This window comes from Mycobacterium asiaticum DSM 44297 (assembly GCF_000613245.1).
Lineage (GTDB): Bacteria > Actinomycetota > Actinomycetes > Mycobacteriales > Mycobacteriaceae > Mycobacterium > Mycobacterium asiaticum.
Genome location: NZ_HG964937.1, coordinates 845,714 through 890,008, shown reverse-complemented (window position 1 = coordinate 890,008; position 44,295 = coordinate 845,714). Strand labels below are relative to the sequence as shown.

Genomic DNA, 44,295 nt, shown 5'->3' with positions numbered 1-44,295 from the left:
GACCGCCCTCTAGCGGACCACCACGTCGCTCGGATCGCGCGGCACGCCCAGATGCCGGTGCGAGGGCGGCCGGCGGCCGCCCTCGTCGGTGATGCCGTAACGTTCCGCCAATTCGGCGCCGATAACCGTCTGCCCGCTCAACTCCCCCAACTGGGGATCCCGATACAGCGCATCAATCAGATGCCCGGTGAATTCCGGTGTTTCGGCGTGCTCGGCGGTCGCCGCCAACGCCTCCGGATTCCCGGCGAAGGCGCCACGCAACCGTTCGGTGAGCAGAATGCCCATCCAGATCGAGACGGTCGCAACGCCGGTGCCGCGGAAATCGACCGCCATGTCGGTGGCCATCTTGTCGACCCCCGCCTTCTGCGCCCCGTATGCCGGCCCGTGCATGTAGCACACCGATCCCGGCGACGAGGTGAAGGCGATCAGGCCCCGACCGCGCGACACCAGCAGCGGCGCGGCATGCCAGGACGCCACATACGACGATCGCAAACCCACATCCAGCACATCGGCCAACTCAAGCGGCTTCTCCCAGAACGGTTTCGGGCTGACCAGTTCGTCGGAGATGACGGCGGCGTTGTTCACCAACAGATCCAGACCGCCCTCGGCACGCACCCGCTCAAACAAACCCGCCACGGCCCCGTCGTCGCTGTGATCGACCCGAACCGCGACGCCGCCCGGCGGGGCGTCAATGATGGTGCGCCCCGTCGCATACACCCGCCACCCGGAAGCACCTAGTGCCCACGCAATACCGCGGCCGGCGCCGCGACTGGCGCCGGTCACCACCGCAACCGGAGCGTCAGAGTCCGTCAACGATCGCCAAATCCCCTGCCGCAACGGCGGCCTCGATCGACTCACGCAGGGCCGAGCAGGCCAGGAACGGCCGCCGGTGGTGCCCGGCGATCCGGTCTGCGTCCTGACGCTCTGCGCATTGCGCGGACGCCGAAGCATTCCATTGCACGCTGGTCTGATTCCAGCTGCTCTTGCGCACCAGCACCGCGGCCCCACACGTGCGGCACGACACCGGCGCCATCGGCATGTCGTCGAGCCGGTTGTCGGTCCGCACCGAGAGCGTCACGACACCGAACCCGCCTTCGCGGCCATGTTCGCCTCGATCTGTTTCATCCACGCCTCGTACGGCCGGGTGGTGTCCAACTCGAACTCGAAGCGGTCCACCATGTCTGGCTGGACGTCGGCGACGTCGACATAGAACTGCTGATACCAGCGCCGCAGCTGGTACACCGGACCGTCCTCCTCGACCAGCAATGGGTTGTCAATCCGCGCCTTGTGCCGCCAGATCTCAACGTCCTGCTCGAATCCCATCTTCACGTAGTCGCCGAGGCTGATCGCGGTCTGCATGGCCTCCTCCGCAGGCAGCGTCTCGGACTTCTTGACGATGATCCCATATTGCAGCACAAACGAATTGGCATCGATCGGATAGTGGCAGTTGATCAGGACCGTCTGCTGGTCACCGTCTTCGTAGTGGTAGGTCAGATCGTCGACCATGAAGGAGGGGCCGAAGTAGGAGGCCACCGAGGTGGTACCAAGCATCTTCGAGCCCTCACCGCCCATGTCGGGCCGGCCCTCGCCGTTCATGTACTGGGTGGCGACGTGCCCCTCGAAGATGTTTTTGAAGTAGGTGGGCAGCGAGCCATGGATGTAGAAGAAGTGCGCCATATCCACGACGTTGTCGATTATTTCGCGGCAGTTGCTACCGACGACAGTGGTGTACCAATGCCAATCGGTCCACTCCTCGCTGTTGGCGCCCTCGATGCGCGGGATGGTCGCGGCGGGCGACGGCGGGTTGCGTTCGGGGTCGTTCCAGACGAACAACATGCCGTCCTGCTCCATCGTGGTCCAGGTCGCCGTGCGGGCCGTGCGCGGGGTGCGTCGTGCATAAGGCACCTGCTTGCAGCGGCCGTCGCCGCCCCACCGCCAGTCGTGGAACGGACAGGCGATCTCGTTGCCCTTGACCTCGCCCTGGGACAGGTCGCCGCCCATGTGCCGGCAATAGCTGTCCAGCACGTTGATCCTGCCGTCCCCGCTGCGGAAGACGACGAGCTTCTGGCCGAACGCGTTGATGGCGTGCGGCTTGCCGTCCCCGAAATCTCGGACCAGACCCAGGCAATGCCAGCCACGGGCGAACCGGGTGGGCGCGGGTTGGGCTTCGATCAGCCGAATCTCGTCGGCCTCGGGCTGCGACGTCATAGCCATCATTCAACGCTTCCCGGGCCGGCTTGGCGATCGCATGTTCCACTGATCAGGAAGCCTCTTTCGCCCCTTCGACAAACCGGCCTAGCGTTGCCACTGTGACTGCACCCAGCGCGACGATCCCGGCCGGACTCGCCGTCGCCGATACTTCCGTGGATCTGCTGGTGGTCGGTTCCGGCACCGGGATGGCCGCCGCGCTGACCGCTCATGAACTGGGACTTTCGGTGCTGATTGTGGAGAAGTCGTCCTACGTGGGCGGGTCGACGGCCCGCTCGGGCGGTGCGCTGTGGTTGCCGGCCGGGCCCATACTCGAAGAAGCCGGCGCGGGCGATACCACCGCCAAGGCCACCAGCTACCTCGAGGCGGTGGTCGCCGGATCGGCACCCGCGCAGCGGTCCACCGGTTTTGTCGAGCACGTGCCCGCGATGGTCGACATGCTGCGCCGCACCACCGGTCTGCGGCTGTTCTGGGCCCGCGACTATTCGGACTACCACCCCGAACAACCCGGGGGCAGCGCGGCGGGCCGCACCTGCGAGTGCCGTCCGTTCGACACCGCGATCCTGGGCCAATACCGCACCCGCCTGCGGCCCGGTGTGTTGGAGGCCGGGTTCGCAATCCCGACGACGGGCGCCGACTACCGGTGGATGAATTTGGTTGCGCGCGTGCCGCGAAAGGGCATACCGACATTCGGCAAGCGCATCGCCCAGGGCGTGGGCGGGCTGTTGATCGGCCGGCGCTATGCCGCGGGCGGTCAGGGCCTGGCGGCCGGCATGTTCGCCGGGGTGATCAACGCCGGTATCCCGGTGTGGACCGACACCACGCTTTCCCGCCTGCTCGGTGACGGTGCCCGGGTGACCGGCGCGGCGCTCAACCATGGCGGCCGGGAGGTGATCGTCACCGCCCGACGCGGCGTGGTGCTGGCCACCGGCGGATTCGACCACAGCATGGACATGCGCTGGAAGTTCCAATCGGAGTCACTCGGCGCCCACCAAAGCCTTGGCGCCGACACCAATACCGGCGATGGAATCCGCGTGGCCCAGGAATTCAGTGCCGGCATTGACCTGATGGATCAGGCGTGGTGGTTCCCCGCGATCGCGCCGCTGCCCGGCAAGGCGCCCACGGTGATGCTGGCCGAACGGTCGCTACCGGGATGTGTGATCGTGAACCAGCACGGGCGCCGATTCACCAACGAGGCGTCGGACTACATGTCGTTCGGCCAACGGCTGCTCGAACTGGAGCGGTCCGGCAGTCCCGTTGAGACGATGTGGATCGTCTTCGACCGGCAATACCGGAACAGTTATGTCTTTGGCGCCGAACTCTTTCCGCGGATGAAGGTGCCCCAAGCGTGGTTCGACGCGGGGATCGCCGCGCGTGCCGAGACGCTGGCCGACCTGGCGGCACAGATAGGCGTTCCAACAACGGAATTCGCCAAAACCATGCGCAGCTTCAACGAAAACGCTGCTGTGGGTAGGGATCCCGAGTTCGGACGTGGCGAAAGCGCCTACGACCGTTACTACGGCGACCCGACCATCAAACCCAACCCCAACCTGCGTCCGCTGATCAACGGCCCGTTCTACGCGGTGAAGATGGTGTTAAGCGATCTCGGCACCTGCGGTGGGCTCAAGGCCGACGAGCGCGCGCGGGTACTGCGTGAGGACGGCAGCGCGATCGCCGGTCTGTATGCCATTGGCAACACGGCCGCCAATGCGTTCGGAACTTCCTATCCGGGCGCGGGCGCGACGATCGCGCAGGGCCTGGTGTACGGCTACATCGCGGCCCGGGACGCGGCGCACGATGCCGCCCGAGACGCTGCGAATTAGTCCGCGGCGCGCTTGGCCTGCACCTGCTTCTCGACTTCGCGCCAATAGCCCGGAGTGGGCCGCGGTTTGCCGAAGCCGCCCTTCGCGGCGTTCTCGATGATCGCGCCGGCCTCGTCAATGTCCTTCATCAACTCCAGCGCGAATTCCCGCTCGGCCGCGTAGTACTTGGCCGCCCAGCGCAGGGCCATCACCGAATACGCCCACGCGGGCTGGACCTCGGCTCCCTCGGCGTCCTCGACGGCCTTGCGGTACCGGGCTTCGGCGTAAGCCACGTGCTCGGCCAGCAGCTCCTTGAGCCGGGTCGGGTTGCTCAGGTGACCGAACGTAACTCGAAGCAGCATGCTGTGTTTGAGCACCGGCGGGTCCAGCGGCGCATTGTTGGTCCAGTCGGTGATGGCGGCCATGCCCTCCGGGGTGATCTTGTAGAGCCGCCGGCTGCGGGTGCCCTCATCGCGTTCGACGCGCGATGTCACCAACCCGAGGCTCTCCAGCTTCTTCAGCTCGGTGTAGATCTGGCTGTAGGACGGGCTCCAGTAGTAGAGGTCGACGCTCCAATCGATCCACTTCTTGAGGTCGTAGCCCGAGATCTCTTCCTCGTAGGACATCATGCCCAGCAGCGCCCAGCTGGTGGCGGCCAGCGCCGACTTCACCTTGTCGGAGGGTCCGCTGGGTTCACTCACGTCGCCAGGTTAACAACTCACATCGCCAAATCGCTCGGGCACGGACCGCTGACCGGGACAATTACGGCTGCTCTATGGTGACGGGCATGGTGGATTCGTTTGCGTCGATGACTGATTCGTTGCCGGTATACGAGACGTTGGCGGCGTCGGTGCGCCGCCTGATCGACGCGACGATCCGCACCGAGGTCGACCACGACGTCATCGCCGACGCGACCGCCAGAATCGACAGCGTCACCGCGCAACTCAGCGCCGAGCTCATGCCGGGCACGTTCGGCCAGCGGGACGTCGACGACGGCCAGGGTATCGCATCCGGCAATGTCGTTATCGGCGTTCGCAATCCGTCGGCGCCGCCGCTGGTGGTTCACCACGAGGACGACGGATCGGTGTGGACCGAGTTCAATCTCGGCGCCGCGTTCGAAGGGCCCGTCGGGCACGTGCACGGGGGCGTGTCGGCGTTGATCCTCGACCACGTGCTGGGCGCCACGGCGCACCGGCCGGGTAAGCCCGCCTACACCGGCACCTTGACCCTGCGCTACCACAAACCCACACCGTTGCGGCAGCCACTACGCGCGGATGCGTGGGTCGACAGGATCGAGGGCGTCAAGACGTTCGCGGCGGGACAGATCAGCGGCCCCGCGGGCGTAATGGTGTCGGCTGAGGGTATTTTCATTCATCCGCGCAGCTAGGCCGGGAACCGGGAAGGGACACCTATGTCGAAGATGTTTGCGCTCGTCCTCGCCGCGGGCTGCTTCGCGACCGCCGGATGGCAGCCCGCGACCGCCGCGCCGGCCTGCTTCTCCTCCGATGGCTGGCAGCCAACCTCATCCGGTGCCGGCATCGAAGTGTGGTATTTCCATGAGCCGCAGCATATTTCGACCCCCGAGCAGGTCACTGCAGTGGTGATCAAGAAGGACGGCAGCACCGAAACGCTGGAGAGCGCCATCGAGGCCGGCCAACAGGTGCACCGCTTCGAGTTCCCGGCCATCCCGCAATCTGCGGTCGCCGACGTCTTTTTCGACACCCCCGGCGGCCGGTGCTTGGTGGCCGCACCCGGCAGTTAGGGCCGCTGGCCGTTCCCCAGGACCGCCCCGGCGGCCGCCGGTGCACCCCGTGCGACCACCACCGGCATGGACGTCGAGGCGTTGGTGCGCAGAATCGTATGCACGACCTCGACGAGATCCTCGACCGGCATCAGCTGACCCGGCATGCAACCCCGCGACACCCACAGCGGATAGGCCTGCATTGCGAGTTCGCGATCCCACCCGGCGTTCATCCCCGTCTGGGCCTCGCCCTCACCACCAGCACACTCGCCGACGATGAGGTTGGTGAAGCCAATTTCCGGGTGTTCGGCGCGCCACGCCTCGACGAGGCGCTCGAGCGCCGCCTTGCTGACGCCGTAGGCGCCCAGCCCCGGCCACGGCGGACCGAACGTGCCGGCATCCGAGGATAGGTACACCACCTTCCCGCCTTCCGCGGACAAGTGCGGCACGGCGGCCGCCGTCGCCAGCGACGCACCGATCACGTTGGTATCGAACACCCGCCGCCAGGTCTGCGCGTCGGTGTCGACCAGCCGCACCAGCGGACTGATGGCCGGAGCGTAGACGAGGTTGTCGATGCCGCCCAATGCCTCCGCCGCGGCGCTGATTCCAGATTGTGCGGATGCCTCATCCGTCACGTCGCACTCGATGGCGGTGGCCGCCGATCCAGCCTGCTGGGCGGCGGACTCGATGCGTTCCCGCCGCCGGGCGAGCAGCGCGACCTGATCGCCGCGTTGCGCTAAGCCGACACCAATACAGCGCCCCAAACCGCTCGAGGCTCCGATCACCACAGTTCTCGCCATATCGACCTCCGTAGCCGACTATGACATATGCCCGGAAGCCTATGAGAACGGGGTTACCGGTTTAGCAGCATGGCGTTGCCTTGGCCCGACCGGGCCGGCGGCCAGGTCGGGCCAGCTGGCGCTCCGCGCCGGCGTGCGCCCGAGTCGGCGCGACCGCTTCGACCGACTTCGCCGCGCGGCCTCGCAACGCCAAGCGCCACCCGTGCCCGTGTCCGTCGTCACCGTTTAGCCCCGGTGCTGGCGGGTAAATGGGCTCACGGCAAGGAGTAAATGTGACGAATCCAGAGACCGACCCGATCGACCACCATCGAACCACCCGGCAGCACGCCGGCGAGACGATGAAGAACGGGACCAACGCCCCTGGCATCGTCGGCGTTGCGCTCGGGGTAGCCGCCCTGATCATCGGCTTGGCCGCGTTGGCCAACGGCAGCTTCGCGGCCGGAACGGTCTGCGCCCTGGTCGGGCTCGTGATTGGCGGCGCCGGACTGGCGTGGTTAAGGCGTGCCCACCGCCAGGTTCGCGCCGCGGAACTGCGCTGGCACGACACGCATTCCGACGAACCCGTGCCGCCACCGACCAGCTGATTCAGGCCCTTCGGCGGGCCCGGTCCAGCAGGCTCGGATCGTGAGCGCACACGATAATTAGGTCCGGATCCCGCCGTTCGTAGAGTTCGGCAAGCCGCGACTGGTTGTCGTGCAGCTGCCTGCGGTTGAACGAGAACATCTCCTCTTGCAGCCGCAGCAGGAACGGCACCTTCGACCGCTCCAGGCTGCCGTGGTGGTAGAACGCATCCCCGCAATGCAGGATCCAATGGCTGCCGGCATCGACAGCGACCGCGGCGTGGCCGCGCGTATGTCCAGCCATCGGCACCAGGATCACACCATCACCAACCTCGGCCAGCGGCTTTGCCGCCGGGAAGCCCCGCCACGCTTCACCGTCGGGACTGTGCTCGACCAGCTTTGGCTGATGAGCCCACTGCACACCGCGATACCGCACCCGCTCCCGCACCGACGGAGCGTGCACGGCGCCCCGTGCCTCCGCCGCAGTCACATGGACGAAAGCGTCCGGGAAATCGCTGATTCCACCGATGTGGTCGAAATCAAAGTGCGTCACCACGATGTGGCGCACATCGGTGCGCCGGAAGCCCAGTGCCTCTATCTGGTGCGCCGCAGTTTCGGCCGGATCGAACGCCGGACGCATGACGTGCCGGAACGGACCGACGCGCGCCGGGTCCGCACAGTCGCGTAGTCCAAATCCGGTGTCTACCAACACCAGTCCGTGGTCGGTCTCGACGAGCAGCACGTAACACACCAATGGGACGCCGGGCACATTCATGCTGCCGCAGTTGAGGTGGTGGACTTTCATCTGGTCGCCTCTTCGCTGTTCATCCGAGCACCCGGACGGGTTCGGTGCCATCCCAGTTCCTGGCCACCTCGCGAATGTAGCCGAACAGTTGCCCCTTGGGGCCACTGATGTCGCTAATCTCGATGACGGTGCCCTGCTCGAATTCGGTGTCGAGATATGCGAACCGACCGCGCTCACCGCCGATGCAGCCCTCCTGGGCGACGGTGTATCCGGCCGCTATCGCACGGTCATACAGTCCCTGATAATCGTTGCTCCAGTAGGCGATGTGTTGGGCCCCGTCCCGCCCGGAGTCGAGAAAGTCTTTGTACATCGACGGTGCCTCGTTGCGCTGCTGGATCAGTTCGAGCTGCAAATCACCCGAATTAGCTAGTGCGACGCTCATTTTCAAATTCGAGTCGATGCCCCGGTAGCGGAAGTAGTCGACGATGATATCCCCGATGTAGAACCACGGTCCGACGCCGTGGCGCACCCACCGATCCATGGCGGCGTCGATGTCGCGCACCACATAGCCAATCTGGTTGATGCTGCCAAACATTCGGCTCATCGAGTGCTTCCTCCCTGCCAGGGCGATCCACCGACAGTCATCGCACGCTCGCCTGGGCATGTCAAGGTCATCGGCGGTCGGTACGGTGGGATTCATGAAATACGTTGACGTCGAGGGCGTCGGACAGGTCAGTCGCATCGGACTAGGGACGTGGCAGTTCGGCTCACGGGAATGGGGCTACGGGGACAGCTACGCCTCGGGTGCGGCCCGGGACATCGTGCAGCGCTCGCGAGCGCTGGGAGTCACTCTGTTCGACACCGCCGAGGTGTACGGCCTGGGCAAGAGTGAGCGGATCCTCGGCGAAGCGCTCGGTGACGAGCGCGCCGAGGTGGCGGTGGCCAGCAAGATCTTTCCGGTCGCCCCCTTCCCCGCGGTGATCAAGCAGCGCGCGCGGGCTAGCGCCCGCCGGCTGCAACTGGACCGGATCCCGCTGTATCAGATCCATCAGTCCAATCCGCTGGTTCCCGACTCGGTGATCATGCCCGGCATGCGCGACCTGCTCGACGAGGGCAAGATCGGCGCAGCCGGCGTTTCCAACTACTCGCTGTCGCGGTGGCAGCAGGCCGACGACGCGCTGGGGCGCCCAGTGATCAGCAATCAGGTGCAGTTTTCGCTGGCTCAACCGCGGGTGCTCGAACACATGGTGCCTTGGGCGCAGCGCGAGAACCGGATCATCATCGCCTACAGCCCGCTCGCGCAGGGACTGCTCGGCGGTAAGTACGGTGTCGACAACCGTCCCGGCGGGGTCCGCGCGGCCAATCCGCTGTTCGGCACCGAGAACCTGCGGCGCATCGAGCCGCTGCTGCAGACGCTGCGTGATGTGGCGGCCGAAGTCGATGCCAAACCGGCGCAGGTCGCGCTGGCCTGGCTGATCAGCCTGCCGGGTGTGGTCGCCATTCCGGGCGCCTCCAGCGTCGAGCAGCTGGAGTTCAATGTGGCCGCCGCCGACATCGAGCTGAGCACCGAGTCGCGCGACGCGCTCACCGCCGCGGCACGCGCATTCAAGCCGGTATCGACCGGCCGGTTCATCACCGACCTGGTCAAGGAGAAGCTGGGACGCTAGTCAGTGGGCGACCCGGCGCCGACTCAACGGGGCCGTGAAGCCGCCGGTGTCATCGAAGCCGGCCCACTGACCGTCGTCGTCAACCTCCATCCGCCAGCCATGCTGGTAGCGGCCGACGATCGCCTCAGCGAACCACCGGTGCGCGGACTCCGCGTCGTCGAAGTCCCTGGTCGCCACCACATGACCATGCGGATCGATGGCCCGAAACACAGTCATGTGATGCATGTAACCACTTCGGACAATATTCAACCGGCCAACCTGGTTTTTTACAGCGTGCGGGCCAGGCGGTCGGCCAGCAGCTCAGCAAATCGGGCCGGATCCTCCAACGCCCCACCCTCGGCGAGCAGCGCCGTGCCGTAGAGCAGTTCGGCCGTTTCGGCGACGGTTGCATCGTCCGGACGATCCGCGTGCGCCTGGCGCAGCCCGGTCACCAGCGGATGGTTCGGGTTCAGTTCCAGGGTCCGTTTGCCCACCGGCACATCTTGTCCCGATGCCTGGTAGAGCCGCGCGAGCGCGGGGGTGATCCCGAACGCGTCGGTGATCAGGCAGGCCGGTGAGTCGGTCAGGCGGGTAGAGAGCCGCACTTCCTTGACGTGTTCGCTCAGGGTTTCCTTGAGCCAGCTCAGCAGGTCGGCGAATTCCTTCGCCTGCTCCTCCCGCTCGGCCGCCGACGACTCTTCGTCGGAATCCAGGTCCACCTCGCCCTTGGCCACCGACTGCAACGGCTTGCCGTCGAATTCGTTGACCACGCCCACCCAGATCTCGTCCACCGGGTCGGTGAGCAGCAGCACCTCGTAACCCTTGGCCTTGAACGCCTCCAGGTGCGGCGACTTCAGCAGCTGCTGGCGCGATTCTCCGGTGGCGTAGAAGATCTGCGTCTGGCCGTCCTTCATCCGCTCGACGTACTCGGCCAGCGTGGTGGGTTCCTCGTCGCTGTGCGTGGAAGCGAACGACGAAACGGCCAGCAGCGTCTCCTGGTTGTCGAAGTCGGACAGCAGGCCTTCCTTGAGCACCTTGCCGAACTGGGTCCAGAAGGTGCGGTAGTCGTCGGGCCGCTGTGTCTGGATGTCCTTGATCGTGGACAGCACCTTCTTGGTCAACCGGCGGCGGATCGCGTTGATCTGCCGGTCCTTCTGCAGGATCTCGCGAGAAACGTTGAGCGACAGGTCTTGTGCGTCAACGACCCCCTTGACGAACCGCAGGTACACGGGCATCAGGTCTTCGCAGTCGCCCATGATGAACACGCGCTTGACGTAGAGCTGGACCCCAATCTTGGCGTCCTGGTTGAACAGGTCGAAGGGGGCCTGGGAAGGGATGAACAGCAGCGCCTGGTACTCGAAGGTGCCTTCGGCCTTCATCGCGATGACCTCGAGCGGGTCGTCCCAGGCGTGCGCGACGTGCTTGTAGAACTCCTTGTACTCCTCCTCCGACACCTCCTCCTTGGGCCGGGCCCACAGGGCTTTCATCGAATTGAGGGTCTCGGTCTCGATGGTTACGGTCTCCTCGCCGCCCTCTTCTTCCGAAGGCGTCCGGCGTTCGACCTCCATGCGGATCGGCCAGGCGATGAAGTCCGAGTACTGCTTGACCAGGCTCTTGAGCTTCCACTCCGAGGTGTAGTCGTGCAGCTCGTCCTCGGCGTCCTCGGGCTTGAGGTGCAGCGTGACCGACGTGCCCTGCGGGGCGTCCTCGACGGTCTCGATGGTGTAGGTGCCCTCACCGCTGGACTCCCATCGGGTGGCCTCGCTCTCGCCGGCCTTGCGGGTGACCAATTCGACCTTGTCGGCCACCATGAACGAGGAATAGAAGCCGATGCCGAACTGCCCGATCAGTTCCTCGGACGCTTGTTCGTTCTGGGCGCTCTTGGCTTCCCGGAGCTGTTGGCGTAGTTCGGCGGTGCCTGACTTGGCCAGCGTGCCGATCAAGTCCACCACCTCGGCCCGGGTCATGCCGATGCCGTTGTCGCGAACGGTCAGCGTGCGCGCCTGCTTGTCGACGTCGAGCTCGATGTGCAGATCGGAGGTGTCGACGTCGAGGTCTTTGTTGCGCAACGCCTCCAGCCGTACTTTGTCCAGCGCGTCGGACGCGTTCGAGATCAGCTCCCGCAGGAACGAGTCCTTGTTGGAGTAGACCGAATGGACCATCAAATCCAGCAGTTGCCGGGCCTCTGCCTGGAATTCCAGCTGCTCGACCTGCGCGTTCATGAGGTTCCTTCCTAGCTCTTAAGCCAACTACCCGACCTGAATTTAGTCAGCTGGGAATTGTTGGTGAGCCGGGGGTCACCGCGGTGAGGGTGCGCGCATCAGGTCGTCGACGACATTCGCCAGGCAGGCGAATCCAGGTGCCGCAGCCATCTCGGCCGCGATGTGACGGCTTCTTTCCCGGTAGCGCGGCTCATTGAGCACGGCGAGAATGTCGCGGCGCAACGCCCTCGGCGACGGCCGTTCGGTGCGCAGCCGACGCCCGACACCCGACCACGCCACCCGCGCGCCGACCTCGGGCTTGTCCTCTTTGCCACCGGTCGCCACGATCGGCACGCCGTACCGCAAGGCGTACTGCACTCCCCCGTAACCGCCGTTGGTCACGTAGACATCCGTGCGCGGCAATAGCTCGTCGTAGGGGAGAAACATTGCGGCACGGGCGTTTTCGGGTAAGGGCGGCAGTGTGTCCAACGGGCGCCCACCGGTGCTGACTACCACCAGCACGTCCTCGTCGGCCAGGGCCGTCAGGGTCGGCGCAATGGCCTGGCGGTAATCGAGGTTGGCGACGGTGCCCTGGGTGACGTGTACGACCGGGCGGGAGCCGTCCAGGTCGGACCACCAGTCCGGCAGCGGGGCCTGCGACCCGGCCGCGCCGATCGGTCCCGCGAAGCGCAGCGTCGAGGGCGCATCCGAACGCGGGTATTCGAACGAGGGAACGGTGAACTGGACGATCGCGTCGGCATAGCCGCACCAGTCGATCAGCGAATAGGGCAGCCGACAATCGTGCACCTGGTGATACAGCTCATCGGCAGTCCTGTTGGGCTGAGCCAACATTCGCTTGCCGACCACCGCCAGCGCCGCGTTGCGTTGCCGGTTGGCCCAGCGGGCGGGCGGAAATCCCATGCCATACGGTGCCGTGTCCGCACTAGCGATCGGCAGCGGTACGACACCGCACACGACAACGGGAGGGCGGGCCGGGCACCGGTGGCCGAGTAGCAGTGCGCCGCCCATGGTGGCCGGTTCCAGCAGCACGCAGTCCGCGGGCGCAGCGAAGTGCGCCGCCTTGATGGTGTGGTACTGCGAGACCGTCGGTCGAACGAAGACGTGTTCGATGTCGAATGCGGCGGCCTTGAGGCCCTTGAGCTTTGCGCGCTCAGGAAATTGCTTCAGGAAGCTTTCGTCAAGGTCGGCGTCGGGCGGCAGCGGAATGTGCACGGCGCCAACCGCACGCACCCGATCGCCGAAGCGGGCACCGGTGATGAACCGCACGGAATCACCGCGTTCGACGAACTTCCGGGCAATCTCCAGCATCGGTGAGACATGGCCGTGGGCGGGAAAGCTGCCGATGATTATCGATGCCATGTTCGCCCCCTGGCGTCATGCTTCACTACCTGATGGTAGTATTCATTACTGTGCCACAGGAGTCAATGTCGAAAACGTCAGCGCGGCCGGCCCGCGCATATCGATCGGAGCTCCGCCAGCAACAGGCGCAGCAGACCCGGCAACGCATCCTCGCCGCGGCGGCCGAATTGTTCGCCGAACAGGGCTACGCCCGAACCACGCTCGCCAAGATCGCCGAGGCCGCCGGCGTCTCGCCGGAAACCGTCCAGGGCCACGGCCCCAAGGGTGCGCTGTTGACCGCGGCCGTGGAATACGCAGCATTCGGCATCGCGGGCGAAGAGGACATTCGCAACCTCGAAGTGGGGCGCCTCTTTAGCGCCAGCAAGACCAGCGACGAGGCTCTCGGTTACCTGATCGACGCGTTGACGAAGGTCCACCTCGGGACGGCGCGGATCGCCCCGGCATTGATCGGCGCTGCCAGCCATGATCCCGAGGTGGATCGATTCCTGAACGATTTGAATGCCAGCATCAACCAGCAGATTCGACGAATTCTCGATGTCGCGCTCGGGCGTGGCTGGCTGCGGACAGACTTGCCCTTCGACGAACTCGTCGAGACCACCGCGGTGATCTGCAGCGTCGACACCTACCTGCGGCTGACCCGCGATGGCTGGACCGCGGCACGCTATCGACAGTGGTGCCGGCGGATGATGGCGGAAAACATTTTCGCTAGCAATGAATAGCGCGATTACGCGGCGCGGATCGTGCAGTGCGGCACGAATATGCGTAGATTGTCTATCGGGTTGAAACTGCAGCCTTTAGTCGACATGGCGCAGAGCCGTTCCGGAACCGGACATGCTTTCGGACCAGCCTCCGCCGGCAATCGTAAGGCCCGCAAGGGGTCGGAAATATGTTGGTGCAGTGCGTGTGAGTCGGATCGCGACCCCGCCCTCGGAATGTCAGCCTGTCCCAGACCTGGTTCCGGTCGGTACACCCATCGGATTGGACAATTGCGCCCGCGAGCCGATCCACATCCCCGGCAGCATCCAGCCGCGGGGCGTGCTCGCGGTGGTACGCGAACCCGGCTTCGAGGTGCAACAGGTGAGCGCCAACGTCGAGCAGCTACTGGGTCGTCCCATGGATTCCGTCCTGGGGCGGCACCTGTCGTGTCTGCTCGGTGCCAAACAGGCCGCCCGGGTGGAACAGACGGCCTCGGCGTTCGGCAACCTCGCCCAGCGCAATCCGGTCGAGTGCGCGATCGACGTGGGCGGCGAGGCCAAGGCGTTCGACATCATCCTGCATCGTGACCCCGGCGGAATCCTGCTGGTCGAGATCGAGATCGCCTACGGCGAACGTCCTTTTTCCTTCCCGAATACCTATCAGGCCGTCCGCAGTTCGGTGGAGGACCTGAACCAGGCTGCCACGCTCGTGGAGCTTTACGAGATGGCCGCGCGCGCAGTACGCGAACTCACCGGCTTCGACCGGGTCATGGTGTACCGGTACGACGCGCACTACAACGGTGAGGTCGTCGCCGAGGCCAAGCGCGACGACCTCAACTCGTTCCTTGGCTTGCACTATCCAGCCAGCGACATTCCGGCCCAGGCCCGCGCGCTGTACGAGAAGAACTGGATACGGCTGATCTCGGACGTCGACTACACGCCCGTGCCGATCGTGCCGACCATCGACCCCTCGAACGGCACGCCACTGGACCTCACCTTTGCCACCCTGCGCAGTGTCTCGCCCATCCACATCGAGTACCTGCAGAACATGGGCGTGCACGCGTCGATGTCCATCTCGTTGCTGCGACACGGCCGGTTGTGGGGACTCATCGCCTGCCACCACTACGCCGGCCCACACCTCCCGCCGTTCGGTACCCGCGCCGCGGCCGAGTTCCTCGGGTCGACCCTGTCGTTGCGCCTCGTCGACCGGTTCGAGGGTGACCTGCTGCAGAAGCGACTGGCGGCTCAGGCCCTGCTGGCCAAGCTCACCGCCGCCGCGGCGGACGACAGCCAGCCACTGGCCGCGACGCTGCTCGGCGCCCCGGACCTCCTCGACCTGGTGCCCGCCGACGGCGTCGTCGTCGACATTCAAGGCGACCGCCGGACTCACGGGTCGGTGCCGGCGCCAGACGTCGTGTCCGCGGTCGCCGCGTGGGCACGAGGTGCGGGCGACGAGATCGCGAGCAGCGAGTGCCTCGCCGACGAGCTGCCCGAACTTGCCCTTGATTCACAGCTGGCCGCGGGCGCACTGGCGCTCAACCTGCCGGACGGACAGTCCGCGATCTGGTTCCGCCGCGAGGTGCTGCGCTCGGTCGACTGGGGCGGCGACCCACACAACAAGGCGATCGCGACCAACGAGGGTTCCGGAATACGGCTCAGCCCACGCAAGTCGTTCGACCGCTGGCGCGAGGTCGTCCACCAGCGCAGCGAACCGTGGACTCTCACCGAGCGCGAGTCAGCCGAGGCGTTGCGCCGCTACCTGGTGGAGTCGCTGTACCGACGGACCCGCGGCGCGCTGCGCGTGGCCGAGACGCTGCAGCGCAGTCTGCTGCCCGAGTCGATCCCGACGCTCGACAGCTGGCACCTGTCCGCGCACTACGAGCCCGCGGCCGGCGACAACGTCGGCGGTGACTGGTACGACGCGTTCGAGTTGCGCGACGGCCGGCTGATCGTGCTGATCGGGGACATCGCCGGGCACGGCGTCACCGCGGCCGGCACCATGGCGCAGCTGCGCAACGCGCTGCGCTCGCAGCTGTTCGCCGGCGCCGCACCGGCCGAGGCGTTGCATCAACTCAACGACTTTTGCCTGCACCTGATGCCCGGCGCATTCGCCACCGTCATCGCCGCACGAGTCGATTTGGATTCGGGAGAGGTCGAGGCCGCGTGTGCCGGCCACCTGATCCCCTACCTGACGTATTCGGGCGGCGGCTCGGTTCCGGCACCGATCCAGCTCTCCCCGCCGATCGGTGTACGAGGCGTTACCTACTCGGCCAGCGCGTTCACCGTAGAGCCCGGACAGGGTCTGGTCCTGTACTCCGATGGCCTGGTGGAACGGCGCGGTGAGTCGATCGACGACGGACTGGATCGGTTGGCTCAGACGCTGAGCCGGACGGGGAATGCGACGGCTACCTGGATCTGGACGGCCATGGCCGCCAACGACACCGAGGACGACATCACCATCGTCACCCTGCAGCGCCCATAGGCACCGGATCAGCAGGCGTGCGCCGGCTCGACGAGCTGCAGGCTTTGCGGCGCGCTGGTGTGCACCGGCAGGATGTCGTCGAGACCGCACGCCCTAACGATGCGACTGACCGCCGGGTCGATGCTGACCAGGCACAGGTCGATGCCGCGCTCCCGGCACCGGTGGGCCTCCTCGGCCAGCGCCTCGTACGCCGAGCAGGACATGAATTCCACGCTGTTGACATCCACGATGAAAAGCTGAGGTGCGGTGACGAAAGCCGACGCCTCCGCCAGCAGTAGCCGCCAATTCCCGTCGTTGCACCCGTCGATATCGCCACCGACATAAACGATCACCGCTGAATCGAAGCCCTGCACGGTGGCGCGCATGGTGCTGCTCTGGGCACCGAGTTCGGAGACGAGGCGCGGGCTCAATCGCAGAGGTGTAGCGAAGACTTCGGTGACGGCACGGCTCATGCTGCGCTCCTCGACCTCTCGGGGGAAATCGACCCTCTGAAGGCTCACTTATGAACCTGCCGAGGTTTAGCCGAATTCGTTGGGCCTGAAACGCCCGACTTCGCGGCGATCAACTTGCCTGGCTGAAGACGAAGTTGTTCGGCGGGCAACCGAAAAACCGGAGGCACACGGTGGTGCCCCCCTCTCCGCCGTCGATGGTGCAGTCATCGGCAAGGGTGCGCATCAGCATGATGCCCCGGCCCCGGGCATTCGACGGCGAGGTGTCGGGCTCAACCCAATGCCCATGGTCGACGATGCAGACCCTTAGCTCCGTGGTGGCGGGGTAGTACGCAATCTTCAATGTCAGGTCGCCGACCTGGTCAAGAATTCGGTAGGCGTGGTCGGCACAATTGGACATTGCCTCGTCGGTAGCGAGAACGATGTCGGCGGCGCGTTCCTCGTCGAGTTCCAGATGCTGATCCAGCCAGTGACCGAACTTGCGGCGAATCATGGCCACGGTGTGCGCGTCGGCCGTCCCCGTATGGGAGTCGCCGAACTCGTCGGCATCACCAATGCCGACCGGATCGCTTGACGTGGAACCACTCACGGATTCTGGGCTACCCGAATGCTGGCGCCGATACACCTGATGTGACCGGTCCCCCACCCGCGCGGTCGAGGTGGAAGCAGTCACCTGGTCTTTTGCCCGGTTTTCCGCGACATAATCTCCCCGGGACCGGGCCGAGACCCGTTGTCGCGCAGGGGCGAGCGGACCGCTAGCCCTTCGTGCCCACCGTCAACAGGTCGGAGATGAGCTGCGTCCACACCGGCCGCGGGATGCGGTGCTGGTCACTGACGGTGAACCCGGCGTCTTCGAACAGCGCTCGCATCTCCGTCGGGGACGGGTTGTGCTGCGGTTTCCACCTACTCGGTACCTGGAACCGTTGCCGGGCGCTCAGGGTCGCGACGGCGACCAGACCACCGGAGGCGAGCACGCGATGGAACTCGCGCAACGCTGCCGGCTGGTCGAAGAAGTGAAACGCCGAGGTCGTTACCACCGCGTCGAGTTCCCCGTCGGCGAACGGCAGCTGCTCGGCCGGACCGCGCCGCCACCGCACCGTGTCCGACTTGGCGCGGGCCTGACCAAGCATGCCGTCGGACATGTCGACGCCATAGATCTCGTCGGGCTGCAATTCCCGTTCGATCCGAGTGCTGAGCACGCCCGTGCCGCAGGCGATGTCGGCGATCTTGCGGGAACCGTGCGCACGAAGCTGGGCGATCACCTCGTCGTGCGGCGGCCGGTAGACCCACTGCTGCAGGAACGGCAGGTCGTAAGCCGGCGACAGCACGCTCCACATCGAGGTGACCGCGCCGTTCAGCACGCGGCGCGGAGCGCTCACTTGGTCAGGACCGAGGTGTAGTAGATGGTGTCGGCCATCGTCACCGAGTCATGGGACTGCGGAACGGGTTCCAGGCCGTGCTCGTCGAGCAACTGGCCCATCTGCACTCCGCTGGTCTGCCAGCCGAGCTGCTGCAGATACTCGGCGACGTCCTTACGCTCACCCTCGAAACCGAGGCTCTCCCAGTCCAGCTCGAACCCGTGCTCGCGCCACTTCGCGGTGGCGCGGCGCATCATCTCGCGCGCCTGCTCGGTGTCCCGCTCCGGCCGATTCGGGATGGCTTCGACCGCGAGCCGACTGCCGTCGGCGCTGAGTGCGGTGATGTTGTCCATCAGCCGATCCTGGGCCTCGGGCGGGAGATACCCGAGCAGACCCTCGGCGATCCAGGCGGTCGGCTTGCTGGTGTCCAGACCCGCGTCGACGAGCGCCGCGGGCCAGTCCTGGCGCAAGTCGATGGCGACCGTGCGCAGCTCGGCCGTCGGCTCGGCACCGAGGTTGCCCAGCGTCGTGGTCTTGAACGCAATGACCTCCGGCTGGTCGATCTCAAACACGGTGGTGCCCGTGGGCCACGTCAGCCGGTAGGCGCGGGCGTCCAGTCCGGACGCCAGGATGACGGCCTGGCGGATGCCCGCCTGGGTCGCGTCCTGGAAGAACGAGTCGAAGAAGCGGGTGCGCGCGGCCATCGCGGCGGGCATGTGCTCGAGCTTCCAGGTCGACTCTTCATCGTCGACGTCGGCCGCCGCCAGGTCGCCGGTGACCCAGCGGGTGAAGAAATCCACGCCGACGGCCCGGACCAGCGGTTCGGCGAACTGATCGGTGATCATTGGGGTGTCGGCGTTGGTCGCGATGGCGCGGGCGGCGGCCACCATGGTCGCGGTGGCGCCAACGCTGGTCGCCAGATCCCAAGTGTCGTTGTCGGTGCGTGGCACGGCTGTTCTCCCAATATCGAGCCAGAGGATACTTAGCCAGTTTAACCTTAGCTAGGTTAAGAACCGGGGCGGTGTGAACCGACTCACACCGGCCGGATATCAGTGCCGGCCAGGACCGCCCGGGCCACCTGGACCGCCGGGTCCACCCGGACCGCCCGGTCCTCCGGGTCCGCCGGGCCCGCCCGGTCCCCCAGGGCCGCCGGGCCCGTTGGCCGCGGGGAGCACGAAGACGCACTGGTTCAACTCGACGCTCCACGCCCAGCCGGGCGCGCAGTCGTCAGCGCGGCTGACGGCCGGCGTGGCCACCGACGTCAAAACCGTCGATGCCAGAACGAACGCGCCGATCGCGCAACGCCGAAGAAAGCGGCTCATTGCCCAACCTCCTGCTGTCATCTGTTGATCAGGTCGATTGTGCGCTTTGCCGGGCTGGCCTGGGGCAGATTCCACGCCTTTCACCTCAGCCGAACTGCAGCCCACGCTTGCGCACCCACAGCACCGCGAAGGCCGTTCCCACGACCCATACCGCCAAGGCCAAGCCGAGATGCACGAAGCTCTTGGTGTCGCGGCCGAAAACCGGGCCGATCGCGGCGGGAATCTGCGTCCAAAACACCTTGTGCTCCAAGCTGCCCATCGGGTCGGCCACGTAGTACACCGCATACGGCACCGCAACGGCCGCGAGCCAGCTCGCGGTGCGGCGCACGTTGTGTCGCTGGCGCCAGCGGCGGATCAGGGGTTCGGCCGGCACCGGGTGCAGCACCGAGAGGACGTTGCCAACGCCGAGCCAGGACACGATGGGCACCGCGACGTTGGGGATCGTCATGGCCAGCTGCGGCACCCCTTCCTTGGACACCGTTAGCGCCGCCGCCACCGCCAGCGTCGGCAGGCCGACGATCACGATCAACGCCAGGTTCTTGATGATCAGGACCCGCCAGATCGGTACTCCGTCGGCCAGACCCTGCCCGACTCGATAGTGGTCACCGCCAAGCAGATTGGTGGTGGTGACGTCGGCAAGGATGAACGAGGAGAAGTAGGTGCTGACCAGGATCACCCAGTCGAGCTGATTGTGGTGGAAGTGCGGGGTGGGATGTTCGGCCCGAGAAGCCAACGGCTGCACCAGCAGCCAGGCGGCCGCCAGCACGAGGTTGGCCAGTACACCTGACAGCCAGGTCCGCGGCGGGTGGAATGCCCAGCGGACCTCGGCGGCCACGGCGAGCGGCAGCGGCCGCTGGAAGTCCTTGGCGGCGCGTCTAGCGGCAGTGGGACGTGGGGCCCACGCTCGGGCCAGGGCGCGCAACGCCGGATGCGCCGCTGAGCGCGTCGGCGTTGCGGACATGTCCCTTAGATCTCCCAGTTGACGGTGAAGTCATGCCGAAGCACCAAGTCGACAAGAATATCGGTCCGATCCGCAAGCAACCACGATTCCGCGGTGAACGCCTCGCGGGCGAAGAACGCATAGTTGACTGAGGTTTCGGGAGTGGTGCGCGACCGGTACACGATCGCGTCGAGCTCGGGCCACCAGCGGCGGGCGGCATCCGCCAGCCGGTGACAGGTGCGCCAGACCCGGTTGCGCTGGCCGGTGCTGATCTGATCGTCGACGTCGAGCGCGTCGAGGTTGCGTTGCGTCCGTAGGTCGAAGATCCGGAGTGGCCGGATCGCCACCAACCGGATCAGGTATTGGGACGCGTGGTCGGCGGGAATGACCCGGCCGGTGTCGCGATAGCGCTCGCGGAACGCGCCCTCGGACGCGGTCGCCGCGTAGCGGGTGCGGAATGCACCCGACTCCGGATCGAACCGGAATCGCGGCTGCGGAAACCCGGTCCACGTCCAGTCGGCGGGCGCGGCGGCTTCGACGCGCCACAATTCGGTGCCGACCGGCACGGTGCGGCTGGCCAGGCCGGTCGGACGTCTGTCCGGCAGCGGGGTCCGGTATCCCGCGGCGAGGCTAGGCACCGACGGCGGCGAGCAATTGCCAGGCGGTGTCCGCGGTCTTCTTCCGGCGCAACCCTTCCGAGATCGACACGCCGCCCAGCTCCTCGCGCTTGATGCGCATGATCCGATCGGCCGCGACCGGGTCGGAGGTGAAGCGCGCCAACGACTTGAGGATCTCCGGGAGGTCGGACCGCAGCCGTCCGTCCTGGAACTGCCAGGCCGGGAACCAGGTGTTGTTGCCGACGGTGACGCCGAGCACCTTGCCGCGGCGGCGCAATTCGTGAACCGCCTGGGGCGTCTCGTAACCCAGCCGCGACTGGACCTCCCGGGTAGGGATGGCTCCGGTCCGGAAGTCGCCCATCATCCCGGCCCGTCGCTCGTTGTTCAGCTTGCGCGCGGCGACGCGCTCCAGTTGCTCGAGCGGGACGGTCGGCACGTCAACAAGCGCGTCGAGGAGCCGCGCGAAATCCGGGTCACGGCGCACGCGTTCCTCGACCTGGGTGACGAGTGCATTGACGGGAGACATGACACCATTCTATCCCGCGGCCGGCCAATTGAAACAATTGAAACAGGCGTTCAGGCCTTCGCCTTTGCAGCTCCCTTCGCTGCTTTGCGCCGCAGCCACAGCACGAGCACGAACACCGGCACCGACAGCAGGACCAGCCATGGCAACAGGAAACCGATCAACAGCAGGCCAGCGTGTGCGGCACCGAGCAGCGAATGCCACCCGCGTTCCAGCGCCCCGGAGAAGCCTTGCGGCGTCTCTTTCGACTCGGTGGAGATGTTGACAGTTATTGTCGCGTAGGAGATTTCGTCACCCAGCGTGAAGCGCTGCGCCTTGAGCGAATCGAGTTCGGCCTGCCGCTGGGTCAGCTGCGATTCCGCGGACAGCAGGTCGGCGACGTTGCCGGCCTTGCTCATCAGTTCCAGCAGTCGCTTGACCGATGTCTGCAGTGCGTCGATGCGGGCGTCGAGGTCGACGCGCTGGGTGGTGACGTCAGTGTGGTTGATCGACATCGATTGCACGCTGCCTAGCTTCTTCGCGTCGGCCAGGACCGCGTCCAGCTTGTCGGCCGGTATCCGCAGCATCAGACTCACCACCGGCGACGACGACCCGGACCGTTCGGTTCGCGAGTCGACCCGCCCGCCGGCGTCTGTGACCGCGGTGATGAGCCGGTCGGCGACCGGGCCGGGCTCGGCGACGACAAGTTGCAGCGACCCGTTGGTCACGATGTCGCGTTTCATCGTGGTGTCCGTGGGCGGTGCCAGCGGCGCCGGCGCGACCGTGGTGTTGTCGGCTATTCCGCCGCCCAGGGTCGCCGGAAGTCCGCTGCTGGGCTCGGGCCGGTATTGGTTGGGGGACTCGGTCAGCTTGCCCGCGGCCACGCCGTCACGCGTCGCTGGTGATGAACCGTCGCGGCTCAGCGACCAGATACCGCCCCCGCCCAGCAGCACGGCTCCGGCTACCACGACCGCAATCACGTTGCGCAGTTTGACGGTTCGCGGCGGTTTCGGCTCGGGATATTTGGCGCCGATGTTCTTGGCATCGAGCGTCCAGCCGGCGGGTATCTCGACCGGCTGCATGACGCGGTGTTGTAACTCGCCCGTGGCGACGATCCGGTCGTCGGCGGCGACGTATGCCGTGAAGCGGCTCAACACTCCGAACCGCAGTGACGTCTCGACGATCCGTGCGGCCCGGTCCTGCGAAGAGGCATGCCGGTCCTCGAGGTCGCGCAGGTGCGCACGGGCCCACAGAGCCCTGATCGTCGGCACTGAAGCACGTTGTCCCACAACCATTACGGACCAGTCCGCGCCGTCTCGGTCGACGCCCCGCACCGTCAGCGACCCGTCAGCGCTGCCGCGGTAGCGCCCCGCAACCACGAGCGGCACTCCAGGTAGCAGGTCGGGCAGCCGCGCCGGGCTCGCGGTGTCGTCGAGGAGCGACAGACCGTCGCTGTGCAACGACAGCGCTCGCACCAGCGGCGCGTCGATGCGGCGTTGCATGGCCTGCAGGGCCTCGTCGAGCCGATCCTCGCTCTCGACCAAATCGCAGTGGCCGCCGCCGACAGTGGCCAGCCGCCGCAGGAATCCGGCGTTGGCGGCTTGGTCGATGCCGACTGCATGCAGGCGTACCCGCTGCAGGTCGGCGGTCAGCCCGCGCAGGATCTGGTCCTCGTTGCCGACCTGCCCGTCGGAGATTAGGACCACGGTGGCGTCCTTGGCGTCGCGCAGCAGGGTCAGCGCCTCCTGCAGCGGCGCGAAAAGGCCGGTGTCGCCCTCCGCCTCGACGCGGGTCAAGTGCTCGACGGCACGAAAGCGGTTGCGATCGTTGGCCGCAACCAGACCGTCAGGCAGACCGGCGGGCCGATCGATCCGATCGGCGAAGGTCAGCACGGTGAACCGGTCGGCGGCGGTGAGCGAGTCGACGATGCGGGCTGCGGCGCGGCGGGCGGCCGCCATCTTCCAGCCGCTCATGCTGTCGGAGCAGTCCAGCAACAGCACCAGGTTGCGTGGGAGCGCAGTCGGATTCGACACCGGGGGCTGCACGGTCAGCAGGTAGGTTCCTTCGTCACCGGCGGCGTCAGGCACCAGCAGCAGGGAATCCTTTGCGGCATAGGGCATTCGGAGCACCAGGTCCCGGTCGGCGCGCGCGCCGGTCAGCACCTTGAGGCGGCCGTCGTCCGTGGTTTCCGTCGGCAGGTTCGAGGTCACGTCGGAAAGCTCCGCGGAGTCGATGCCGATGTCGATGCTCAGCGGAATGCGGCGGGGAAAGCCCGGCAGCAGCACGGGCGGGGTGATCCGGGACGCGTCGGGAACGGCATCGGTGTCAGCGGCGTGGCCGTCGCCGACCGCGGCATCGGCGAGCGGTTCGCCCGGGATGTAGCGCGGCGCAACCACAAGCGGGAACCGGAACGTCGCCTCGCCGTCCTCGCAAGACAGCGGGATAGCCAACGTGATTGCGGCGCTCACCCGTTCACCGGGCTTGATGTTGCCGACGCGGATGGTGAAGACGTCGGGGCGTTCCTCCTCGGTGATGGATGCGCGCCGTCCGGCGGTGACGGACGTGTCGTAACCGCGCCGGGCTTCCTCACGTTCTTTCAGCCCGGCGGGGACGATGCGGCCGTCGAGGGTCAGTCGCAGGTCGGTGACGGCCGATTGATCCGGCAGCGGGAACACGTAGCTGGCCTCCAGCGGTACGTCGAAAGTGTTGACGAAGTCCTGCGTCAGCTCGACCTGGGCGGTGAGGCCGGTGACGTCGACGCGAATGTCGATCCGGTCCAGCGGCAGGTTGCCCCGCTCGGTTCGCAGGGCGCCGAGGTGGCCGTCGGTTGCGCTCGCTGCGTCGGTCGGCCACGTGATGCGGACGGTCATGACGAACTCCGTTCATCGATGGGCAGCAGGCCGCGGTCGGCCAGCAGTTCCAGCAGCGGCCCGGCGGCCGCACGAATTGCCTGGATGTCGTCGTCGGCGGGTTGGGCCGGCAACAGCAGCAGCACCCCACCGGGCAGGCCGACGGCAGACAACGCGGTGCTCAAGCCGTTGGCGGTCGGTTCGGGCACCGGGTCCGCCCAGAACCGGGCGCGGCGCTGGGCGGGCTCCGGTGTGGCCGACCGGCCGGCTTCGGCGGTGAGGAGTTCGTCGGGGATGTCGGCGATGCGGTGCAGCGTCTTCTCGGTCGCACCGGCCAGTTCGGCTTGGATCTGTGCGAGCGGAAGACCTTGCGCCTGCAGCTTTTTCACCGCCACGACCTGTAGCAGCTGCTTGACGCCGTACATCGCGGTGCGGCCTTGCATCGTCGGGCGGTCGACGAGTCCGGTGGTGGTGTACCACCGCACAGCGCGGCGATCCGGCACCTCGCGGACCCGGCCGTTGGGCGATCCCGGGTAGGCGGCGGTGGCCAGCGCGGCGGCAACCCGGCTCACCAACTCGTCCAGCGTCCACGACGCCCGCTCGCCCATGCCTAACGATGACACTGTAACGATTACACTGTCAAGGTATGAAATTCGCGGAGTTGTCGCGCGATTATCGGGGCTCTTGATGAATGCTGGAGCTTGTGATCGTGCCCGCCAGCCTTTCTTTGCGGATTGGCTTGACAGCGCTCGGGTGCTGCCTGGCGCTCTCGGCCTGCGACAGCGTGGTCGACGGCTCCCCCAAGGCCGCCCCGAAGGGCGCGATGGCCACCGGCCCGATCTTCCCGTCACAGCTTGAGGACCTGCTGACGGCGTCCGGATCGTTCGCGGTGGTGGCCAAGAGCCCGTTAACCGAAACCGACATGCAGTCCGCGCTGTTCATCGGCGCCGATCCGGACGAGTGTCACGGTGCCGTCGCGTTCGGCCGTTACCCGTTGTTCCCGACCACTTACACCGGCCGCGAGGCGCGCACGCAGCAGGACCACCAGGTGGACCAGCATCAGCTGTTGGAGGTGTCGGCCACCTACCCGAGCGACTTCAATGCCGCAGATTTTCTCGATTCGGTGCGCAAGACGGTCACCAACTGCCAGCGCCCGGTGACCGCTTGGGGTGACGACGGCCGCCGGAACACCGTGCATCCGACGCCGTTGGCGGACGCGCCACCCGAGGTGGCGCAGTGGTCGACGAACCTGGTCGGGCAGAAGTGGGTGTGCGAGTTCGCGGTGATCGCCAAGGCCAATGTGGTGTCGGAGATCGTCACCTGCTCCCCGGACCGGTCCGTCGACATCGCGGGATTGGTCACCAAACGGCTGAAGAAGATCGACGAGCTACTGAACTCCAGGTCGTAGCCGTCAGGCCCGACTCGTGCCGTGCTCGGGTTGGGCGGCGTGCTCCCCCGTCATGATGGCCGCGGCGAGGCTGCTCCCGACGGAGCGCGCGGTACTCGCCGGCTTGGTGGCCCGTGCCATGAAGGTGGCGTAGAAGGCGCTGCAAAACACCGCCATGGTGCCGATCATCAGCGGACCGAACAGCAGCGGATGGCGGGCCATGACCTCGGCCAGGTAGCGGCAGCACAGCAGCAGGACCACCAGGAACGACGATCCAAAGGCCACCATCCCCAGCCGCGACCACACCCGGCCCGGCTGCAGTTCGCGCAACGCCGACTCGACGGTCAGACACAGGACCGCGCCGGCCATCAGGTCGACGCCGTAGTGGTAACCGAAGCCCAGCGTCGCGGTGATGGTGCACAGCAGCCAGAACGTGCCGCCGGCGCGCAGCCAGCGCGGTCCACCGCGGGAGTGCAGAAACACCGCCAACGCCCAGGCCGTGTGCATCGACGGCATGCAGTTGCGTGGGGTGAAGTCGTCGAAGGCGACCGCGCGCGGTGACCAGTCGATCGGCGGCAGGGCGTGCGGCCAGAAGTCACCGACCTGGAATCCCTTGCCACCGCTGCCGAACGCGAAGTCGGGTCCGACCAGCGGGAACAGGATGTAGATGACCGGCCCGATCAGGCCGAGCACCAGGAAGGTCGGCACCAGGAAATGCCGCGGCCAGCCAGCGGTACGGACGTTGCGCAGCTGGTAGACGGCGACCACCAAGCCCGCCACCGGCAACTCGATGTAGACCCAGTGCAGCACACCGCTGAAGACAGGGCCGGTGGCATGGACCAGCCGGCCCATCAGCCAGGACGGTTGGGCCAGCGCGTGATCGGCCAGTAGCGCGTACACGTCCAGCACCCTCGGCCGGTAGAGCGCGGTGATCTTCAGCCAGGCGTCGCCGACCTTGGTCGCGATCACCAGCAGCACGCCGAAGGCAATGCCCCGGGCGGCGACGATGTTTTCACCCTTCACCAGACGGCGCCAGCCGACGGCCAGCGCCAAGGCGGTGAGCACGATCACCGGCCCGTTGCCGACGGTGAAGGTGCCGCCGCGCAGCAGCCGCTCGGCAGTGAACAGCACGTCGAGGCCCGCGGCCACCGACAGCGCGATCACCCGGCTCCGGTTGGCCAGCCCGACCATGGCCATGCCCAGGCCCACCCAAGGCACCGTGGCCGATTTGGGAGTGGCGACATAGTCACTGAGCAAGCTGTGCAGCGGGCCTTGGAATCCTGAGCGGGTCGCCGTGATCTGCAGCACGATCAGCAGCAGCGCGATCGCGGCGATGGCAAGCACCGGCCAGGTACGGGCCAGTCGGGTCTGCCACTGCACCCGCTGCGTTTCGCCGATGAACACCTGCTGAATCTTAGGTGTCCGATCGAGGTCGGTGGCAAGAATTCCGCTGAGCGTTAGCGGGGCGTTGCCGATCAGCGCCGTTATCGAGGCTCGTCGGGTGCCGCGACGACGCCCCAGACGTTGACGTCACGCCAGATCCCGATTTCGTCGACGCGCTGCGCGTCGCGGCCGAACAGGTCGGTGAAGAACGCGAACATGGCCGGCCATTCCTGCATCGGCCCGACGATCACGTGCCGCACATCGGCGTTGCGGAGGTCGGCGGCGACCTGGGCGCGCACCTCGCCTCGCGCCAAAACCGGGATCTTGTCGTCCTGGATCATCAGCATGATCTGGGCCAGTCGCGTCGGCGGCGGTCCGGTGCGGGTGCGGCCACCCGGTTGAGGCATGTAGGCGTAGGCCTCGGGCATCCGCAGCCCGTAGTCGGCGTCGGCCGCCCACAGCATTGGCGCGGCTTGGCCGCCGGCGTCGAGGAAGTACGGCGCGACGAGGACGGTTTCGTCGGGCCTGATGCCGTGGCTTGCCCAGGTGCGGAAGAACAGCGGTGTGTAGGACCTGTGGTGTTCGAGCGGGGCAGGCAGGACCAGCATGAGCGCCACCGCGGTCGCGAGCAGCCACTGCGCCCGTTTGCGCGGGGTCAGGCTGATGGCCCGCTGGACGGTGATTGCGATCACCACGGCGACCGCGAGCCAGACGAACAACGTAAAGCGGCCCGGTAGAAGATGTTTGAGCAGTGGCAGCTTCGAGAAGATCAGCCACGGCAGCGGGATGTGCAACGCGTTGTTGCCGACGTGGAGTTCTGGCCCGAGCGAGAGGAGAGGATGAGTGCGCCGGTGATGGTCGCGATGCGGACTCTTCGGTCGCCCCATTGACGGATTGCGGCCACGACAATCAGCACGATGAGCGGCACGCCCAGGTAGCCGGTCGCCTCGTGATAGAGGCCGCTGAACTTTGCGGACACGTGGGTGGCAGCATCCGGAGCGATGAGTTGGTAGGGCGTCGGGAGAACCAGGTTCAGCAGATCGGTCGAGAAGAGCTTTGGGTCCTGCACTTGGTCGTTGATCCGCTGCGGACCGAAGAACTGGACGGCCAGCGGGTAGGCCGTCAAGGTCAGGAAGGTCAAAGTGGCGACGCCGAGTGCGGCCGCGAGCCCGGGGGCCGCTTGCCGCGTTCGGCCGTCCCGGTGTACCAGTGCCATCACGCCGACGAGTACCCCGGCGGCCACGACGCTCGCGGCAAGCATTTCCTCGGTGATGTAAAGCTGTGCGGCGCTGAGGATTCCGAGCGCAACTCCCGACTGCCAGGGCGGCCTTCGCCTGGTGTTCAGGAGGTCGTCGAGGGCCAACAGGAACAGCGGGGGCACCCAGGCCGTCGCGAGGTTGAGGTGCAGGGCCGCGTGCGAGGCGATGTACGGAGAGAAGGCGTAAACCGCACCACCGACCATCGCGCCGGCACCGTCGCCGGTGTAGCGGCGGATCGCGAGCCAGGCGGTGAATCCGCTCAGCGCGATGCCCAGGACCATGAGGACGTTGAATCCGAGAATCGGGCCGCCGATCTTGGCGGGCAGCCAACCAAGCAGCCCCAGCAGCGTCATCGGCGTGTTCCACATCAGGTTCACGCCGGTAGGCGCGCCGATCTGGGTGGTGAAGAACGGGTCCAGACCGCTGGCCAGCGCGTGCGGTGTCCAGCCGAGGTACCAGATCGTCTGCTGCTGGTCGCAACAGTTGCCCGCCCAGCCGTGGGCCGGGTCGCGCCAGGCGCGGACGGTGAGCAGGACGGCACCGAGGAGGTAGGCGAGGAATGCGGCGAGCCCGCGGGTAGTGCGTGTTGCGTGCGCACCCGACAGCGGCATCAATCCTCCTACGCTCGTCCCCGACGATTCTCACCGACCGCAGCTCAGCAAACAATTTTCGCGCGTCGACCCCGTTGCGGTGGGATTCACCGGTAAGCTCCGCTGACCAACCAGACAGCGGGAGGACACGTGTCGGGCTTCGCAATTCGGGTCACGCCGGCAATCGTGACGCTGGCAATCGCGGTCTCGCCCGCCGCTCACGCGGAACCGGGGCCGGGCAGCGGCGAAACGTTCTTCGTCGATTACATGACGCGGGTATTCACGCCGCCCACGTCGGAGGCTGCCGCGCGGGAGGTCATTCCGCTGGCGGAGCAGGTGTGCGCCGCCAGATCGCAAGGCCAAACCGACCTGCAGGCGGCCGGTTTGGTACTTGCCGGGAACGGCGTAGCGGCGCTGGGGTTGGCCAGCGGGTCAAGCATTGAGGACGAACGCACCGCGCTGAATGTCGTCAACGCTGCGACGTTGGCGTACTGCCCGCAATACAACACCAGCATCAATGCACCCGTGGCCCCTGGCGAAGTCGACTAGGTGGACGGAGTCACTTCTCATCTCTTGTCGGACCAGCGAAAGACCGCGAGGCAGGCGAGTAATCCGCCCACGCTCCATGCGGTCAGCACAAAGAATATTTGCCAGCGTTCCCAGCTGCCCGCCGGTTCGATGAGGACCATGTCGGCCGGCAACAGCACCGAGCGAAAACCCTGCGCCATCCACTTCACCGGGAAGATGGAACCGATGGTCAGCATCCAAGTGGGCAACGCCATCAGCGGGACGTAGGTACCCGATACGAATTGCAGACCCACCGCTGGACCATTGGTCAGCACCGCCGCCGACACTGCGTTGCTCGCGAGGTTGCTGATGAATATGCCCAGCAGTGAGCAGCTGACGATGCCCAGGATGAACACCCAGGTCAGCGTGAACCAGCCGAACACGGTTGTCGGCAACCGAAGCTTGAAAATGAGCACTCCGACGGCCAGCAGCACAACGGCCTCGGCGAGGCTGACGATGGCAACCAACAGGATCTTCCCGACGAAATACGACGTTGCCGTCGTAGGGGTCCCCCGAAGACGTCGCAAGGCGCCGGTGTCGCGGTCGGCTGCGATGCTGATGCCGAGATTGATGAACGACGTGGAGAGAATCCCGTAGGCGAGCATGCTCGCCGCGATCACGGCTCCGGTGCTGGTGTCGCTATTGGGCAGTTTCGAGGAGAAGATCGAGCCAAGCAGAATGCAGATCACCGCCGGCATCGAGAAGGTCAACGCCAGCTGTTCCGGTCGGCGGTAAAACATCTTCAGCTCCGGGACCACCCGGGACAAACCGATCCGCAGCGCAGTGGGCAGCTCGGACCCCGACGCTGTGGCGCGGTGTCGCTTCGGTGGGGCGCTGCTCGCGTAGTCAGTCGCCATCAGGCATCGCCGATCAGCTGCAGATAGGCGTCCTCGAGCGTGGGCCGAGAGACAGTAAGCTGGCGTAGCTCCGTGCCATCCTGGGACCGCCGCCTGATGAACTCGGTCGGGTAATGCGTGTGCTCCATCCGCACCTGGTCCCCTTCCAGCCACCGGACCGTCGCGGCCGAATTCACATAGCTGGTCAACTTCGCCGGCGAATCGACCGCCACCACCCGGCCGCCGGCGATCACCGCTACCCGGTCGGCGAGCGTCGCGGCCTCCTCCAAGTAGTGGGTCGTCAGCAGGATGGTGGTGCCGTCTTTCGCCAAAAGCCGGATGAGATCCCAGAATTGGCGTCGCGCTTCAGGATCGAACCCGGTGGTCGGTTCGTCGAGGAAGAGCACCTCGGGCATGCCGATGATGCCGAGCGCAACGTCGAGCCGGCGGCGCTGTCCACCAGACAACGTGCGAACTTTCGACGCGGCGGACGAGCCCAGCCCGACGATGTCGAGCACCTCATCGCAACCGCGGGCTCTCCCATAGCATTTCGCGAACATTCGCGCGGTTTCCGACACCGTGAGCATCCCGGCGTCGCTGGCTTCCTGAAGCACTATGCCGATCTTGGCGCGCCACGCCCTACCAGCGGTCCCGGGGTCCTCCCCCAGCACTCGAACCTGGCCGGAGTCGCGTGTGCGGTGGCCTTCCAGAATTTCTATCGTGGTGGACTTGCCGGCGCCGTTCGGTCCAAGGATCGCGAAGATTTCGCCGTACCCGACGTCGAGATCCAGCTGCTGCACCGCTTGCAAACGGCCGTACGCCTTGGATAAGGCACGCACGTGCACCGCTGATTCGGCGGTGCTCACTGCCACGACTGCTCCCCTGCCTCCGGACCCGGTTGGCTGTCCAGTTCGGCGAGCAATTGCCGCAGGTCGGCTTCGGATAACTGTTCGATAAGCCGGTCGACGTCGTCGGCGGCGACCGGTTCGCTTGCCGGCGGGGTGATCTCGGTGGCTTCGGCGGCATCGGCACCCGGCAGTTGAAGCTCGCCGAGTATCCGCACGGCCAGCGAATTCACGCTGACACCACGCAGTATTTCTAGCACCGGCAGATCGATCGCGAACATCGAAGAGACCCGAACCCGGAAATCCATGGCCATCATAGAGTCCAACCCGACATCGTTGAGGATGTCGTCGAACCCGATGTCGCCGACGGCGAGATCGAAGACGGCCGAGACGATTTCCCCCACCCGACCCGCGACCACCGCCAACCGGTCGGCTTCCGGAACGCCCGCGAGCAGGTTGACTATCGACGACCCCGAATCCTCTTCATCGGATGAACTGTCACCCGATCCCAGCTCGGCGAACATCCGGGGTAGCTGACCGCTGAGGCCTGCACTGCGTGCGCGCGCCCAGTCGGCGGTTATGGCAACAACATTGGCGGTCTTCTGGTTGATGAGCCGATCGAGGATACGGGCACCCGCTCCGGGCGTGATGAGCTCGATGCCCCGCTGCGCGTAAATCTTTTCCAGCTTGAGTTCCTCCACCATTCCCACCGACCACGGACCCCATCCGATGGTGAGCGCGGGCAGCCCGCGTGCCTGCCGGTAGTGCGCGAAGGCGTCGAGGAATGCGTTCGCCGCGGCGTAGTTGCCTTGGCCCGGTGAGGCGATGACGGATCCCGCGGATCCAAACATCACGAAGAATTCCAGCTGCTGACCGTCAAATGCCTTGTGTAGCACACGAGTGCCGGTGACCTTAGGCGACATCACCTTGGCGAAATCGACCTCGGTCATATTGACGAGCAGCTGGTCTGCAACGGAACCGGCGGCGTGGATGATGCCGCGGATCGGTCGTCCTCCGTTGAGGGTGTGCCTGGCCTGCCACGACCGGACCTGGTCGATGTCGGTGATGTCGACGCTGGCCGTCGTCACCTGGGCACCCAGGCGTTCGATGTCACGGATAGTGTCGACGGCCGCACGGTGCGGGTTGGCCTCGTCGAGTTTCGACCATTCGCTCCGAGGGGGCATCTCGGTGCGGCTGAGCAGCGTGATGTGGCGCGCGCCTCGTTCGGCGAGGTAGGTGGCCACCACCCGCCCGAGCGCACCGGATCCGCCGGTAACGACGTAGGTGGCGTCGGCGGTGAGTTTGGTGGGAAAAGGACGGGTCAGGTTGCTGCACAAGCGGAGACGCGGCACGTAGGTGGTGTCACCGCGGATGGCGATTTGATCCTCGGACCCACCGGCAAGGATATGGTCGCAGATTCGCGCCGCGATATTGACCTGGTCCGCCGCATCGTCGATGTCGATGAGGCCACCCCATTGCCCGACGAGCTCCTGGTGACCGATGACCCGGCCCAACCCCCAGATGGTGGCCTGTTCGACGGCCAGCTTGTGGGTTCCTGGCGCCGGTTGGGCGTTGGCGGTGACAAAGTAGAGGCGCGGCCGCACGCTGTCCTGGGCCGCGAGGGCTTTGACGAGATGGAGAATGCCGAATACGCCCGGCTGCCAGTCGTTTTCGGCGGCAATGTCGAGCGGCCAACAATTGACGATGCCAGTGAGGTCGCCTTCGGCGGCCAGGTGTGCGGTCAGCAACGTAGCCAACTGCTCGGGACACCGGGGGTCCACCGCGTACCCACCGTCGACGCTGGTCATTTCACTGACCGGTTTGCGCAGCACCGCGTGGGCACGCTGGCCGCGACTGCGCAGCTGTTCGACGACCGCCGTTCCGGCACCCGGGGTGTCGGCGAAGACAAGCCACGACGAATGACGCGTCATCACCGGGGCCTCCGGCTGTTCGTGCTGCACCTCCTGGTCGGCGACCCACTGAATCTGGTAAAGCCCCTTGTCGATGCGTTCGGGCGACATGCGGGACGAGGCGTTGAGGGATTGCACCGTGAAGCCGTTGAAGACGGCGAGCGGTTCGCCGAGGTCGTCGGTGATGGTGATGTCGCTGGTGATCTCTTCTTTGCCGGCCGACACGACCCGGACGTGAGCGGTCATATTGTCCTGCGGCGGAAGGTAGATGGCGCTATGGCGGATTCGGGTGGGCAGGTAAGGGCTTTCGTCAGTGCCCTGTCCCTCCAGATTGGCGCCGAACAATGTTTGGAAAGCACCGTCGACGAGGGCGGGGTGGAATCGGTACCAGTGAAGTTCGTCGGCGATCGGGGTCGGAATGGCGATCTGCGCCGCCGCCCAGCGATCCCCGGAGGTGAGCTTCCGAACGGTCTGGAATGCGTCACCGTAGGAGAAGCCGATGGTTTGGGTGCGCTCGTAGAAGTCGTCGCCGCTGAGTGTGGTGGTGGGCTCCGCGTCGTGCTGGTTGTCGCGACGGCCGGGCGACGGGGGCAGCGTGGTCAGTTCGGCGGTCGCGGTGATCGCCCACTTCAGGTTTCCGTCGGCGGTTGCCGTGCATGCGGCGAACTCCAGCGCCCCCGTCTCTTCGTCTAGCGTGGTGCGAAGGACGGGATCACACGCTTCGCCGAGCACCACGGCCCGCTTGAGCGCCAGGTTCCGCACACCGTGGTCTGTCGATCCGTACGCTTCCTTGGCAGCGGCCAAGGCCATCTCGATGTACACCGCCCCTGGAACCACCGTGCTGCCCTGCACCTGGTGATCGGCGAGGAACGGCAGGATGGTCGTGCTCAGCTCGATTTCCCAGGTTGGATGCACGCCACCGACCGCTTGCCCCAGCAGCGGATGCACCGGCCGGTAATGCAGTTCTTCGGCCGCCTCCTGGGTCTCATACCAATAGCGTTTAGCTTGCCATGGATAAAGCGGCAGCTTCACCAGTCGCGCGCCCGCTCGTGGGTACAGCGCCTCCCATGCGATGTCGTGCCCGTGACACTGCAGTGCACCAAGACAATTGGTGAGAGCGCGGTCGTCGTCGTCATCGCGGCGTTGCGCGGCGAGGATGACGACGTCCGGCTTCTGGTCGGATGCCTGCGTCGCCGCGGTCTCGATAATCGCCGGCGCCAGCACCGGATGCGGACCGAGCTCGACGAAGTGCGTATATCCGTCATCGAGCATCCGGCGGATGGCGGATTCGAAGAGGACTGTGGCGCGGATGTTCTGCCACCAGTAGGCGGCGCCCGCAGCGTATCCGTCCAGCCGTTCACCGGTGACCGTTGAATACAGCGGAATGCTGGCGGGATTGGATGACAACCCGTCGAGAGCGCTACTGAGGTCGTCTCTAACCAGGTCCATGTAGTGGGTGTGGTACGGGACCTCTACGGCGAGGAACCGGTTGAAGACCTCGGCATCATGCAGCTGCGCGGCGATGTCGTCGAGAACGTCGCTGTCTCCGGCGATGGTCACCGCCGACGGGCTGTTGATCGCCGCGATGGACACCCGCCGACCAATTTCATGACGCGCCTTGTCGTCAAGAGCTTCCAGTAGCGAATCGGCGCCGAGGCCGACGGCGAGCATGCGGCCCAGACCGGTGGTGCGCTGTTGCAGCCGACTTCGGTGATAGATGACTCCGATGGCTTGTTCGAAGGTCAGCAGCCCGGCGAGGTGATGAGCCGCCACTTCGCCGGCACTGTGGCCGATCACCGCGTCCGGCCGAATGCCGAAGTGCTCGAGTTGCGCGGCGAGCGCGATCTGAATCGCGAAGTTAGCGGGTTGCGCTACCTCGGTTTCCGCCATGCGGGAGTAAGTCGCGTCGGCCCGCAGTTCCTCGAGCAACGACCAGCCCGCATAGCGGAAGAACGCACGGTCGGTTCGTCGGATGCTCTCGGTGAAGACCGGAAACACGTCGAGCAGGCCCCGGCACATCTTCCACCACTGCGGGCCCATGCCAGTGCAGACGAACGCCAGCTTCGGCGCGGTCGGGTAGCTGCGTCCCGTTGATATCTGGCCACCGTCGGCGAGAGCCTGAAGTTGGTCGCGAGCGTCGGTGATGGTGCGCACCACCACGGTGCGGCGATAGTTCAGGTGGGAGCGACGCTGGCCGAGCGTGTAGCCCAGATCGGACAACGTGAGGTCCGGGTGCGTGTCCACATACTGAGCCAGGTTGTGCGCCGTCGCGGCAAGCGCCTCCTCGGTGCGGGCCGAGATCGGCAGGATCGCCAGCGGCGGGTCGTTCGGAGCGGTTTCGGTTGCCTTGGCGGGTGGTTCGGCCAGCACTACGTGAGCATTGGTGCCGCCGAAGCCGAACGAGTTGACCCCTGCGATGCGTCGCGGGCAGTCGGGAAACGCGCGACCCTCCCGCGGGATGTCGATGTTCATGTCCGACAACGTGATTCCGCTACCCGGCTGCCTCAGATGCAGGTTCGCCGGAATGTAGCCGTGCCGCAGCACCAACGCCGTCTTGATCAATCCGGCGACGCCAGCGCCGGCCTCCAGGTGGCCGATGTTGGTCTTGACCGATCCGATCAGCAGTGGTTGCGCCGCCGGCCGGTCTGTGGCGAGCGCATTCGCGAGAGCCCGCAATTCGACGGGGTCGCCTACCGGGGTTCCGGTGCCGTGCGCCTCGACGTACCGGATTTCGTTGGGGTGGACGCCGGCTCGGCGCAGGGCGGTATTGATCGCTGCTTGTTGAGCCTGTTCGCTGGGCACGGTGATGCCGTCGGTGTGACCGTCCTGGGATACCGCGCTGCCGAGGATCTGCGCGTAGATCTCGTCGCCGTCCTGGAGTGCACGCTCGAGAGACTTGATCACGACAACCGCGCCGCCTTCTCCGCGTGCATACCCGTCGGCGGATGCGTCAAAGGCCTTGCAGCGCCCGTCGGGGCTGAGGAATCCGCTCTTGGATTCCGCGATTGCGGTGTTGGGTCCGATCATGATGTTGACGCCGCCGGCGAGCGCGAGGTCGCATTCGCCGTTCCAAATGCTGAGTGCCGCAAGGTGTACCGCGACGAGCGAGCTCGAGCACGCGGTGTCGATGGTCATGCTGGGTCCGCGGAAGTCGAACGTGTAGGAGATCCGGTTGGCCAGCATCGTCATCATCATTCCGGTGGCGGAATGGGTCTTGAATCGGTAACGACTGGAGCGGCCCCGGTTCTGCAGAAGTTGGTAGTCCAGCGTGAAGCCACCGATGAAGACGCCGACATCGGTGCCGGCCAGCGCTTCCGCCGGGATGCCGCCGTCTTCGAGCGCCTCCCAGGTGGTCATCAGCATCAACCGCTGTTGCGGGTCCAGTAGGTTTGCCTCGCGCGGTGAGATACCGAAGAACTGCGGGTCAAACTTGTCGATCTCGTCGAGGAATCCACCCCGTCGAGTGACCATCTTCCCGGCTTTCGCGGGATTCGGGTCGTAATATCTGGCTGTGTTCCAACGCGTTTCGGGAACTTCGCCGGTGGCGTCGGTGGCGTCGCGCAGCAGACTCCAGTATTGTGCTGGGGAGTTGGCGCTGCCCGGGAAGCGGCAGCCGATCCCGACGATGGCCAGAGGTTTTCGAGCGTCCTGCTCGGCCTGCATGCTCATCCCTTTCTCAACAAGCTGTTGCGTTCCCCGGCGCCATGTCGCGTGAATCCTGGTGTCTCAACTGAGTGCAGGAGCGGTGCTGTCGACGATCCAGTGGTGGCTGATCGGGTTGGTGGTCTGTTCCCGGCGGTAGATGGATCGGAGTTCTTGCAAGAACGAATCACGTTGCCAGGCCTGCACCTGGCGCATGACATCGTCGTCGGAGAACCTGTTCCGTTTCTCGGCGATCACGGTCTCGGCCAACTGTCCCGCGATCTGTCGCAGCAGTCGGGCGTTGGCATGGAACTGGGCGGTGAAGTCGGAAGCCGTACCGATCATCACGGCGTGCAACTGCACCATGAAGTTCAGCGGTGAGTACAGGTCGACGAAACCTGCTGAGGGGCGGGAACTCTCGACCGCTGCCCACTCGCGGAAGAACTTCTGCATCCGGTTACTCAGTGCGATGAGTCCCTCCAGGTGCGGCACCACGCCAGGATCGTCGGCGACACTGACGAACCGGCCGTTGCTGTACAGCAACCCCAGAAATCCCCAGTAGAAGGCGATGTCCCAGATGACCTTCGCAGACATCACCGCCGGCGAGCCCATCAAGACGTACTGGTGGCAGTACACGGCGAGCCACATATCGGTGAGCGAACGAAACAGCGAGTCGCTTATCCCTGATCGCGCGGCCACGTCTTCGCCGTCGAGTTCGCGGCTGATCATGTCGGTGATGAGGCCGTTGCCGATCGCGATCAGATCCAGACCGGACGAGTACAACGGGTCCAGAAAGACCGCTGCGTCACCCGTGACACACCACCGCTCACGACCGTCATACACCTTCGCGACGCCGTGGCTGTAATTCTTCATCACCCGGAAGTCTTTGATCAGGTGGTCATGCTCGGCCACCACCGTGGCGCATTGCGGTTCATGCTCCCACAGCCATGATTTGGCCCTGGCCAAAGTGTTGAAGTCCTCGAAGGCATGGAACGCGGGGTCGGCGACGATACCTACGCTTGTGGCGCCGGAGGCCAGGCGGATAAGCCAAACCCAATATCCTTGGCCCATCAAGTGATTGGTGGACAGCGACCGGTCGCCCTCGGCCAGGCGCGCTTCCCAGGCCGGGTCATCGCTCCACTGCCCGACGTCGATATCCGTCGCGACTCGAAACCAGACGGCATTGCAGTTGTGGTCGTTGGAGCGCTTGAGCTCCAGCTGGCGCGGCAGAGCACGGTTTCGCCCCGATGCGTCAACCACCCAACGGGCGGTGGTGTGGGTGGTGGCGTCGCCGCTTTGCAGGGTAATGGTGTGGGGACGGGTTCCCTGGCCGAAGTCGACTGATCGCACCCGTCCGGAGACGATTGTGACGCCGGCGGCGAGGCAACGCTCATTGAGTTCGTTCTCTAATCTGCCGCGGTCGATCTGATAGGTCACCTGTTTTGTGAAGGTGGAGCTGCCGAGCTCCAAGCGCTGGGCGATATCGGTGTTCCCTTCGTGGGAGAAAAACATCCGTAGCCCCATCTTGCGAAGCTGCGCGTTGTGCAGATGGTCTTTCAGTCCCAGCCGATCGCGCAGGTAGTGCGCGGAAATCTCGACTGTCGACTCCCCAACGGTGTGCGTGATCTCCGGTACCGGACGCGGGTTGGGCTCGACGATGAGCAGTCGAGTTTGCGGTCGCGCCGACGAGATCTCCAAAGCCAGGGTCAACGCAGCCACGCCACCACCGACGATGGCGACGTCGTGCTCGGCACCGTCAGACTCCGCCAACTGCGCTTTTATCCGTTGAGCAAGCGTCTGCCTGGCTTCCAGGCTCAGCGCCGAGAGCTGCGCTCTTACGTCCACAGATCCCCCTCGCGCTCTGGATTAGCACAGTTACTTAATATTTAAGTAGATTACACGAAATGATCTCCAGCAAGCGGCGAGGCTAGGACCAAGACCGGTGGCAAGGACGTCCGAGAAGCCGGTGATACCCCCCTTTAGCCGAACATCGAACCTGAGGACCGCAGCATGCCCGCAGCAACCGCTGTTCATTTCTTCCTCGAGCTGGCTGTGATCCTCGGGGCGTGCCGCCTGGTCGGGTTTCTGGCCAAGCGTGTCGGACAACCGCAGGTTGTCGGCGAGATGATTGCCGGCGTGCTGTTGGGCCCCTCGCTGCTGGGCCGCTTCGCGCCAGACATCCAGCACCAGTTGTTTCCGCCGGGACAGGCGAACACCGTCTTGTACACCGCCGCGCAGATCGGCCTGGTGCTCTACATGTTCCTCATCGGGCTGAACTTCGATGTCAACCTGATCAAGCATCGCGCGGGTACGGCCGTCGCCGTCTCGACTGCCGGCATTGTCACGCCGCTTGCGCTAGGGGCGCTGTTGGCTGTGCCGCTATTGTCGGCCGGCACCTATTTCGACAAGAGCGTCACACTCGTCATGGCAATGATGTTCCTCGGGGCATCGATCGCGACCACCGCGTTTCCGATGCTGGCCCGGATCATTTTCGAACAACGGCTATCCGGAACACCGTTGGGCACGCTCGCGTTGGCGTGCGGTGCGGCTGACGATGCGCTGTCCTGGTGCATCCTGGCGATAGTGCTGGCAATCCACCGGGGTAATCCCGCCCTGGCCGCCACCGCGATTGTGGGTGGGCTTGTATACAGCGTCCTGCTGTTGACGCTCGGGCGAAAGCCGTTAAATGTCCTAGGCACGATTTCCGAACGACGCAACGCGATCACCCCGGCGGTGCTCAGCACCGTGCTCATTCTGCTCATGACCTGCGCGTGGTTCACGGACACCATCGGCATCTATGCGATCTTCGGCTCGTTCATCCTCGGCGTCGCGATGCCGTCGGGCTTTTTCGCCGAACAGCTCACCGCCAAATTGGAGCCCCTCGTCACGACTTTTCTGTTGCCGTTGTTCTTCGTCTACTCGGGGTTGAACACCCAGATCGGCTTGCTGAACAGTCCGACATTGTGGGCGGTGACCGCGGGAATACTCGTTGTCTCGATCGCCGGCAAGGGCGTCGCCTGCACGCTGGCGGCGCGCCTGAAGAAGGTTCCGTTCCGCGAATCGGTCGCTCTCGGGTCGCTGATGAACGCGCGCGGACTGATCGAACTCATCCTCCTCAACATCGGGTTGCAAGCGGGCATCATCACCCCGACGCTTTTCACCATCCTGGTGTTGGTAGCCATCGTGACGACGTTGATGGCTACGCCGATATTCGAGTTCGTCTACGGTAGGCACCGCGTCGAAGACCCACCCGCCGATTTGGCGTCGAGCCCGGAAAGCGCGGCCGCAGTCGCGGGCTGACGCAGCTAACCGTACACACCGGCAACTGCCCGCGTCGGCACCACAGTTGACACTCGGCAAGCTGACCGCCCCCGGGATCGTCGATCCCGCAACCGGACCGGCGTCGAGTCGATTACGCTTTGAGTAGGTTTGTGCTGCAAGGTAATTCACGAATTTTCGGCATACTGACCAGTTGGCTGGCTGCCAACGCGCGACCGCCGGTATCTCTCAACAGGCGACAACCCGGATTACTTGCCATAATGAGCCGCCAGCTATGAAAGGAGTGGTAGATGATCAAACAATTGTCGGCATGTACGGCATCCCGGACTGGCATCGCACGCCGTTCAACGCGGTTAATCTGGGTGCTCGCTGTGTCCGCTGGCTTGGCGGTCAGCATCGGTGCCGGTGCGGCCGATACCTTTACCAACCAGCCTGCTTCGGTTACTGCTACACCAGAAGACCCATGCTTGCTGAATCACACTTGCGGAGAAGATGAACCCGGCGCCGTCGAGGACATGATCGCGTACTGCAAGGCGCAACGAGAAAGCGGCGTTCTGTGGACACCGGAGTGCGCTCGCTTCTATCAACCGTGACGGTATCGTTGGTGCCGTGAATCGACGCCAGGCGGCTGGCCCATAGGCATGCCGTCAACCGTCGAAAGTCTTTTGCGGGCTGTCCAACTCAGCTGGGCCGGAGCGGCTCGATGGCACCAACGGGTGCAGCTCGATGGACCAGGCGTATACCTTGTCGCGCTCGCCGAAGCGCCGAATGAGATTGTTACACAGCCGGTTTGCCCGGTTTCAGCCGCCGCTGTGCAGCAGTTGCTCGACGTCCGCCCCGAGCTCCTGCTGGACGGCCGGCGCCCCGATACTGTCACGCTCGCCGACCGCCTTGCTTCGATGTGGCTGGCCGACGAGACGGTTCTGTACATCGGGCTGGCGGGGACATCAGTTGCCAAGCGGGTGCGGCAGTACTACAAGACGCCGCTCGGCGCCCGCAAACCTCATGCCGGCGGTTGGCCGCTGAAGACCCTGGCCAACCTAGACCAGCTGTGGGTGCACTACGCGCGGTGCGCATCGGTCGACGCCGCCGAACGCGCAATGCTCGACACGTTTGCGAGCGGGGTGTCCGCGTCGGCGCGTGCGGCCCTCTGCGACCCCGACGTGCCGTTGCCATTCGCTAACTTGACTGTGCCGCGCGGTGCGCGGAAGCGGCACGGAATCAGTGGGGCGCGCGAGCCGTAATTGTCCCTGCTGCCACATGACCCACGTCAGTCACTTCCGTCACGAAAGGCTCAGGGCCGCAACGGTTCGTCTTCGCCCCGTGACCAAATCGCCTCGGCAAACGCCTGCAGCGTGTCATACCCCCGGCTCATACTGACCGACAGGAGGAAATGGCATGAAATCGCTCGTCGGCGGAACGTTCGGCAAATATGAGGTGAGCCGGCTGCTCGGCAGGGGTGGCATGGGCGAGGTGTACGAGGCGTTCGACACCGACAAGCGCAGAGCCGTGGCGCTGAAGGTGCTCACCGAGCAGTTCGCGGATGACGACACGTTCCGTGAGCGCTTCCTGCGCGAGTCGCACGCGGCGGCCATTCTGCAAGAGCCACATGTCATTCCGATCCACGACTGGGGCGAGATCGACCACACGCTGTACATCGACATGCGACTGGTCAACGGTCAGACGCTGCACGAGATTCTGGAACGGCAGCCGCTCACACCCGAACGGGCGATCGATATCATCCGCCAGGTCGCCGCCGCACTCGACGCTGCGCACGCCAACGGGTTGATCCACCGCGACGTCAAACCGCAGAACATCATCGTCACGCCCGACGATTTCGCCTACCTGGTCGACTTCGGCATCGCCGAGGCGCGGGGCGAAACGCACCTGACGATGACGGGCTACCAGGTCGGCAGCTTCGCGTACATGGCACCCGAACGCCTGAACAGCAATCAGCCTGCCACCGCGGCGGTCGATGTCTACGCGCTGGCGTGCGTGCTCTACGAAGCACTGACCGGTCATCAGCCGTTCGCCGGTGGCCACCAACAGGTCATTGCCGGACACCTGTCGTCGCTGCCGCCACGGCCGAGCGCAGTGCGACCGGGCCTACCCGCTGCGCTCGACGAGGTGATCGCCCGGGGTATGGCCAAGGATCCTGACGACCGCTATGGCAGCGCAGGCGCGCTGGCGCGGGCCGCCAAGCGAGCGTTGTCCGCGGGCCAATCGGCAGCGGCGAGCGCGGATACGATTTTTGCGCCGCACAATCCGCCCCCGGACGGGCATCAGCACTACCACTTCCCTAGCCCGCCAACGGCTCCGCCGCACCACGATGACGACTCGCGCAAGTACCTGGTGCCGACGCTAATCGCAGTCGCGGCGGCGCTCGTGGTCGTCGTCATCGTTCTCGTGGTGGCATTCGTGGCGAACCAGAAGCCCGATAACGACCCGTCTCCTACGACGGTCGCCTACCCCACCCCCGGACCCCCGACCTACCAGACCACGCACGAGACCGCCGCCGAGCCGACCTACCAAACGACGACGCCCTCGACCACCCGTACGGTGGCTGTGCCACCGACCACGTCAGCGGCGGCGCCTGATGCCGAACAGCAATTGCGGCAGTACGTGAACAACGATCGCTCTGTAGTTGCGACGCAGGCCGTCGGCCGCTGGGTTCCCCAACTTAGTTCCAAGCGCCCTGGCACCATCGAAGGCGGCGTCCGGTGGGACAACGCGATGGCGCTGCAGGAGCACCTGCGGCTGCGCCAGCTGTACAACGCGAAGCTGTTGTGGTCGGGCGACTGGTCGACATTCTCCGAGCCGGACTATTGGGTGACCATTGCCGGCACCACATTCCTCGATCCCCAAGGCGCTTTGAACTGGTGCAAGAGCAAGGGATTCGACCGGGACCATTGCATCGCCAAGTTGATCAGCACCACGCATCCGATCGCGGGGAGCACAAAATACAACTGACGGCAGCTACTTGCCGCGGTGGGCCTTGAGCACGTCCGCGTTCGCCAGCGTCTGCGCCTTCGCGGCCAGCGTCGACGCCGCATTGGCATGAGCGATCGCGTCGGCTGGGTTGGCCCCTTGCTTGTCGTGCGCCGCCCCTAGCTGCCGTTTCGCCTCGTCGAACTGCTTCTGAGCCTCGGCGCCGATACTTTTGCGATGCCTGGTGATGTAGTCGGAAATCTGGTGGAGTCGGGCATCCGCCCTGGCCAACGCCTGGTCGAGCGGAAGATCGGCACCTTCGATGTGTGCGTCGCCGGGACCGCGGCCCGGCGTCCGGCGGCGGCGGCGCGCTCGCACCAGCAGGAGGATCAGGACCAATAGCAGCACGGCGGCGACCACTGCGATCAGAACAGGCAGCCAGCTCCGCGATGGCGCGCTCGCTGACGTGTTCAACGCGTCAGCGGTGGCGACCGCGGCTGCGGTCCAGTCTTTGGCGTTCACCGCGGGCTCAATCTGGTTGCGCTGCAGGCTGTTCACCTCGTCTGCGCTGAGGCCCTTCGGCAGGGTGAACGTGTACGCCTTGCTGTTGGTGGCCACGGCGAGCAGCGCGTCGTGGTCACCCATGCCGCTCGCGCTGCGGGTGCGGTCGGCCCAGTTCTCCGGTTTGAACCGGGAGAAGTTATCGACGTAGGCCACCCACAGTTGAATGTGCCGGTCGCGGTAGAGCCGGTCGATCGCCGAGCTGACCGCCGCCCGGCCGGAATCGGTCAGCACGTGATTGTTGTCGGTGATGTGGTCGGCGAGCTTGCCGGGCGGCTGCGCGTCGACCGGGATAGCCAGCAGCAATGCCGTCGCCAGCGTCGTCAGGGTCGTTAAAAGCACACCGAACAAGCGAACAATCCGCATAGGGCAATTTACCGCGACGCCCGGCCGCGTAGCGGACCCGAGCAGTGTTAGCGTCACCGGCGTGACCATCAAAGACATCCCCCTGACCACGCTCGACGGCAAGCCGGCCACGCTGGCCGAACTATCCAGCGGCGCAACGCTTGTCGTGAACGTCGCCTCCAAGTGCGGACTCACCCCGCAGTACGCCGGATTGGAGAAGCTCGCCAAGGAGTATGGCGACCGCGGCCTGACGGTCGTGGGCGTCCCGTGCAATCAATTCATGGGCCAGGAGCCAGGCACCGCCGAAGAGATCCAGACGTTCTGCTCGACGACCTACGGAGTGACCTTCCCCCTGCTGGCGAAGACCGACGTCAACGGCGACGACCGCCACCCGCTCTACGCCGAGCTCACCAAGGCGACCGACGCCGACGGTAAACAGCCGGGGACATTCAAGTGGAACATTCGA

At 65.7% G+C, this 44,295-nt stretch carries 42 protein-coding genes; 14 read left to right on the top strand and 28 right to left on the bottom strand.

Going from position 1 to position 44,295, the window contains the following annotated elements:
* Positions 1-9: 9 nt before the first annotated feature.
* From BN972_RS14485 to BN972_RS14475, 3 genes are read right to left on the bottom strand one after another with little or no spacing between them, the layout of a single operon-like run.
* Complete coding sequence (locus tag BN972_RS14485; RefSeq protein WP_036359055.1) at positions 10-813, bottom strand: SDR family NAD(P)-dependent oxidoreductase; 804 nt, start codon at positions 811-813, stop codon at positions 10-12.
* Positions 800-1,039, bottom strand: coding sequence for a hypothetical protein (locus tag BN972_RS30450; RefSeq protein ID WP_051545647.1), 240 nt, complete (start codon positions 1,037-1,039; stop codon positions 800-802). Before BN972_RS30450 ends, BN972_RS14485 begins: the two co-directional genes overlap by 14 nt.
* A gap of 35 nt (positions 1,040-1,074) precedes the next feature.
* On the bottom strand, positions 1,075-2,208 hold the full coding sequence (locus BN972_RS14475) for a Rieske 2Fe-2S domain-containing protein (RefSeq protein WP_036359050.1): 1,134 nt from the start codon (positions 2,206-2,208) through the stop codon (positions 1,075-1,077).
* A 101-nt stretch (positions 2,209-2,309) separates the two neighbouring features.
* On the opposite strand from BN972_RS14475, the gene BN972_RS14470 reads away from it, so the two are divergent.
* Positions 2,310-4,031 (top strand): 3-ketosteroid-delta-1-dehydrogenase, encoded by a 1,722-nt coding sequence (locus BN972_RS14470; protein ID WP_051545470.1) that lies wholly within the window; start codon positions 2,310-2,312, stop codon positions 4,029-4,031.
* On the opposite strand, the gene BN972_RS14465 is transcribed toward BN972_RS14470, so the two are convergent.
* Positions 4,028-4,639 (bottom strand): PadR family transcriptional regulator, encoded by a 612-nt coding sequence (locus tag BN972_RS14465; RefSeq protein ID WP_099051131.1) that lies wholly within the window; start codon positions 4,637-4,639, stop codon positions 4,028-4,030. The two genes, BN972_RS14470 and BN972_RS14465, sit on opposite strands and share 4 nt — an antisense overlap.
* 158 nt (positions 4,640-4,797) lie before the next feature.
* On the opposite strand from BN972_RS14465, the gene BN972_RS14460 reads away from it, so the two are divergent.
* Together BN972_RS14460 and BN972_RS14455 are read left to right on the top strand one after the other, a co-directional pair.
* Positions 4,798-5,397 (top strand): PaaI family thioesterase, encoded by a 600-nt coding sequence (locus tag BN972_RS14460; protein ID WP_051545646.1) that lies wholly within the window; start codon positions 4,798-4,800, stop codon positions 5,395-5,397.
* Positions 5,398-5,421: 24 nt separating this feature from the next.
* Complete coding sequence (locus BN972_RS14455) at positions 5,422-5,772, top strand: hypothetical protein (protein ID WP_235192456.1); 351 nt, start codon at positions 5,422-5,424, stop codon at positions 5,770-5,772.
* On the opposite strand, the gene BN972_RS14450 is transcribed toward BN972_RS14455, so the two are convergent.
* Complete coding sequence (locus BN972_RS14450) at positions 5,769-6,539, bottom strand: SDR family oxidoreductase (RefSeq protein WP_200869747.1); 771 nt, start codon at positions 6,537-6,539, stop codon at positions 5,769-5,771. The two genes, BN972_RS14455 and BN972_RS14450, sit on opposite strands and share 4 nt — an antisense overlap.
* 284 nt (positions 6,540-6,823) lie before the next feature.
* Here BN972_RS14450 and BN972_RS14445 point away from each other — a divergent pair, with 284 nt between their 5' ends.
* Positions 6,824-7,135 carry a hypothetical protein gene (locus tag BN972_RS14445; RefSeq protein WP_235192455.1) on the top strand — a complete coding sequence of 104 codons (312 nt, stop codon included), beginning with the start codon at positions 6,824-6,826 and terminating at the stop codon, positions 7,133-7,135.
* A gap of 1 nt (position 7,136) precedes the next feature.
* On the opposite strand, the gene BN972_RS14440 is transcribed toward BN972_RS14445, so the two are convergent.
* Complete coding sequence (locus BN972_RS14440; protein ID WP_036359038.1) at positions 7,137-7,916, bottom strand: MBL fold metallo-hydrolase; 780 nt, start codon at positions 7,914-7,916, stop codon at positions 7,137-7,139.
* Positions 7,917-7,935: 19 nt separating this feature from the next.
* Positions 7,936-8,460, bottom strand: coding sequence for a VOC family protein (locus BN972_RS14435; RefSeq protein WP_036359035.1), 525 nt, complete (start codon positions 8,458-8,460; stop codon positions 7,936-7,938).
* A 94-nt stretch (positions 8,461-8,554) separates the two neighbouring features.
* Between BN972_RS14435 and BN972_RS14430 the strand changes: the two genes are divergently transcribed.
* Positions 8,555-9,523 carry an aldo/keto reductase gene (locus tag BN972_RS14430; RefSeq protein WP_036359031.1) on the top strand — a complete coding sequence of 323 codons (969 nt, stop codon included), beginning with the start codon at positions 8,555-8,557 and terminating at the stop codon, positions 9,521-9,523.
* Here the strand turns inward: BN972_RS14430 and BN972_RS14425 are convergent, their stop codons facing one another.
* The 3 genes from BN972_RS14425 to BN972_RS14415 all read right to left on the bottom strand — a co-directional run bounded on the left by BN972_RS14425 (position 9,524) and on the right by BN972_RS14415 (position 13,083).
* Positions 9,524-9,739 carry a hypothetical protein gene (locus BN972_RS14425; protein WP_036359029.1) on the bottom strand — a complete coding sequence of 72 codons (216 nt, stop codon included), beginning with the start codon at positions 9,737-9,739 and terminating at the stop codon, positions 9,524-9,526. It lies immediately after the preceding gene.
* Positions 9,740-9,789: 50 nt separating this feature from the next.
* Positions 9,790-11,724 carry a molecular chaperone HtpG gene (gene htpG, locus BN972_RS14420; RefSeq protein WP_036359023.1) on the bottom strand — a complete coding sequence of 645 codons (1,935 nt, stop codon included), beginning with the start codon at positions 11,722-11,724 and terminating at the stop codon, positions 9,790-9,792.
* 75 nt (positions 11,725-11,799) lie between these two features.
* Entirely contained in the window at positions 11,800-13,083 is a 1,284-nt protein-coding gene (locus BN972_RS14415) for a glycosyltransferase (RefSeq protein WP_036359021.1), read from the bottom strand.
* Here BN972_RS14415 and BN972_RS27740 point away from each other — a divergent pair.
* Together BN972_RS27740 and BN972_RS14405 are read left to right on the top strand one after the other, a co-directional pair.
* Positions 13,077-13,802 (top strand): TetR/AcrR family transcriptional regulator, encoded by a 726-nt coding sequence (locus tag BN972_RS27740; RefSeq protein WP_315968797.1) that lies wholly within the window; start codon positions 13,077-13,079, stop codon positions 13,800-13,802. The two genes, BN972_RS14415 and BN972_RS27740, sit on opposite strands and share 7 nt — an antisense overlap.
* Positions 13,803-13,980: 178 nt before the next feature.
* A complete protein-coding gene (locus tag BN972_RS14405; RefSeq protein ID WP_235192454.1) occupies positions 13,981-16,260 on the top strand; it encodes a SpoIIE family protein phosphatase in 2,280 nt (759 codons plus the stop codon).
* An 8-nt stretch (positions 16,261-16,268) separates the two neighbouring features.
* On the opposite strand, the gene BN972_RS14400 is transcribed toward BN972_RS14405, so the two are convergent.
* From BN972_RS14400 to BN972_RS14360, 10 genes are all read right to left on the bottom strand, one after another.
* Entirely contained in the window at positions 16,269-16,760 is a 492-nt protein-coding gene (locus BN972_RS14400) for an anti-sigma factor antagonist (RefSeq protein ID WP_390176214.1), read from the bottom strand.
* 61 nt (positions 16,761-16,821) lie between these two features.
* Positions 16,822-17,298 (bottom strand): ATP-binding protein, encoded by a 477-nt coding sequence (locus tag BN972_RS14395; RefSeq protein ID WP_051545465.1) that lies wholly within the window; start codon positions 17,296-17,298, stop codon positions 16,822-16,824.
* Positions 17,299-17,464: 166 nt separating this feature from the next.
* Positions 17,465-18,088 (bottom strand): class I SAM-dependent methyltransferase, encoded by a 624-nt coding sequence (locus BN972_RS14390; RefSeq protein WP_036359015.1) that lies wholly within the window; start codon positions 18,086-18,088, stop codon positions 17,465-17,467.
* Positions 18,085-19,017 carry an SAM-dependent methyltransferase gene (locus BN972_RS14385; protein WP_036359012.1) on the bottom strand — a complete coding sequence of 311 codons (933 nt, stop codon included), beginning with the start codon at positions 19,015-19,017 and terminating at the stop codon, positions 18,085-18,087. Before BN972_RS14385 ends, BN972_RS14390 begins: the two co-directional genes overlap by 4 nt.
* A 99-nt stretch (positions 19,018-19,116) precedes the next feature.
* Positions 19,117-19,389 (bottom strand): hypothetical protein, encoded by a 273-nt coding sequence (locus tag BN972_RS30445; protein WP_216637570.1) that lies wholly within the window; start codon positions 19,387-19,389, stop codon positions 19,117-19,119.
* A gap of 85 nt (positions 19,390-19,474) precedes the next feature.
* Positions 19,475-20,350 carry a hypothetical protein gene (locus BN972_RS14380; RefSeq protein WP_051545463.1) on the bottom strand — a complete coding sequence of 292 codons (876 nt, stop codon included), beginning with the start codon at positions 20,348-20,350 and terminating at the stop codon, positions 19,475-19,477.
* A gap of 5 nt (positions 20,351-20,355) precedes the next feature.
* Positions 20,356-20,967: an RES family NAD+ phosphorylase gene (locus tag BN972_RS14375; protein WP_099051089.1), complete on the bottom strand. Its 612-nt coding sequence runs from the start codon at positions 20,965-20,967 to the stop codon at positions 20,356-20,358.
* Positions 20,960-21,472, bottom strand: coding sequence for a hypothetical protein (locus tag BN972_RS14370; RefSeq protein WP_036359009.1), 513 nt, complete (start codon positions 21,470-21,472; stop codon positions 20,960-20,962). The genes BN972_RS14375 and BN972_RS14370 overlap by 8 nt, the downstream gene beginning before the upstream one ends.
* Positions 21,473-21,522: 50 nt before the next feature.
* Positions 21,523-24,318: a DUF4349 domain-containing protein gene (locus BN972_RS14365; RefSeq protein ID WP_036359006.1), complete on the bottom strand. Its 2,796-nt coding sequence runs from the start codon at positions 24,316-24,318 to the stop codon at positions 21,523-21,525.
* Entirely contained in the window at positions 24,315-24,920 is a 606-nt protein-coding gene (locus BN972_RS14360; protein WP_235192453.1) for a MerR family transcriptional regulator, read from the bottom strand. The genes BN972_RS14365 and BN972_RS14360 overlap by 4 nt, the downstream gene beginning before the upstream one ends.
* A gap of 68 nt (positions 24,921-24,988) precedes the next feature.
* On the opposite strand from BN972_RS14360, the gene BN972_RS14355 reads away from it, so the two are divergent.
* Entirely contained in the window at positions 24,989-25,705 is a 717-nt protein-coding gene (locus BN972_RS14355) for a sensor domain-containing protein (RefSeq protein ID WP_051545462.1), read from the top strand.
* Positions 25,706-25,708: 3 nt separating this feature from the next.
* On the opposite strand, the gene BN972_RS14350 is transcribed toward BN972_RS14355, so the two are convergent.
* The 3 genes from BN972_RS14350 to BN972_RS14340 all read right to left on the bottom strand — a co-directional run bounded on the left by BN972_RS14350 (position 25,709) and on the right by BN972_RS14340 (position 28,937).
* Entirely contained in the window at positions 25,709-27,064 is a 1,356-nt protein-coding gene (locus BN972_RS14350; protein WP_390176220.1) for a phosphatase PAP2 family protein, read from the bottom strand.
* A gap of 104 nt (positions 27,065-27,168) precedes the next feature.
* Complete coding sequence (locus BN972_RS14345; RefSeq protein ID WP_036358999.1) at positions 27,169-27,861, bottom strand: hypothetical protein; 693 nt, start codon at positions 27,859-27,861, stop codon at positions 27,169-27,171.
* Positions 27,837-28,937: a hypothetical protein gene (locus BN972_RS14340; RefSeq protein ID WP_036358996.1), complete on the bottom strand. Its 1,101-nt coding sequence runs from the start codon at positions 28,935-28,937 to the stop codon at positions 27,837-27,839. The genes BN972_RS14345 and BN972_RS14340 overlap by 25 nt, the downstream gene beginning before the upstream one ends.
* A gap of 129 nt (positions 28,938-29,066) precedes the next feature.
* Between BN972_RS14340 and BN972_RS14335 the strand changes: the two genes are divergently transcribed.
* The gene (locus tag BN972_RS14335; protein ID WP_036358994.1) at positions 29,067-29,465 is read left to right on the top strand and encodes a DUF732 domain-containing protein; all 399 of its coding nucleotides are present in this window, start codon (positions 29,067-29,069) and stop codon (positions 29,463-29,465) included.
* Between the two features lie 17 nt (positions 29,466-29,482).
* Here BN972_RS14335 and BN972_RS14330 read toward each other — a convergent pair whose 3' ends face one another.
* Genes BN972_RS14330 through BN972_RS14315 form a run of 4 tightly spaced genes read right to left on the bottom strand, consistent with a single transcriptional unit; the run spans position 29,483 to position 38,561 of the window.
* Complete coding sequence (locus tag BN972_RS14330; RefSeq protein WP_036358992.1) at positions 29,483-30,340, bottom strand: ABC transporter permease; 858 nt, start codon at positions 30,338-30,340, stop codon at positions 29,483-29,485.
* Positions 30,340-31,191: an ABC transporter ATP-binding protein gene (locus BN972_RS14325; RefSeq protein ID WP_235192452.1), complete on the bottom strand. Its 852-nt coding sequence runs from the start codon at positions 31,189-31,191 to the stop codon at positions 30,340-30,342. The genes BN972_RS14330 and BN972_RS14325 overlap by 1 nt, the downstream gene beginning before the upstream one ends.
* Positions 31,182-36,743 carry a type I polyketide synthase gene (locus BN972_RS14320; protein WP_051545460.1) on the bottom strand — a complete coding sequence of 1,854 codons (5,562 nt, stop codon included), beginning with the start codon at positions 36,741-36,743 and terminating at the stop codon, positions 31,182-31,184. Before BN972_RS14320 ends, BN972_RS14325 begins: the two co-directional genes overlap by 10 nt.
* 57 nt (positions 36,744-36,800) lie before the next feature.
* The gene (locus tag BN972_RS14315) at positions 36,801-38,561 is read right to left on the bottom strand and encodes an NAD(P)/FAD-dependent oxidoreductase (protein ID WP_051545458.1); all 1,761 of its coding nucleotides are present in this window, start codon (positions 38,559-38,561) and stop codon (positions 36,801-36,803) included.
* 165 nt (positions 38,562-38,726) lie between these two features.
* Here BN972_RS14315 and BN972_RS14310 point away from each other — a divergent pair, with 165 nt between their 5' ends.
* From BN972_RS14310 to BN972_RS14300, 4 genes are all read left to right on the top strand, one after another.
* The gene (locus BN972_RS14310; protein WP_051545456.1) at positions 38,727-40,016 is read left to right on the top strand and encodes a cation:proton antiporter; all 1,290 of its coding nucleotides are present in this window, start codon (positions 38,727-38,729) and stop codon (positions 40,014-40,016) included.
* A 269-nt stretch (positions 40,017-40,285) separates the two neighbouring features.
* Positions 40,286-40,588 carry a hypothetical protein gene (locus tag BN972_RS29225; RefSeq protein ID WP_142277063.1) on the top strand — a complete coding sequence of 101 codons (303 nt, stop codon included), beginning with the start codon at positions 40,286-40,288 and terminating at the stop codon, positions 40,586-40,588.
* A gap of 219 nt (positions 40,589-40,807) precedes the next feature.
* Positions 40,808-41,239, top strand: a complete 432-nt coding sequence (locus BN972_RS14305) for a hypothetical protein (protein WP_036358988.1) — start codon at positions 40,808-40,810, stop codon at positions 41,237-41,239.
* 154 nt (positions 41,240-41,393) lie between these two features.
* The gene (locus tag BN972_RS14300; protein ID WP_036358985.1) at positions 41,394-42,965 is read left to right on the top strand and encodes a serine/threonine-protein kinase; all 1,572 of its coding nucleotides are present in this window, start codon (positions 41,394-41,396) and stop codon (positions 42,963-42,965) included.
* 6 nt (positions 42,966-42,971) lie between these two features.
* Here the strand turns inward: BN972_RS14300 and BN972_RS14295 are convergent, their stop codons facing one another.
* On the bottom strand, positions 42,972-43,850 hold the full coding sequence (locus BN972_RS14295; RefSeq protein WP_036358982.1) for a TPM domain-containing protein: 879 nt from the start codon (positions 43,848-43,850) through the stop codon (positions 42,972-42,974).
* Positions 43,851-43,911: 61 nt separating this feature from the next.
* Between BN972_RS14295 and BN972_RS14290 the strand changes: the two genes are divergently transcribed.
* Positions 43,912-44,295, top strand: a 384-nt coding sequence (locus BN972_RS14290) for a glutathione peroxidase (RefSeq protein ID WP_080696844.1), incomplete at its 3' end; no start/stop codon positions are given.

Coding starts and splice junctions, on each gene's coding strand:
- BN972_RS14435 (WP_036359035.1), bottom strand. CDS start 8,460: ATGAGCCGAATGTTTGGCAGCATCAACCAGATTGGCTATGTGGTGCGC.
- BN972_RS30450 (WP_051545647.1), bottom strand. CDS start 1,039: ATGCCGATGGCGCCGGTGTCGTGCCGCACGTGTGGGGCCGCGGTGCTG.
- BN972_RS14365 (WP_036359006.1), bottom strand. CDS start 24,318: ATGACCGTCCGCATCACGTGGCCGACCGACGCAGCGAGCGCAACCGAC.
- BN972_RS14310 (WP_051545456.1), top strand. CDS start 38,727: ATGCCCGCAGCAACCGCTGTTCATTTCTTCCTCGAGCTGGCTGTGATC.
- BN972_RS14295 (WP_036358982.1), bottom strand. CDS start 43,850: ATGCGGATTGTTCGCTTGTTCGGTGTGCTTTTAACGACCCTGACGACG.
- BN972_RS14430 (WP_036359031.1), top strand. CDS start 8,555: ATGAAATACGTTGACGTCGAGGGCGTCGGACAGGTCAGTCGCATCGGA.
- BN972_RS14340 (WP_036358996.1), bottom strand. CDS start 28,937: ATGCCGCTGTCGGGTGCGCACGCAACACGCACTACCCGCGGGCTCGCC.
- htpG (WP_036359023.1), bottom strand. CDS start 11,724: ATGAACGCGCAGGTCGAGCAGCTGGAATTCCAGGCAGAGGCCCGGCAA.
- BN972_RS14465 (WP_099051131.1), bottom strand. CDS start 4,639: ATGATGTCCTACGAGGAAGAGATCTCGGGCTACGACCTCAAGAAGTGG.
- BN972_RS14300 (WP_036358985.1), top strand. CDS start 41,394: ATGAAATCGCTCGTCGGCGGAACGTTCGGCAAATATGAGGTGAGCCGG.
- BN972_RS14425 (WP_036359029.1), bottom strand. CDS start 9,739: ATGACTGTGTTTCGGGCCATCGATCCGCATGGTCATGTGGTGGCGACC.
- BN972_RS30445 (WP_216637570.1), bottom strand. CDS start 19,389: ATGAGCCGCTTTCTTCGGCGTTGCGCGATCGGCGCGTTCGTTCTGGCA.
- BN972_RS14415 (WP_036359021.1), bottom strand. CDS start 13,083: ATGGCATCGATAATCATCGGCAGCTTTCCCGCCCACGGCCATGTCTCA.
- BN972_RS14455 (WP_235192456.1), top strand. CDS start 5,422: ATGTCGAAGATGTTTGCGCTCGTCCTCGCCGCGGGCTGCTTCGCGACC.
- BN972_RS14475 (WP_036359050.1), bottom strand. CDS start 2,208: ATGACGTCGCAGCCCGAGGCCGACGAGATTCGGCTGATCGAAGCCCAA.
- BN972_RS14320 (WP_051545460.1), bottom strand. CDS start 36,743: ATGAGCATGCAGGCCGAGCAGGACGCTCGAAAACCTCTGGCCATCGTC.
- BN972_RS29225 (WP_142277063.1), top strand. CDS start 40,286: ATGATCAAACAATTGTCGGCATGTACGGCATCCCGGACTGGCATCGCA.
- BN972_RS27740 (WP_315968797.1), top strand. CDS start 13,077: ATGCCATGTTCGCCCCCTGGCGTCATGCTTCACTACCTGATGGTAGTA.
- BN972_RS14370 (WP_036359009.1), bottom strand. CDS start 21,472: ATGTCTCCCGTCAATGCACTCGTCACCCAGGTCGAGGAACGCGTGCGC.
- BN972_RS14330 (WP_036358992.1), bottom strand. CDS start 30,340: ATGGCGACTGACTACGCGAGCAGCGCCCCACCGAAGCGACACCGCGCC.
- BN972_RS14355 (WP_051545462.1), top strand. CDS start 24,989: ATGCTGGAGCTTGTGATCGTGCCCGCCAGCCTTTCTTTGCGGATTGGC.
- BN972_RS14460 (WP_051545646.1), top strand. CDS start 4,798: ATGGTGGATTCGTTTGCGTCGATGACTGATTCGTTGCCGGTATACGAG.
- BN972_RS14380 (WP_051545463.1), bottom strand. CDS start 20,350: ATGTCCGCAACGCCGACGCGCTCAGCGGCGCATCCGGCGTTGCGCGCC.
- BN972_RS14440 (WP_036359038.1), bottom strand. CDS start 7,916: ATGAAAGTCCACCACCTCAACTGCGGCAGCATGAATGTGCCCGGCGTC.